Annotated in this window: 53 protein-coding genes (2 of these 53 cut by a window edge); 26 read left to right on the top strand and 27 right to left on the bottom strand. The window is 63.4% G+C overall.

Annotated features, from left to right (window positions below; genetic code table 11):
* From NN662_RS21375 to dctP, 5 genes are all read right to left on the bottom strand, one after another.
* Positions 1-427 carry the beginning of a malonate--CoA ligase gene (locus tag NN662_RS21375; RefSeq protein ID WP_261932457.1) on the bottom strand. It extends 1103 nt beyond the left edge of the window, so only the first 427 of its 1530 coding nucleotides appear in the window; its start codon is at positions 425-427; its stop codon lies beyond the left edge, outside the window.
* Entirely contained in the window at positions 424-1845 is a 1422-nt protein-coding gene (locus NN662_RS21370; RefSeq protein ID WP_261932456.1) for a malonyl-CoA decarboxylase, read from the bottom strand. Before NN662_RS21370 ends, NN662_RS21375 begins: the two co-directional genes overlap by 4 nt.
* The gene (locus NN662_RS21365; protein ID WP_261932455.1) at positions 1845-3158 is read right to left on the bottom strand and encodes a TRAP transporter large permease; all 1314 of its coding nucleotides are present in this window, start codon (positions 3156-3158) and stop codon (positions 1845-1847) included. Before NN662_RS21365 ends, NN662_RS21370 begins: the two co-directional genes overlap by 1 nt.
* Positions 3155-3688 carry a TRAP transporter small permease subunit gene (locus NN662_RS21360; RefSeq protein ID WP_261932454.1) on the bottom strand — a complete coding sequence of 178 codons (534 nt, stop codon included), beginning with the start codon at positions 3686-3688 and terminating at the stop codon, positions 3155-3157. The genes NN662_RS21365 and NN662_RS21360 overlap by 4 nt, the downstream gene beginning before the upstream one ends.
* Before the next feature lie 67 nt (positions 3689-3755).
* Positions 3756-4760 carry a TRAP transporter substrate-binding protein DctP gene (gene dctP, locus NN662_RS21355; protein WP_261932453.1) on the bottom strand — a complete coding sequence of 335 codons (1005 nt, stop codon included), beginning with the start codon at positions 4758-4760 and terminating at the stop codon, positions 3756-3758.
* 119 nt (positions 4761-4879) lie between these two features.
* On the opposite strand from dctP, the gene NN662_RS21350 reads away from it, so the two are divergent.
* From NN662_RS21350 to NN662_RS21315, 8 genes are all read left to right on the top strand, one after another.
* Complete coding sequence (locus NN662_RS21350) at positions 4880-5572, top strand: GntR family transcriptional regulator (protein ID WP_261932452.1); 693 nt, start codon at positions 4880-4882, stop codon at positions 5570-5572.
* A gap of 123 nt (positions 5573-5695) precedes the next feature.
* On the top strand, positions 5696-6982 hold the full coding sequence (locus tag NN662_RS21345; RefSeq protein WP_261932451.1) for a flavin-containing monooxygenase: 1287 nt from the start codon (positions 5696-5698) through the stop codon (positions 6980-6982).
* Between the two features lie 76 nt (positions 6983-7058).
* On the top strand, positions 7059-7475 hold the full coding sequence (locus NN662_RS21340) for a RidA family protein (RefSeq protein ID WP_261932450.1): 417 nt from the start codon (positions 7059-7061) through the stop codon (positions 7473-7475).
* A gap of 4 nt (positions 7476-7479) precedes the next feature.
* Complete coding sequence (locus NN662_RS21335) at positions 7480-8154, top strand: DUF1028 domain-containing protein (RefSeq protein ID WP_261932449.1); 675 nt, start codon at positions 7480-7482, stop codon at positions 8152-8154.
* 23 nt (positions 8155-8177) lie between these two features.
* Positions 8178-9158 (top strand): LysR family transcriptional regulator, encoded by a 981-nt coding sequence (locus tag NN662_RS21330; RefSeq protein WP_261932448.1) that lies wholly within the window; start codon positions 8178-8180, stop codon positions 9156-9158.
* Positions 9159-9231: 73 nt separating this feature from the next.
* Entirely contained in the window at positions 9232-10182 is a 951-nt protein-coding gene (locus NN662_RS21325) for a DUF1403 family protein (protein WP_410011002.1), read from the top strand.
* A gap of 2 nt (positions 10183-10184) precedes the next feature.
* Positions 10185-10898 carry an SMC-Scp complex subunit ScpB gene (locus tag NN662_RS21320; protein ID WP_261932446.1) on the top strand — a complete coding sequence of 238 codons (714 nt, stop codon included), beginning with the start codon at positions 10185-10187 and terminating at the stop codon, positions 10896-10898.
* 97 nt (positions 10899-10995) lie between these two features.
* Positions 10996-11877, top strand: coding sequence for a DMT family transporter (locus NN662_RS21315; protein WP_261932445.1), 882 nt, complete (start codon positions 10996-10998; stop codon positions 11875-11877).
* 15 nt (positions 11878-11892) lie between these two features.
* Here NN662_RS21315 and NN662_RS21310 read toward each other — a convergent pair whose 3' ends face one another.
* The 4 genes from NN662_RS21310 to deoC form a co-directional block, all read right to left on the bottom strand.
* A complete protein-coding gene (locus NN662_RS21310) occupies positions 11893-12660 on the bottom strand; it encodes an alpha/beta hydrolase family protein (RefSeq protein WP_261932444.1) in 768 nt (255 codons plus the stop codon).
* Positions 12661-12752: 92 nt separating this feature from the next.
* Complete coding sequence (locus NN662_RS21305) at positions 12753-13010, bottom strand: hypothetical protein (RefSeq protein WP_261932443.1); 258 nt, start codon at positions 13008-13010, stop codon at positions 12753-12755.
* Positions 13011-13180: 170 nt separating this feature from the next.
* On the bottom strand, positions 13181-15565 hold the full coding sequence (locus NN662_RS21300; RefSeq protein WP_261932442.1) for an aldehyde dehydrogenase family protein: 2385 nt from the start codon (positions 15563-15565) through the stop codon (positions 13181-13183).
* A gap of 4 nt (positions 15566-15569) precedes the next feature.
* Positions 15570-16568, bottom strand: a complete 999-nt coding sequence (gene deoC / locus NN662_RS21295; protein ID WP_261932441.1) for a deoxyribose-phosphate aldolase — start codon at positions 16566-16568, stop codon at positions 15570-15572.
* Between the two features lie 344 nt (positions 16569-16912).
* Between deoC and NN662_RS21290 the strand changes: the two genes are divergently transcribed.
* Positions 16913-18346 carry an alanine/glycine:cation symporter family protein gene (locus tag NN662_RS21290; protein ID WP_261932440.1) on the top strand — a complete coding sequence of 478 codons (1434 nt, stop codon included), beginning with the start codon at positions 16913-16915 and terminating at the stop codon, positions 18344-18346.
* A gap of 78 nt (positions 18347-18424) precedes the next feature.
* Here the strand turns inward: NN662_RS21290 and NN662_RS21285 are convergent, their stop codons facing one another.
* Both NN662_RS21285 and NN662_RS21280 read right to left on the bottom strand, forming a co-directional pair.
* A complete protein-coding gene (locus tag NN662_RS21285; protein WP_261932439.1) occupies positions 18425-19174 on the bottom strand; it encodes a DeoR/GlpR family DNA-binding transcription regulator in 750 nt (249 codons plus the stop codon).
* A gap of 112 nt (positions 19175-19286) precedes the next feature.
* Positions 19287-21203 (bottom strand): glycosyl transferase, encoded by a 1917-nt coding sequence (locus tag NN662_RS21280; RefSeq protein WP_261932438.1) that lies wholly within the window; start codon positions 21201-21203, stop codon positions 19287-19289.
* 200 nt (positions 21204-21403) lie between these two features.
* On the opposite strand from NN662_RS21280, the gene NN662_RS21275 reads away from it, so the two are divergent.
* Positions 21404-21676 carry a helix-turn-helix transcriptional regulator gene (locus NN662_RS21275; protein WP_261932437.1) on the top strand — a complete coding sequence of 91 codons (273 nt, stop codon included), beginning with the start codon at positions 21404-21406 and terminating at the stop codon, positions 21674-21676.
* Positions 21673-22905, top strand: a complete 1233-nt coding sequence (locus NN662_RS21270) for a type II toxin-antitoxin system HipA family toxin (protein ID WP_261932436.1) — start codon at positions 21673-21675, stop codon at positions 22903-22905. Before NN662_RS21275 ends, NN662_RS21270 begins: the two co-directional genes overlap by 4 nt.
* A gap of 41 nt (positions 22906-22946) precedes the next feature.
* Here the strand turns inward: NN662_RS21270 and NN662_RS21265 are convergent, their stop codons facing one another.
* From NN662_RS21265 to eutB, 5 genes are all read right to left on the bottom strand, one after another.
* A complete protein-coding gene (locus NN662_RS21265; RefSeq protein WP_261932435.1) occupies positions 22947-24314 on the bottom strand; it encodes an aspartate aminotransferase family protein in 1368 nt (455 codons plus the stop codon).
* A 27-nt stretch (positions 24315-24341) separates the two neighbouring features.
* Positions 24342-25838 carry an NAD-dependent succinate-semialdehyde dehydrogenase gene (locus tag NN662_RS21260; protein ID WP_261932434.1) on the bottom strand — a complete coding sequence of 499 codons (1497 nt, stop codon included), beginning with the start codon at positions 25836-25838 and terminating at the stop codon, positions 24342-24344.
* Between the two features lie 112 nt (positions 25839-25950).
* Positions 25951-26451 (bottom strand): Lrp/AsnC family transcriptional regulator, encoded by a 501-nt coding sequence (locus NN662_RS21255; RefSeq protein WP_261932433.1) that lies wholly within the window; start codon positions 26449-26451, stop codon positions 25951-25953.
* A 26-nt stretch (positions 26452-26477) separates the two neighbouring features.
* Positions 26478-27470 (bottom strand): cyclodeaminase, encoded by a 993-nt coding sequence (locus tag NN662_RS21250; protein ID WP_261932432.1) that lies wholly within the window; start codon positions 27468-27470, stop codon positions 26478-26480.
* A complete protein-coding gene (gene eutB / locus NN662_RS21245; protein ID WP_261932431.1) occupies positions 27460-28491 on the bottom strand; it encodes a hydroxyectoine utilization dehydratase EutB in 1032 nt (343 codons plus the stop codon). The genes NN662_RS21250 and eutB overlap by 11 nt, the downstream gene beginning before the upstream one ends.
* 148 nt (positions 28492-28639) lie before the next feature.
* On the opposite strand from eutB, the gene NN662_RS21240 reads away from it, so the two are divergent.
* The 5 genes from NN662_RS21240 to NN662_RS21220 all read left to right on the top strand — a co-directional run bounded on the left by NN662_RS21240 (position 28640) and on the right by NN662_RS21220 (position 33690).
* A complete protein-coding gene (locus NN662_RS21240) occupies positions 28640-29824 on the top strand; it encodes a M24 family metallopeptidase (protein WP_261932430.1) in 1185 nt (394 codons plus the stop codon).
* A 4-nt stretch (positions 29825-29828) separates the two neighbouring features.
* Positions 29829-30992: an acetylornithine deacetylase gene (gene argE / locus NN662_RS21235; RefSeq protein WP_261932429.1), complete on the top strand. Its 1164-nt coding sequence runs from the start codon at positions 29829-29831 to the stop codon at positions 30990-30992.
* Positions 30989-31669, top strand: a complete 681-nt coding sequence (locus tag NN662_RS21230; RefSeq protein ID WP_261932428.1) for a GntR family transcriptional regulator — start codon at positions 30989-30991, stop codon at positions 31667-31669. The genes argE and NN662_RS21230 overlap by 4 nt, the downstream gene beginning before the upstream one ends.
* Positions 31670-31772: 103 nt before the next feature.
* Positions 31773-32174, top strand: coding sequence for a response regulator (locus NN662_RS21225; protein WP_261932427.1), 402 nt, complete (start codon positions 31773-31775; stop codon positions 32172-32174).
* 799 nt (positions 32175-32973) lie between these two features.
* Positions 32974-33690 (top strand): sensor histidine kinase, encoded by a 717-nt coding sequence (locus NN662_RS21220; protein WP_261932426.1) that lies wholly within the window; start codon positions 32974-32976, stop codon positions 33688-33690.
* A gap of 16 nt (positions 33691-33706) precedes the next feature.
* Here NN662_RS21220 and NN662_RS21215 read toward each other — a convergent pair whose 3' ends face one another.
* Entirely contained in the window at positions 33707-34147 is a 441-nt protein-coding gene (locus NN662_RS21215; RefSeq protein WP_261932425.1) for a response regulator, read from the bottom strand.
* Positions 34148-34190: 43 nt separating this feature from the next.
* Complete coding sequence (locus NN662_RS21210; RefSeq protein ID WP_261932476.1) at positions 34191-34889, bottom strand: helix-turn-helix transcriptional regulator; 699 nt, start codon at positions 34887-34889, stop codon at positions 34191-34193.
* Positions 34890-35187: 298 nt separating this feature from the next.
* Between NN662_RS21210 and NN662_RS21205 the strand changes: the two genes are divergently transcribed.
* The 4 genes from NN662_RS21205 to modC are packed head-to-tail and all read left to right on the top strand — an operon-like array spanning position 35188 to position 38538.
* The gene (locus tag NN662_RS21205; RefSeq protein ID WP_261932424.1) at positions 35188-36003 is read left to right on the top strand and encodes a TOBE domain-containing protein; all 816 of its coding nucleotides are present in this window, start codon (positions 35188-35190) and stop codon (positions 36001-36003) included.
* Positions 36004-36035: 32 nt separating this feature from the next.
* Positions 36036-36788, top strand: a complete 753-nt coding sequence (modA, locus tag NN662_RS21200; protein WP_261932423.1) for a molybdate ABC transporter substrate-binding protein — start codon at positions 36036-36038, stop codon at positions 36786-36788.
* Between the two features lie 12 nt (positions 36789-36800).
* Complete coding sequence (gene modB, locus NN662_RS21195; protein WP_261932422.1) at positions 36801-37478, top strand: molybdate ABC transporter permease subunit; 678 nt, start codon at positions 36801-36803, stop codon at positions 37476-37478.
* On the top strand, positions 37465-38538 hold the full coding sequence (gene modC / locus NN662_RS21190; RefSeq protein ID WP_261932421.1) for a molybdenum ABC transporter ATP-binding protein: 1074 nt from the start codon (positions 37465-37467) through the stop codon (positions 38536-38538). Before modB ends, modC begins: the two co-directional genes overlap by 14 nt.
* 12 nt (positions 38539-38550) lie before the next feature.
* Here modC and NN662_RS21185 read toward each other — a convergent pair whose 3' ends face one another.
* Positions 38551-39378 (bottom strand): amidohydrolase family protein, encoded by an 828-nt coding sequence (locus NN662_RS21185; protein WP_261932420.1) that lies wholly within the window; start codon positions 39376-39378, stop codon positions 38551-38553.
* 137 nt (positions 39379-39515) lie between these two features.
* Here NN662_RS21185 and NN662_RS21180 point away from each other — a divergent pair, with 137 nt between their 5' ends.
* The 5 genes from NN662_RS21180 (at position 39516) to cysQ (ending at position 44814) form a co-directional block, all read left to right on the top strand.
* On the top strand, positions 39516-40781 hold the full coding sequence (locus tag NN662_RS21180; RefSeq protein ID WP_261932419.1) for an NAD(P)/FAD-dependent oxidoreductase: 1266 nt from the start codon (positions 39516-39518) through the stop codon (positions 40779-40781).
* 84 nt (positions 40782-40865) lie between these two features.
* Positions 40866-41114, top strand: a complete 249-nt coding sequence (locus tag NN662_RS21175) for a WGR domain-containing protein (protein ID WP_261932418.1) — start codon at positions 40866-40868, stop codon at positions 41112-41114.
* 117 nt (positions 41115-41231) lie between these two features.
* Positions 41232-42131, top strand: coding sequence for a sulfate adenylyltransferase subunit CysD (gene cysD, locus NN662_RS21170; RefSeq protein ID WP_261932417.1), 900 nt, complete (start codon positions 41232-41234; stop codon positions 42129-42131).
* A gap of 35 nt (positions 42132-42166) precedes the next feature.
* Complete coding sequence (cysN, locus tag NN662_RS21165) at positions 42167-44032, top strand: sulfate adenylyltransferase subunit CysN (RefSeq protein WP_410011003.1); 1866 nt, start codon at positions 42167-42169, stop codon at positions 44030-44032.
* 5 nt (positions 44033-44037) lie between these two features.
* The gene (gene cysQ / locus NN662_RS21160) at positions 44038-44814 is read left to right on the top strand and encodes a 3'(2'),5'-bisphosphate nucleotidase CysQ (protein ID WP_410011001.1); all 777 of its coding nucleotides are present in this window, start codon (positions 44038-44040) and stop codon (positions 44812-44814) included.
* Positions 44815-44865: 51 nt separating this feature from the next.
* Here cysQ and NN662_RS21155 read toward each other — a convergent pair whose 3' ends face one another.
* Positions 44866-45585 carry a L,D-transpeptidase gene (locus NN662_RS21155; protein WP_261932414.1) on the bottom strand — a complete coding sequence of 240 codons (720 nt, stop codon included), beginning with the start codon at positions 45583-45585 and terminating at the stop codon, positions 44866-44868.
* 310 nt (positions 45586-45895) lie between these two features.
* Here NN662_RS21155 and NN662_RS21150 point away from each other — a divergent pair, with 310 nt between their 5' ends.
* Positions 45896-48241, top strand: coding sequence for a glucose/quinate/shikimate family membrane-bound PQQ-dependent dehydrogenase (locus NN662_RS21150; protein WP_261932413.1), 2346 nt, complete (start codon positions 45896-45898; stop codon positions 48239-48241).
* A 97-nt stretch (positions 48242-48338) separates the two neighbouring features.
* Here the strand turns inward: NN662_RS21150 and NN662_RS21145 are convergent, their stop codons facing one another.
* The 7 genes from NN662_RS21145 to NN662_RS21115 form a co-directional block, all read right to left on the bottom strand.
* Positions 48339-49766 (bottom strand): gamma-aminobutyraldehyde dehydrogenase, encoded by a 1428-nt coding sequence (locus NN662_RS21145; RefSeq protein ID WP_261932412.1) that lies wholly within the window; start codon positions 49764-49766, stop codon positions 48339-48341.
* A gap of 31 nt (positions 49767-49797) precedes the next feature.
* Positions 49798-50613: an ABC transporter permease gene (locus NN662_RS21140; RefSeq protein ID WP_261932411.1), complete on the bottom strand. Its 816-nt coding sequence runs from the start codon at positions 50611-50613 to the stop codon at positions 49798-49800.
* Positions 50603-51535 (bottom strand): ABC transporter permease, encoded by a 933-nt coding sequence (locus NN662_RS21135; protein ID WP_261932410.1) that lies wholly within the window; start codon positions 51533-51535, stop codon positions 50603-50605. Before NN662_RS21135 ends, NN662_RS21140 begins: the two co-directional genes overlap by 11 nt.
* Positions 51532-52530 carry an ABC transporter ATP-binding protein gene (locus tag NN662_RS21130; protein ID WP_261932409.1) on the bottom strand — a complete coding sequence of 333 codons (999 nt, stop codon included), beginning with the start codon at positions 52528-52530 and terminating at the stop codon, positions 51532-51534. The genes NN662_RS21135 and NN662_RS21130 overlap by 4 nt, the downstream gene beginning before the upstream one ends.
* Positions 52531-52724: 194 nt before the next feature.
* A complete protein-coding gene (locus tag NN662_RS21125; protein ID WP_261932408.1) occupies positions 52725-53882 on the bottom strand; it encodes an ABC transporter substrate-binding protein in 1158 nt (385 codons plus the stop codon).
* Between the two features lie 130 nt (positions 53883-54012).
* Complete coding sequence (locus NN662_RS21120) at positions 54013-54921, bottom strand: LysR family transcriptional regulator (RefSeq protein WP_261932475.1); 909 nt, start codon at positions 54919-54921, stop codon at positions 54013-54015.
* A gap of 129 nt (positions 54922-55050) precedes the next feature.
* Positions 55051-56239, bottom strand: partial view of a putative bifunctional diguanylate cyclase/phosphodiesterase gene (locus NN662_RS21115; protein ID WP_261932407.1) — the 3' portion only. 401 nt of this gene lie beyond the right edge of the window; only the last 1189 of its 1590 coding nucleotides appear in the window; its start codon lies off the right edge, out of view — the gene reads right to left on this strand; it ends in the stop codon at positions 55051-55053.

Below are 56239 nucleotides of genomic sequence, written 5' to 3'. Positions count from 1 at the left end.
CTTCGTTGGCCGCGAGCGCCATCAGGCTACCGCCGCCCTTCTCGTCCAGTGTTTCGACGACGGCGCCCTTGGCGGCTGCGATCGGTTCCAGACCATCCTTGGCCTTCGGGGTGCAGACCACGAGGCGCGGCTCGGCGTCGCCGATGAAATATTCGAGTTCGGCCAGCGTATAGGCGGTGTTGAGCGGCAGGTAGATCGCGCCTGCGCGGACGCAGGCGAGATAGAGCATCAGCGCTTCCGGGCTCTTTTCCACCTGCACGGCGACGCGGTCGCCGGGCTCGACGCCGCGCTTGACCAGCGCATGGGCGAGCTTCGCGGAAAGCTGCAGCATGTCGGCATAGCTCCATGTCGCGCCGGATGCCGTCTCAATGAACGGGGCCTCCGGCTTGATGCCGGCGCGGATCGCGTCGAATAGATGGTTGCTCATGCGCTGAACTCCTTGCTGCCTTTTTCTTTCTCGCCCTGCGGGGACGCGCCGCCGGCAAGAGGGATAATGCTCTTGGTGCCGCGATCGGCGGGCACCAGTTTGCGGATCGGTTGGGATGCGACGACCTCCGAGCGGCCGGCGAATGCCTCGTGGTTCTTCTCGATGTCGTCGAGCTTGTAGAGATAGTTGACCATCAGGCCGTGCGACTGGCGCATGGCCCGCGGCGAGCGGTCGCCGAGGAAGTTGATCCGCTCCAGACGCGCGCCGTTGCCGAGGTGGAAACGGGCGACCGGATCGACCACGCGGCCACGCGAATTGCGGGCCTTGAGGAAATACCAGGCGGCCGCCGCCGTCATCACCGGCTGCACCTTGGCGGCGAGTTCCTCGTCGTCGGCCCAACCCTCCTGGTCGAGCACTTGGAGCTTCGCCTTGTCGGCGGCGCTGAGGAAATCGGAAGCCTCGGCGCGGCGTTCGTGCGCCAGCCAGTCGGCAAAGCCGGGGACCGGCGACAGCGTCACGAAGGTATCGAGCTTCGGCAGGTCACGCTTCAGGTCCTCGACCACCTGCTTGATCAGGAAATTGCCGAACGAGATGCCGCGCAGCCCGTCCTGGCAGTTGGAAATGGAATAGAACACCGCCGTCGTCGCGTCCGCCGCCTTGATCGGCACGCGGTCCTCGCGCAGCAGATCGGCGATGGTGCCGGGAATGTCGCGCGTCAGCGCCACCTCGACGAAGATCAGCGGATCATCTGCAAGCTGCGGATGGAAGAAGGCGAAGCAGCGCCGGTCTTCGGGCGCCAGCCGCAGCCGCAGTTCGTCCCAGCCGCCGATATGGTGGACCGCCTCGTAGCGGATGATCTTTTCCAGGATATCGGCCGGCGTCGACCAGCTGATCGGCTTCAGCATCAGGAAGCCGCGGTTGAACCAGGACGAGAAGAGATGGGCGAAATCCGCGTCCACCGCCTCCAAATCCGGATTGTCGGCCTTCAGCTTCAACAGCGTCTCGCGCATGCGCACCAGCGTGGCGATGCCGTTCGGGGCGAGGTTGAAGCGGCGGATCAGTTCCTGCCGTCTCGGTTCGGCGGCGACATGCAGTTCGAGGAGGGCGGCCGGCGTCGGCTCCTTCCGGTAGGCATCGATCGCCTTTTCCAGCCTCTCCGATTTCGGTCCGAAATGGTCGAGCAGCACCTGCATGAAGGCGCGCTGCCGATCCGCGTCGAGGCGGTTCCAGTAGGACAGGACATCGTTCGCCAAGGCCATGCCGGAGGCTTCGCCCCGGCTCGAGATCAGCGTTTCGCAGAGTGCTTCCATGGCGGCGACGGTATCGGCGCCGTCGTCGCGCGGGTTCGCCGAAAGCAGCTTGCGGCCACGGTCGGCAATGGTCTGCAGCATGTCACCGAAAAAGGAGGTCGTGTTCATCATGCGGCTCCTAGCATCTGGTTGGGCAGCCATGTGGCGATCCCGGGGAAGATGCACAGGATCAGGATGGCTATGAACATCACGATCACATAGGGCAGTGCGCCCCAGAGGATATCCCTTGTCGGAACTTTCGGCGCGATGGCGTTGATGACGAACAGGTTGAGCCCGATCGGCGGGGTGATCAGTCCGACTTCCATGTTGATCGTCAGGATGATCGCGAACCAGTAGGGGTCGAAGCCCGCCTGGGTGATGATCGGGAAGAGCATCGGCGCGGTCATGACGATGACGGCGACCGGCGGCAGGAACATGCCGCAGACCAGGAGGAAGACGTTGATGATCGCCAGCAGCACCCAGCGGTTGACCTCGAGATCGGCGATGTAGCCGGCGATCGACTGGGTGATGAACAGCGACGACAGCGCGAAGGCGAAGAGTTCGGCGGCGGCCATGATCATCATGATCATCACGCTCTCGCGCATCGCCGACGAGAAGATATGAGCGACCGGCTTGAAGCGGAACAATCGGTAGGCGATCACGACGACCAGAAGGGTTAGCAGCGCGCCGGCGCCGGCGGCTTCCGACGGCGTGGCAATGCCGCCATAGAGCACATAGAGCGTGCCGGCGATGATCAGCATGAAGGGCATGATCCGCGGCAGGGCCTGGAAGCGCTGCTTCATCGTGTAGCGCAGTCCGTCCGTATCGAAGACGTAGCCCTTGCGCTTGCAGTCGATGATCGCCCAGGCCATGAACATCGCCGTCAGCATGATGCCGGGGATGACGCCGGCCATGAACAGCCGGCCGATCGAGGTTTCCGTGGCGATGCCGTAGACGATCAGCGTCACGGAGGGCGGAATGAGGATGCCGAGCGTGCCGCCGGCGGCAATCGAGCCGGTGGCAACCGAATTCGGATAGCCGCGGTTGAGCATTTCCGGAATGCCCATCTTGCCGATCGCAGCGCAGGTGGCGGGCGACGAGCCGGTCATGCCGGAAAACAGCGCGCAGGCGCCGATATTGGAGAGAACCAGACCGCCCGGCACGCGGTTCAGCCAGCGGTCGAGGGCGGTATAAAGGTCGGAACCGGCCGGCGAGGAGGCGACCGCAGCGCCCATCAGCACGAACATCGGGATCGACACATAGGCGAGGTTGGCGATACCGGAAAACATCGTGTCGCCGAGCACGTAGAAGATGTCGAGGCCGCTCTGGAAATAGAGCGCGACGACGGCGGCAAGCCCGAGTGCGAAGGCGATCGGCATGCCGGTGCCGAGCAGCACGAACAGCGCAACGATCATCAGGGTACCGGCAAGTGCGGGGCTCATGGCGTGGTCTCCGTGGCTGGAGCGGCGTGGCCCGCGTGGTCTTCGGCATGGCCGGTCACGAGGGCGAGAATCTTGGCGATATATTGCAGGCAGAGCAGGCCGAAACCGACGGGCAGGCCGAGGAGCGGGATCCACAGCGGTGGCGCCCAGACGCTTGAATGCTTCCAGTTGCCGGCCCAGGCATCATGAAACTGGATCCAGCCGGCGACGAGCATCACCGCACAGAATATGAGGCCGAACAGGCTGCCGACAAGCTGCAGCCGGCGGCGGGCCGGACTGCTGACCATCATCTCGACGACGTCGACGCCGACATGGCCACCGGTCAGAAGCACGTAGGGCGCGCCGAAAAAGATCGCGTCGGTCGCCGCGAAGACGACGAAATCGGTCTGCCAGATCGTCGGCCAAGCAAAGACGTAGCGCATCAGGATCATCTGACAGACGACCAGCATGGCGGCGATCAGGAGGCCCGTCGATATCAGCGCAAACAGGCGCGAAATCTGGCCGACGGCCCGGATATAGGCCTTTACCATGGAGTTTCCCCCGGTTCGAATGAGAAAAGGGCGACGCTTGCGCGCCGCCCCGTGCTGAAATCCCTGATCACTTGACGGCCAGCGCCTCGTCGATCAGCTTCTGGCCATTCGGCACTTTCTCGGCAAAGTTCTTGTAGGCGGACTGCTTGGCGATCTCGAGCCAGGCGTCGTAATCCGACTTCGACATTTCCACGACCTCGACACCGGCCTTCTTGTAGGTGTCGATCATCAACTGGTCGCCCTTGCGGACTTCCTCGTTGAAGAAGGCCTCGGCCTTTTCGCCGGCCGCCAGGATCGCCTTCTGTTGGTCGGGCGTCAGGCCGTCGAAGGTCTTCTTCGAGATCAGCACCGGCTCGTACATGAACCAGAGCGCGTTTTCGCCCGGCGCCGTCAGGCATTTCGCCTGTTCGTAGAGCCGGTAGGAGACGAAGCTCGCCGACGAGGTGTTGGCGGCGTCGAGAACGCCGGTCTGCATGCCGCTGTAGATTTCCGACGACGGCATGGATGCGATGGAGGCACCGGCGGCCGCCAGCATTTCCTCGAACGCCGGACCGGCGGCGCGGATCACCTGGCCCTTGATCGTATCGGGCGAGGTGATGCAGTTCTTCTTCGAGGCGAAGGCGCCCGACAGCCAGGCGTCGGAAATCACCATGGCGCCCTGGTCTTCGATGATCTTCTTGATGTCCGCCATGAAGGGGGAATCATTGAGCCGCATGGCGCGGTCGAAATTGCCGACGAGGCCCGGCATCAGCGTCGCCGAAAATTCCGGATGACGGCCGGACGCGTAGTCCAGCGGGAACGACGTCATGTCGAGCAGGCCGCGCGTCAGCGCATTCCACTGGTCGTTCGGCTTGTAGAGCGATGCGCCCGGAAACACCTGGATGGTGAGGTCGACATTGGCGGCGGCGACTTCCTTGGCGATCATCTGCACCATCTCGTCGCGGATGTCGCCCTTGCCGCCCGGAAACTGGTGCGACGCCTTCAGGATGGTTTCCGCCTGGGCGGAAAATGCGGTCAGCGCTCCAGCGGCAATAACGACACCGAGCTTGAGCATGCGAGTGAAATTTTTCATGAGTATCCTCCCTTGGATCCGGCCTCCCCGCCGGACTGGGCTGGATGATGATGTCATCTTGCGTACGATGTCAATAATCTTGTATACAAGAAGGCAATTCTTGTACGCGGAGGGGCGGTATGAGCGACAGAAGTACCTTTCACAAACTGCGCGACGACATCGAGAATGGCATCGTCACCGGAGAGTTTGAGCCGGGGGAACGTCTGGACGAAACCCAGCTCGCCAACCGCTTCGGCGTGTCCCGCACGCCGATCCGCGAGGCGCTGATGCAACTGAGCGCCATCGGTCTCATCGAGATCCGCCCGCGGCGTGGCGCCGTCGTCGTCGATCCCGGACCGCAATATGTCTTCGAGATGTTTGACGTGATGGCGGAGCTCGAAGGCATGGCCGGCGCGCTCGCCGCCCGCCGCCATACGGTCGAGGACCGCGAGGCGCTGCTGGCCGCCCATGCGCGCTGCGAGGAGGCGGCACTGAGCGAGGATACGGACGCCTATTATTACGAGAACGAGGTCTTCCATAACGCCATCTATGACGCCAGCCACAGCGGTTTCCTCAAGGATCAGTGCATCGCCCTGCATCGGCGCTTGCGGCCCTACCGGCGCCTGCAGCTCCGCGTCCGAAACCGGATGAAGATCTCCTTCGACGAGCACCGGAAGATCATCGACGCCATTCTCGCCGGCGAGGAGGAAGAGGCGCGCAAGCGTCTGCGCGGCCATATCGCCGTGCAGGGAGACCGCTTCAGCGATCTCGTCGCCAACATCGACAAGTTGCGCCACGGCAGCGAAAAGCCGGCGCGATCCGGTTCACCTTGAGCTATTGCCTGAGACTGAATGAGTTAGTCTTTACCTAAGCCAGGGGCAGGAATTTCGTACTTTTATCCGAATTCCGAGAGGCGCAAGATGCGCTTTATAAAGTTTTTGGAAAAGGACGTCGCAATGGCTGTAGAGCAGGTGGATACGGTGGTCGTCGGTGCCGGCCAGGCAGGCATCGCGATGAGCGAGCATCTCGGCAAGCACGGCATCTCGCATCTCGTGCTCGAGCGGTCACGGATCGCCGAGCGCTGGCGTTCCGAGCGCTGGGATTCGCTGGTTGCCAACGGTCCCGCCTGGCATGACCGCTTTCCGGGACTGACATTTTCCGGTGATCCCGAAGTCTTTGTCGGCAAGGAAGGCGTTGCGGACTATTTCGTCGCCTATGCCGAGATGATCGATGCGCCGGTGCGTTGCGGCGTCGAGGTCAAGTCCGTCGAACGCCTTTCCGGTCGCGCGGGCTTTCGGGTGGAGACCTCGGACGGGGTCATCGAGGCGCGCCATGTGGTCGCCGCAACCGGCGCGTTCCAGACGCCGATCATCCCGAAGCTTATCCCGGACGATGCCGGGCTGATGCAGATCCACTCGTCGGCCTACCGCAATCCCGAGCAATTGCCGGACGGCGCCGTTCTGGTCGTCGGCGCCGGATCGTCCGGCACCCAGATCGCCGACGAGTTGCGGCACGCCGGGCGTCGCGTCTATCTCTCCGTCGGCCCGCATGGCCGTCCGCCGCGCGCCTATCGTGGCCGCGATTTCGTCTGGTGGCTCGGCGTGCTCGGCAAGTGGGACCTGCAATCGCAGCCCGGCCTGGAGCATGTCACCATCGCAGTCAGCGGCGCGCGTGGCGGCGAGACGATCGACTTCCGCCGGCTGGCGGGCGAGGGCATGACGCTGGTCGGGCGCACCCAGACCTTCGCCAATGGCCGGCTGACCTTCGCCGACGATCTCTCCGACAACATCCGCGCCGGCGACGCCAATTATCTGGCACTGCTCGACGAGGCGGACGCCTATGTCGAGCGCAACGGGCTCGACCTGCCGGAAGAGCCGGAGGCCCGGAGGATTGCGGCCGATCCCGCCTGTATGACCGATCCGATCCTGGAACTCGACATTGCCGAAGCCGGCATCGCGTCGGTCATCTGGGCCACCGGCTTTTCCGCCGACTACAGCTGGCTGAAGGTCGATACGTTCGATGCCAGGGGCAACCCGCTGCATCAGCGTGGCGTCTCGCGTGAGCCGGGCATCTATTTCCTCGGGCTGCCATGGCAGTCGCGCCGCGGCTCGAGCTTCATCTGGGGCGTCTGGCACGATGCCAAGTTCCTGGCCGACCAGATCGCCATCCAGCACAGCTACATGCAGTATCACAGGGCCGCGTCCGGGCAATCAAAACCCGCCGAGCCGGCACTGCAGGACTGACCTCAATCACCGAAATCTGCCATAACGGCCTTCGGGCCGAGCCTATCCGCCACAGCCGATCGCATGGAGACCCCCGATGGTGCATAACCGCATCCGCAAATTCAACACTCGCGACACCTATCCCGAGCAGAAGCTCGACAATGATCTCTGCCAGGCGGTCGTCACGCAGGGCGGCCGCACCGTCTATCTGCGCGGCCAGTGCCCGCAGGACCTCGACACGTTCAAGAACATCGACAGCCACGATCCGGCCGAGCAGACCCACAAGGTCATGCAGAACATCAGGCAGCTTCTGGAAGAGGCCGGTGGTTCTATGGAGCATCTGGTCAAGGTCGTCGTCTACATCACCGATGTGCGCCACCGCGAGGCCGTCTACCGGACGATGGGCGAATACATCAAGGGCGTGTATCCGGTCTCGACCGGCCTCGTCGTCAGTGCGCTCGCCCGGCCGGACTGGCTGGTGGAAATCGACGGCACCGCCGTCATTCCGGAGTGAGGCGATGACCTTCTCCCTCGTTGCCCGCTGCGCTGAGACTGGCATGTTCGGCATGGCGATTTCCTCCTCCTCGCCGGCGGTCGCCGCGCGCTGCGCCTATGCGCGCGCCGGGGTGGGCGCCGTCGCGAGCCAGAACGTCACCGACCCGACGTTGGGTCCGCTGGCGCTCGACCTGATGGCCGGAGGTATGTCTGCGGACGAGGCGATCGCCGAGATCCGGAAGCGCGGCAAGTTCATCGAGTACCGGCAGGTGCTGGCGGTTGATGGACAGGGCCGCACGGCGATCCATTCCGGCGACAAGGCGCTCGGCATCTGGTCGGAGGCGAAGGCGGAAAATGTCGCCTCCGGCGGCAATCTCCTGAAGGATGCCGGCGTGCCGCAGGCGATCGTCGACGGCTTTCTCGCGTCCTCCGGCCATATCGGTGACCGGCTGATTGCCGCCATGCGGGCGGGCGTTGCCGCCGGCGGCGAGGCCGGGCCGGTGCATTCGGCCGGCATGCTGATCGTCGACAAGGTCAGCTGGCCGGTCGCGGACCTGCGCTGCGACTGGACCGAGGATTGCCCGATCGAAAACATCGCGACCGCCTGGGACATTTACAAGCCGCAGCTTGCCGCCTACATCCAGCGCGCCCTCGACCCGCGCGAGGCGCCATCCTACAACGTGCCGGGAGACGAGTGAGGCGTATTCGCCTTTCTTGACGCTTGCCTGCCGATTGGCTTAGCTTTTCCCGAAGCAGACATCGGCAGGAGGCCGTCATTCCCTCGCGCATAACCCTTCGCCAGCTGGAATATTTCGTGGCCGTCGGCGAGGAGGGTTCGATCGCCCGCGCCGCCGAGAAGGTCAACGTCTCATCGCCGTCGATTTCCACCGCAATTGCCGGTATCGAAGACGAGTTCGGCCTGCAGCTGTTTGCCCGCAAGCATGCCCACGGGCTGAAGCTCAGCCAGGCGGGCCGCACTTTCATGGAACAGGCGCGGGCGGTTCTCGCCGAAGCCGAGAAGCTCAATGTTATGGCGCGGGAGATGACCGGCCGCGTGCAGGGCCCGCTCAACGTCGGCTGCCTGTTGACCTTCGCGCAGGTCGTCATGCCGCATTTGAGGCGCGGTTTCTGCACCCGCTTCCCCGACGTGCAGTTTCACCAGCTGGAGCGCGATCAGGAGGGCGTCCTGCAGGGGCTGCGGGATGCGGAACTCGACATGGCGCTGAGCTATGCGCTCAGCATCCCGGACGATATCGTCTTCGAACCACTCTTCGACCTGCCGCCCTATGTGCTGATGGCCGCCGACCATCCGCTGGCCGGGCGCGAGAGCGTGTGGCTTGCCGAGCTACAGGGGCACCCAATGGTGCTGCTCGACCTGCCGCATTCCTCCGCCTATTTCCTGTCGCTCTTTGCCGGCGCAGGCATCACTCCGATGATCACCGAGCGCACGCGCGACATGGAGGTGATGCGATCGCTGGTCGCCAACGGCTTCGGCTACGCGATCATCAACATCCGCTACGCCAACACGTTTTCCGCCGACGGCAAGCCATTGCGCCATGTGGCGATCCGCGACGCGCTGCCGCCGCTCAAGCTCGGTCTCCTGACGTCGGCCGACGCCCGGACCACGGTCACCGTGCGCGCCTTTGCCGACCATTGCCGCGAGCATATGACGCCGCAGACGCATCCGGGCCTGAAGACCTGAAAGGCACACAAGCCTGTGCAGTTCTCGATCCGCCGCATGGCGCAAAGCGCACGCCTGCATTACGCTCCAGCCCATGGATTCGCGTGCGCTTCCCATGCCCGATCAGGCCACACCGGTGCAGCTATTGCCGCGCTGGGCAACCGCCGTGGCCGGCGTCGAGAGCGAGGCGGAAGCTGCCTTTCTGGCAGGATCCGCGCTTGCCGGGCTCGATGCGCTGGTGCGTGCCGACCCCTACTGGGCCGGCTGCTGGCGCGCCCGCCTGGCGCTGAAATGCGCCGCCTCCGCCGTGCGCCTTGCGGGGAGGGGGGAAGACGAGGATGCCTTGCGCGATGCCGTGCTCCTCTGCGCGCCCTGTGATGATCCAGGCCCGGCCGGCTCCATCTTCGTCGCCTACAGGCGGCTTGCCGGAGAATCCGTTCGGCTTGGTAGCAAGGAACTCGGCGAACTCTGCCATGATCTCGGTCTGGCGCAGGGCGATCTGGGTGCGATCGTCGACCTCGTGGAGGAGATGGCCCAGTCGCGGCGCCCGGCACCTTTCGTGGCCGCCGAGCTTGTCCAGCGCCTCATCGGCATGCGGCCGGATGCCGAAGTCCTCGCCTGGTGGCTTGCCGACTGGATGGTCGCCCGCAAGCTGGGCTGGGCGCGGCCTGTGCCGCTGCTGATGGCCGAGCGTTACGGACCGGCCTTTCGCACGCTTGGCGGCAGGGGCCGTGTCGCCCCCGGAGAGCCGGCCTTTGCCCGTGCCGTGTTCCTGGCGATTTCGAAAGGCGGCGGCGAGGCGCTGCAACTGGCCGCCGATATCGCCCGTCGCGCGGAAAGGCTCGCCGCCATCGCCCCGAAGGTGCGCACCAAGGGTGGCGAGACGGTGGTCCGGCAGCTCTTCTCGGACGATGCCGTGTCCGCTGCCGCGCCCGGCGCCAACCTGTCGCGCTGGGCGGCAAGGCGGCTGTTCGAGCGGCTGGAGACGCTCGGCGGCGTGCGCGAGCTTTCCGGCCGCACCAGCTTCCGCATTTACGGTTTGTAGCGATGGCGGGGGCAAGCGGCATGCGGGCGCAGCGGAGCGGAAGGAAGAGCGGCGGCGATGAGCCGCTGATCGATCGCGAGCTCGCCGACTTGCCGCCGGAGGCGCGGTGGCGCGAATGGATGATGCGGGTGGAAGCCGTCATCTTCGCCTCCGCCGAGCCGGTCACCCGCGACGTTCTGGCCCGCGTCGTCGGCGAAGGCTGCAGCATCGATCTCCTGATCGACGACCTGCGCGAGGATCTGAAGGGCAGGCCCTACGACATCGTCTCCGTTGCCGGCGGCTTTCATCACCGCACCCGGGGCGGCTACGGCGCCGCCGTGCGGGCCGCAAGCGTGCCGACGCGTCCGCTGCCGGCAAGTCTTTCGGACTTCGAGGCGGGGGTGCTGATGGCGATCGGCTATTTCCAGCCGGTCACCCGTGCCGAACTCTCTCGCATCTTCGGGCGCGAGGTCAGCCGCGACATGATCGGCGCTCTGCGATCTGCCGGCTTCATCGGGTCCGGTCCGCGCAGCCCGACGCCCGGTGCGCCCTATACCTATGTCACGACGCGCCATTTCCTCTCCGCCTTCGGCTTTTCGACGTTGCGCGATCTTCCCGATATCGAGGCGCTGGAGGATGCGGGCCTCTTGAGCCGGCATGCGCTCGCCGCAGCCGCCGATGATGCCGATCCGGGTGAGGGCGGGGAGGGCGATCCAGCGGCGGACGCCGGCGAATAATTGGTTCGTCAGCCATACTTTCGCTGGACAGCGGCGAAGACTTGGCACAAAGCTCCTCCGCCTGCCGCATCCAACCCGCAAAGCCCAGATTTCCCCCATGAACAGCAAGACGATCGGTTATCTCTACGTTCTCTCCGCCGTGACGATCTTTGCCGTTCAGGATGCGTTTTCGAAGTATCTCGGCGCAAAATACCCGCCGATCATGGTCACCATGATCCGCTTCTGGGCCTTCGCGGTCTTCGTCACCGTCTTTGCCGCCTATTCCCGCCAGGGCTTGAGAAAGGCGGTGGTCACGAAACGGCCGCTGCTACAGATCTTCCGCGGGGTCATCCTGTCGAGCGAGATCGTCGTCGTCATCTTCGCATTCACCACCGCCGGGCTCGCCATGTCGCAGGCGATCCTTCAGGTCACGCCGCTGCTCGTCACCATATTGTCGATCCCGCTTCTGGGCGAGAAGGTCGGCTGGCGACGCGGTGCCGCCGTCGTCATCGGCCTGATCGGGGTCATGGTGCTGCTCAATCCGACCAATGTCCGCTTCGACATCACTTTGCTCCTGCCGCTGGTCGCAAGCTTTATGTATGCGCTCTACGGCATCGCCACGCGCGCCGTCAGCCGTCACGACAGCGCGGTCACCAGCGTCTTCTATGCCGGCGTCGCGGGTGCGGTGGCCATCACGCTGGTCGGCCCGTTCTACTGGACGCCGATCCGGACGGAGGACTGGCCGTTCATGGCGGCGCTCTGCATCTGCGGCACGCTCAGCCATTTCCTCTTGATCAAGGCCTATGGCGAGCTCAGCGCCGTCGAGGTCCAGCCTCTCACCTACCTCCAGCTCGTCTTCGGCGTCCTGATCGCCGTTTCCGTCTTTGGTGAAACCGTCACCTGGAACATGATCCTCGGCGCCATCATCGTCGTCGGCGCGGGCCTGTTCACCGTCTGGCGCGAATACCGTCTGGGGCTGAAGAAGCCCAAGCAGATCTGAGGGCCGGATCGCCCTTCAGGGTGAACGTGAACTGGCAATGCCGTCCATGTATTGATCGACATGGGACTCCCAGAGCGCTGGCTTGAACATCAGCGCGTGCCCCATGGGAGCGGCTACGAATGTGCCTTGTCCGCCAGCCGACAGGAACGTCTGGAAATTGCCCCTGCAATGACTGATGCGATAATATTGGTCGTAGCTGCCATGCAGCCAGAGTGTCGGGATGCCGGAGGCGGCGCCGCGTTCGAATAGGCGCGGATTGACGGTTTCATGGCTTGGGCACGCTCTGCCGAGCCAGCCGCCATTGAAATTGATCGCGCCCCGGAATGTGCCCGGTCGCATGCCGGCATAGGCAATCGACAGGATGCCGCCGCGCGAAACACCGCCGATGACGATCCGGTCCTTGTCGACGTCCGGCCGTTCTTTCAGATGGCGGAGAACCGCGTCCATATCCTCGACCGCACGCTCGAAGCCGGCAATGGCGATGTCGGCATCGCAGGAATAGCCGGAGCCGTCGACGGCCAGACCTTCACCATAGTCTCCACCTGATTTTCCTCGGCCACGGCGCTGTGGGAAAAGCGTCATCCATCCGCGCTCGAGGAAATAGTTCGCAACGACTGCCGGGCTCACCGTTCGCCTGTAGAACGCCTTGTTCTGCCCGCGCCCCGTGGAACCGTGATTGAAGACAATCGTGGGGAGTGGCCCGTCATGAACGGGCCTGGCCGAGACGACTTCCAGCCGGATGTCCCGCTCACCGCTTGGAATGAAAAACTTCTCAAATTTCATGAAGAATCGGGGCTCGGTTGATTGTCAGGCGACAATTGCGAGCTTGCTGCGATTTCGCAACCGCTGTTTGCGGCTCAGCTTTGAAACGAGATCTACATTAGCAAGACGAGAAGCAGGCTAATCGGGCTGGCCATTCCGGAGAGGGCAAATGTGACGATGCATGATGCGCCATAAATCACCCACGCAGGGCGATATTGACGCTCGATCGCGCCATAGGCGCTGACGATTAGGTTAAGAGCAAGGAATGTTGCACCCAGCCAAAATGAACGCGGCATGCCGACGAAATACAAGGCTTGCGGCAAAAATGCCAGGATGACCAGTACGATCAGCAGATGCTTATTCTTGGTCATCCGTGCCCCCAATGTTGGCTTTCTTCAGCCTGAAGAGCAAGGAATGTCTCATCTTTAACTGGCCCAACTGTCGCAATACTAGATAGCCCTTACAGGGCTTTGATCGCATAATCTGAATTATGGAACCAATCCAGTCCAGCCTATGCGACGCCTGTTCCCGTACAGCGAGATCACTCGCCGTACGGGATCCAGATGTTCTTGACGTCCGTTGCCTTGCGCAGGAACATGGGGCCTTCGGCCTGGGCCGGGTTCGTCCAGTCGATCGCCTTGCCGTTGTCGGTGAAGATGCGCTTCAGGTTGCCGGCGGAGAGCTTTTCGACGGTCTTTGCCAGCTCTGCCGAGCCGAACGCCCAGAGCGCGTCGACCTCGTCATGGGCGGCGAGCGTTTTTGCCAGATCGAGCGCGGAGCCGGTGACGATATTGACGACGCCGGCCGGCACGTCGGAGGTTTCCAGCACCGAATAGAAGTCGGTTGCCGACAGCGGATAGGCTTCGCTCGGCACGGCGACGACGCGGTTGCCGACGGCGATCAGCGGCGCCACGAGGCTGATGAGGCCAAGGAGCGGCGCTTCCGGCGGCGCGATGACGCCGACGACGCCCTGCGGTTCCGGCATGGCGAGTGTCACGCCGCGCAGCGGCGGCTGGTGGATGGCGCCTTCATACTTGTCGGCCCAGGCGCCATAGGTGAAGAGCCGGGCAATCGCGGCCTCCACTTCGGCGCTCACCGACGATGCCGAGCGGCCGGTCTGGGCGGCGATGCGAGCGGAAAACTCGTCGGCGCGGGCCGAGAGGTTTTCGCCGATATAGTAGAGAATCTGCGCGCGGTTGTGCGCGGTCGCCGATGCCCAGCCGGACGCCTTCACCGCAGCGGCCACCGCGTTGCGGATGTCCTTGCGGTTGCCCTCGCCGACTTCGCCGACGAGCTTGCCCTTCGGCGAAACGATCGCCCGTGAATAATTGCCGTCCGGCCGCGCCTGCTTGCCGCCGATGAAGAGCTTGGCGGTGCGGTCGATCAGCGGTGCCGCGAACTCGTTGGTCACAGGACGCAGCGCCGGCACCGCCGTTTCGCCGCGGGCCTTGAGGTTCGCCCAGGCCTTCGGCTTCAAGTATTCGTAGCAGCCTTCCTTGCCGCCCTCCCGGCCGAAACCGGATTCCTTCTTGCCGCCGAAACCGGCCGCCGCATCGAAGAGATTGGTGGCGTTGACCCAGACGACGCCGGCCGCAAGCTTGGCGGCGACGTAGAGCGCCAGACCGATCGTCTCGCTCCAGATCGAGGCGGCAAGCCCGTAGCGCGAGTGGTTGGCCAGCTGGATTGCCTCGTCCGGCGTGCGGAAGGTCATCGATACGGCAACCGGACCGAAGATTTCCTCGGTCGCGACGATCGAAGCCGTCGGCACCTTGGCAAGCAGGGTCGGGCGGAAGAAGGAGCCCTTTTCCGGCAGGTCGATTTCGGCCTGGTGCAGCTCCGCGCCGTCGGCGACGCCCTGCTCCACCATCGACCGAATACGCTCCAATTGCACGGGGGCAACGATCGCGCCCATGTCGATGCATTTGTCGAGCGGCTGACCGACGCGAAGCGTCTGCATGCGGCGCTTCAGCCGGGCATGGAACGTGTCGGCGATGCCCTCCTGCACGAGGATGCGCGAACCGGCGCAGCAGACTTGGCCCTGGTTGAACCAGATGGCGTCGACCACGCCCTCGACGGCGGCGTCGATATCGGCGTCGTCGAAGACGATGAAGGGCGACTTGCCACCGAGCTCCAGCGTCAGCGACTTGCCGGAGCCGGCCGTCTTTTCGCGGATCAGACGGCCGACATCGGTGGAACCCGTGAAGGCGATCTTGTCGACCCCCTCATGCTCGACGATCAGCGCCCCCGTCTCCCCTTCCCCGGTGACGACGTTCAGCACGCCCGCCGGCAGGCCGGCGGCAGCGGCCAGTTCGGCAAACAGCAGTGCGGTCAGCGAGGTGAATTCGGCTGGCTTTAGGACAACGGTGTTGCCGAGCGCGAGCGCCGGCGCGACCTTCCAGGCGAGCATCAGGAACGGGAAGTTCCACGGGATGATCTGGCCGATGACGCCGACCGGCTGCTGGTCGGCAAACTCCGTCTCCATCAGCTGCGCCCAGCCGGCATGGTGGTAGAAATGCCGGGCGGCGAGCGGAATGTCGATGTCGCGCGTCTCGCGGATCGGCTTGCCGTTGTCGATCGCCTCGACGACGGCGATGAGCCGCGCATGGCGCTGGATCATGCGGGCGAGCGCATAGAGATGGCGGGCGCGGGCATGGCCGGGAAGTTTTGCCCAGGGGCCTTGAGCCTTGCGGGCAGCGGCAACGGCGGCGTCGACGTCCTGCCTGTCGCCCTTGGCGAGCCTGGCAAGACGGGCGCCGGTTGCGGGCTCGAACGTCTCGATGCTCTTGCCGGAGGCGGAGGAAACGAAAGAGCCGTTGATGAAGTGGCCGAACGTCGCCTCGTGGCGCTTCAGCCAGTCGCGGGCTTCGGTGTCGGCTTCGGGAGCGGGTCCGTAGGACATGTCGTCAAAATAGCTTGCTACACTCATCGCATCATCCGATCGGGTGTCTGTTGAAGGCGGAATAGGCGCCCGTGACGTGGTGTTCGAGCTGGCGCTCGATATCGGCGAGAAGGCTGGAGGCGCCGATGCGGAACAGATCCGGCTCCAGCCATTCGCGGCCAAGCTCCTCCTTCATCAGGAACTGGTAGTTCAGGACGTCCTTGGCCGTCGAAATGCCGCCCGCGGGCTTGTAGCCGACCTTGAATCCGGTCGCTTCCTCATAGGCGCGGATCATCCGGAGCATGACCAGCGTGACGAGCAGGGTCGCGTTGACGCCTTCCTTGCCGGTCGAGGTCTTGATGAAGTCGGCGCCGGCCATCATGCAGACGAGCGAGGCGCGGGCAACGTTGCGCAGCGTCTTCAGGTCGCCGGTCGCAAGGATCGCCTTCACATGCGCATCGCCGCACGCGGCGCGGAAGTCGCGCATCTCGTCGTAGAGCGCCTGCCAGTTGCCGGTCAGAACGTGCTCACGGGTAATGACGATGTCGATCTCCTTGGCGCCATCGCGAACGGAGGCCTCGATCTCCTTGAGCTTCAGCTCGTGCGGGATGAGGCCGGCGGGAAAGCCGGTCGAAACCGCGGCGACCGGAATGCCGGTGCCGTCGAGGGCATTGACGGCCGTCTTGACGAAGCGGTGATAGACGCAGATCGCACCGGTGGTGATCCGCCGGTCGCCCATGCCGAGCGCCTGGAGGATGTCGCCGCGGATCGGGTTGGCCGCCTTGGCGCAGAGGCGTTCGACGCGGCCGGCCGTATCGTCGCCGTTCAGCGTCGTCAGGTCGATGCAGGTCACGGCCTTCAGGAGCCAGGCCGCCTGCGCGTCCTTCTTCACCGTCCGCCGGCCGGGCAGCGTCGCGACGCGGCGCTCGCCGGCCGACAGGTTGACGCGTTGTTCGGCGACCCATCCGGTGTCGAGCGGGATGCCCTCGTTGCGCGGCCAGCCATGATTGGCGGCGGCCGCAATGTCTTGCCTTGCTGCAGCGATTGCCACGTCGTTTCTCCCTGTGCGCTACGGTCCATATGGCGCAATTGTTATATTTATATCAGAATTATTGTGAAAATCGCATCATTTTTGAAATCCGTCAAGAGAAGAATGCCATCATTCATGCGGATGACGGCGAGAGTTGGATCAACCGCCGATGGTGCGAATATCTGAACAAAGTCCATTACTTCTTGCCGATTGCCAATTTCGCAATTACGGTCACCCAAGAGGTGCAAGCGTCCGTTCTGCCTGCGGGCGGCTTGCATGAGGGATCCCAAATCTGAACCGGGTTGCGAAGCGCGCGGCGATAACGTCGTGCGTCCGTGGGAATTTTGCTGCAAGGGGACACGCGTATGGATTTCTTCAACGCCATTTTCACCGTCATCAACGACCTGACATGGGGCTGGGCACTCGTTCCGTTCCTCGTCGTTCTGGGCGTGTTTTTCACGATCGCCAGCGGCTTCGTGCAATTCCGCTTCTTCACCCGCATGTTCCGCGTGCTGCGCGGCGACGAGGACGCCGATCCGACGAAGATCAGCGCCCGTGAGGCCTTGCTTGTCTCGGTCGGCGGACGTGTCGGCGGCGGCAATATCGCCGGCGTGGCGGTGGCGATCACCGCCGGCGGACCCGGCGCCGTCTTCTGGATGTGGGCAATCGCCCTGGTCGGCATGTGTTCCGGGCTGATCGAGGCGACGCTGGCGCAGGTCTTCAAGCGCACGACGGACGAAGGCGATTATCGCGGCGGCCCGGCGCAGGCGATCATCCATGGTCTGGGCCCCAATTATCGCTGGCTGGCCATCATCTACGCGATCTGCCTGATTGCGTCCTTTGCCATCGGTTTCAACGCCTTCCAGGGCAACACCGTCGCGGGTGCCGCGGCCGACAGTCTCGGCATTCCGCGCTTTGCCACCGGCATCTTCCTCGTCATTGCCACCGGCGCCATCGTGTATGGCGGCATCCGGCGCATTGCCAAGGCCGCCGATGTCATCATTCCGATCATGGCCTTCGGCTATATCGGCATGGCGCTTCTGGTTCTGGTTCTGAACATCACCGGCATCCCGGCCGTCATCTGGGATATCGTCACCAATGCCTTCGGTTTCCGCGAGGCGGTGGCCGGCGGCATGGGGGCTGCGATTTCCAACGGACTTCGCCGTGGCCTGTTCTCCAACGAAGCCGGCCTCGGTTCGGCGCCGAACGTTGCGGCGACCGCCTATGTCCGTCATCCGGTCAGCCAGGGCATCACCCAGAGCTTCTCGGTGTTCATCGACACGATCATCGTCTGCTCGTGCACGGCCTTCATCATCCTGCTCGGCGACGTCTACCAGCCGGGTGCGGAAGGCGTGGACGGCGTCATCCTCACCCAACAGAGCCTCGTCGATCACGTCGGCAGCTGGGCCCAGTACTTCCTGACCGGGGCGATCTTCCTGTTCTCGTTCTCGTCGATCATGTACAACTACTATCTCGGCGAGAACGCGCTGAATTTCATGACGAAGAACCCGATCGCTCCGCATGTGCTGCGCATCGCGGTTCTTGCCATCGTCTTCATCGGCTCGGTGGCACCGGGTGCCACCTCGGTGTTCGATTTCTCCGATCCGATGATGGGCATCCTGGCCGTGGTCAACCTGCTGGCGATCACCATGATGTTCCCGACGGCGCTCCGGCTGATCAACGATTTCCGCGCGCAGCTGAAGGCGGGCGTCAAGATGCCGGTCTTCGATCCGAAGAAGTTCCCGGACCTCGACACCGACCCGACGGCATGGCCGGACGCGCTGGAAAACAAGGCCTGATTACCGGGTAAGGGTATCGGAGAAACAAATGACCCGGCGCTGTTCAGGCGCCGGGTTTTTCGTTCCGATGACCGGATTCTAGATCTTGCGGACCGCAGGGCCTCGCGATGCTCCGGTCTCGCCGTTCTCGGTGATCAGGGCATCGAACGCACGCAACTCCGCAAAGAATGCCGGCTTCTGAATGCCGAACTTGCTCTTGTCGGCTACCAGGAACCGCCGCTGCGCGAGCGCGATCACCTTCTGCTTCACCGGCACTTCGTGGAAATGCATGCAGCTGGCGCCGCGGCCGAAATCGACGCCGGCGGCCGACAGGAAGGCGATGTTGATGCCCAGATGGTCGAGCACCTCCAGTCCCGGACTGCCGGAAAAGGATGCCGTCTCGCGGTGATAGAGGCCGCCGAGCATGATCATCTTGACGTTGGGCTTGCGCGCCAGCCGCTCGCCGACATTCATCGCGTAGCAGACGACTGTCAGGTTCATGTCTTCCGGAATGAGATCGATCAGGTGGATCAGCGTCGAGCCGCAGTCGAGGAAGACGGTGTCGCCGTCACGGATATGGCGCACCGCGTGGCGGCAGGCAGCCCGCTTCGCCGAGGCGTGCGCATCCGTGGCTCTCGCCAGTTCGTAGGGCTGTTCCCCTTCGACGTCCGGGGCCGGCATCACATGCCCGCCGAGAAAGGCGAAGCGCTGCGGATAGTCTGCGACGTCGCGGCGGACGGTCATCTCGGAGACCCCGAGCAGTGCTGCCGCGTCCTTGACGTGCAACACCCGCCGTTCGGCCAGCGCCTCCGCCAGGGTTTCGATGCGCTCGGTCTTGCGATTGGCCAAGGCGGGTTCCTCGATGGTCGTTACAATTCACACAGCGATGTCGGCGATGTGGCAATGATATTGTGAAATTTATAACAGATCGCAGCAATTGCAATCGTTTTCATCGAGAGGATTATCGCACGGCTGTCGGGCTTGGCGGCATGACGTCGAAATGCGTCGGCGGCTCGCCACGCCGGGCGGTGCCGGCCATCGACCGGTAGGCGCTTTCGAGATGCCGGCAGAAGCGTTCGGCATCGAAGAGCGGTGCGGTCGCCCGGGCAGCAGCAAGCCTGTCGCGGATGGCGGCCAGCCGGGCGGGATCGGTGGCGAGGCCGATTGCCAATTGACGGAAGCCCTCCTCGTCGTCGGCCACGAGGTCGACGAGGCCGACGGCCAATAGCAGGCTTTCGGAAACGCGGGATGCGAAATTGCTGCCGCGCTTCGTGATGACCGGCAGGCCGGCCCAGAGCTTTTCCGACGTCGTGGTGTGACCGTTATAGGGGAAGCTGTCGAGCGCCAGATCGGCCAGCGCCAGACGCGAGATGTGGGAGGCGTAATCGGCGCGCCTGGCGAAGACGACGCGATCGGAGGTCACTCCCAGCGCCGCGAGCCGCTTCAGGATATTTTCCTGCGCCAGCGGGTGGTCGCAGAGCAGCCAGAGGATCGAGCTCGGCACGTCACGCAGGATGCTGGCCCAGAGCGCCAGCGTTTCCGGCGTGATCTTCTTCGTCGCGTTGAAGGAGGCGAAGATGAAGCGACCCTCGGGAAGTCCCCATTGCGCCCGCGTCTGTGGCGCCGGCAGCGGTCGGGCGACGGGGTCGTTCGGCTGGTAGCTGTCCGGCAGGCGGCAGAATTTCTCGTGGTACTGCGGCCTGGAGCTTTCCGGAAGCACGGAGGTGTCGCCGATCACATAATCGCAGTCGACATGGGAAAGGCTGCCCGGAAAGCCAAGCCAGCCGGCCTGCACCGGTGCCGCCATGTGGTTGAGCACGACCGAGCGGCCGCCCCCGGTGTGCCCCTTCAGATCGATGAGGATGTCGATGCCGTGCTCTCGGATCCGCTGCGCGGTGGCAGCGTCATCGAGCCCGCCAACCGGCACGATCCTGCCCCAGCTTTGGCGCATCGCTTCGGCCTCGGGCGTCACAAACTCCGCCGGCGTATGGCAGAACAGCGTGACGTCGAACGCCGTCCGGTCATGAAGTTGCAGGACGCGCGACAGGAGCTTCATCGTCGCATGGCCGGGCCAGAAATCGGACGACAGATAGCCGATGCGGATCCGCTTGCCCCAATGATGCGTCTTCGCGAAGAAGGCGCGCCGTCTCTCTGCCTGTCCGGGCGGTGCGGGCTCCAGTCCGAAGACGTTTTCGGGAATCCGGTTCAGCCGCCCATCGCCGCACCAGCTGAGATTGGAAAGCGGTGTCTCCCAGCGCAGCAGCTCTTCCCTCCCCTGCCCGATGTCTTCGGCAAGCGCAGCATTTTCGGCGTCGAGGATATCGTAATCGCAATAGATGCGGGCGAGATCGAGCAAGCGGAAGCGAATTGCCTGATCATCCGGCCTCAGTCGGCGCAGCTTGGCGTGGAGCGTTATATTGTTCTGATTGCGGAAATCGTCGCCGATCAGCCGGGCGGCAAGCTCCAGATGCTCCGGCTCGTCGCTGATGACCAGCGTGTTTTTGACCAGATCGACAATCGACATGTCGCCGGTCTCGGAAAAGACGCTCGCCAGCACGAAGGCGGCGTCGACATTGCGGTTGTCCTGTTTCATCACCCTGATGGCGAGAGCCACGGCGCTGTCTTTTTCGCCCGCCCGCAGATGGCAGGCGGCGGCCTTGCCCAAGAGGACATTGGCGGCGGACGGCTCCAGTTCGGCGGCCCGCTCGAAGGCCGAGGCGGCCTCGCCGTGCATGTCCAGCTCCATGAGCGCCCTGGCGGTGAGGAGAAGCGGCTGGGCGGTCCGCAGGGCGTCGAGGAGCGGTGAAAGCATGGCGAGCGCGGCCGGATAATCTCCCCGCTGAAAGGCGATCTCCGCCGCTTTCAGATGCTCTTCCACGATTGATGCCCGGCCCCCGCTCGAATCGCCAACGACTATCGGCGGTGGAGGCCGGAATTGCAATCGCGTGTAGTTTTGCGGTCATGCTTCCTGATCGGGAAGGTTTTTTCCGTTTTGACTCGAAAATTCCCGATCGGTAAGTACGTCATTGATCGAAACAGAATCTTCCTGTACGGTAAGCCGAACGATGGAGACTGAAGATGATCCGCACGGCACGTGATTTCGGAGCGCTGATCAGGGACCGGCGCAAGGCACTCGGCTGGACGCAAGCCGAACTCGCCGGTCGATCCGGCACGGGCGAGCGCTTCATCGTCGAACTGGAAGGCGGCAAGCCGAGTTGCCAGCTGGAAAAGGCACTGATCGTCGCCCGCACCGTCGGCATCGAGATCGGTGACCTGAAGTCGGCCTCCCCTGCTCCTGCCGAAACCGACGACGACCTCGATTTCCTGCCGACCTTCGGTGACGGGCGATGATCCCGATCTTCTACGAGACGTTTCCCGTTGCGACGATGGCGTTCGAAGGCGAGTGGCGGCTCACCTATGATCCGTCGTGGGAAGCGCGCCGCTCGGCATTCCCGATCTCCCTTGCCATGCCGCTTCGAACCGGTTCCGTCGGCGCCGATGCCCTGCTGCCCTGGCTTGCCAACCTCTTGCCGGAAACGCATCTCGCCGAAATCGGCCAGCGCCTGAAGGTGTCGCCGCAGGATATCGTCGGCCTGTTGCGCCATATCGGACGCGATACCGCCGGCGCATTGTCGATCGGCGAGCCGCGCAAGACGGGCCTTCATCTCCAACCGGTTCCAGATGGGCCGGCACTCGAGCGCATCCTCGACGAACTGCCGGCGAGGCCGTTCCTGGTCGGCGAACGCGGCGTGTCCATGTCGCTTGCCGGCGTGCAGGAGAAGCTGCCGGTTTTCGTGGATGACAAGGGCGCGGTGTCGATCCCGGTCGACGGCACCCCGTCGACGCATATCCTCAAGCCGGATGCCGAGCGTCTGGCCGGCAGCGTCGAAAACGAGGCCTTCTGTCTGGCGCTTGCCAGAGCCTGCGGTCTGGAAGCGGCCGGAGCGACTATCGGCCGGGCCGGCAGCCGGCGCTATCTGCTGGTCGAGCGCTATGACCGTTTTCGGGATGGTGAGGGCCAGATCCGCCGGCTGCACCAGGAAGATCTCTGCCAGTTGACCAGCCGCTTTCCGGTCCAGAAATACGAACGCGCCTCGGCCGGTCCGGGCGTGACGTTGAAGACGATGTTCGATGCGGTCAGCCGGCTCGTATCGCCGGCGGAGCGATCGGCACTTCTGGATGGCGTGATCTTCAACGTGCTGATCTGCAACTCGGATTCGCACGCCAAGAACTATTCGGTGCTGATCGGCGCCGGCGGCACGGCGAAAATGGCGCCGCTCTACGATCTGATGTGCGCGGCGATCTATCCGAATGTCGACCAGAGCCTGCCGCAGGGCATTGCCGGCCGGTTTGCAGCGGCCGAGCTCAATGGAACGGACTGGCGGAATTTTGCGGAAGAGGTCGGGCTCAGCGGCGCATCAACCGTCCGCCGGGTCAAGGAATTGGCGGCGTTGGTCGAAAGCAATTGCGAGGCGGTCGCGGCGGACATGTCGGCAGCCGCGGGCGATCCGAGCCGGGTGCTGGAGCGCATCGTGCACGAGGTCAAGAAGCGCTGCGGACGCATTCTCAGGCAGGCATGAAAAAGGGCCGGCACACATCGCGCCGGCCCTGCATTATCGCGTTAGAGAACCTCTGCCACGGCAGCCTTGGCGGCGGCGGCAATCTTGTCGGCTTCCGCTTCCGTCAGGCAGAGCGGCGGCGCAAAGCCGATGATGTCGCCCTGCGGCATGGCGCGGCCGATGACGCCCTGCTTCAGGAGCGCGCCGGCGAGCTGATAGCCGATCTTCTTGCCCGGATCGAAGAACTTGCGGTCGGCCTTGTCCTCGACGAACTCGACCGCGCAGAGCAAGCCTTCGCCGCGGATGTCACCGACATTGGCGTGGTCGCCGAGCGCATCCTTCAGAGCCTTCTTGAAGTAGGCGCCTGTCTTGCCGGCATTATCGACGAGGCCGAGCTTGTCGATCAGCTGCAGGTTGGCGACGCCGGCGGCAGCGCCGATCGGATGGGCCGAATAGGTCCAGCCATGGCCGATCGGGCCGAATTCGTCGGTGCCGTCTTCCAGCACCTTCCACACCTTGTCCGAGATAATCGAGCCGGAGAGCGGCGCATAGGCCGAGGTCAGACCCTTGGCGATGGTGATGATGTCGGATTCCATGCCGTAATGGTCAGAGCCGAACATGGTGCCGAGGCGGCCGAAACCGGTGACCACTTCGTCGGCGATCAGCAGGATGTCGTACTTCTTCAGAACCTTCTGGATCGCCGGCCAGTAGCCTGCCGGCGGCGGAACGAGGCCGCCGGTGCCAAGCGCCGGCTCGCCGATGAAGGCGGCGATCGTGTCGGCGCCTTCACGGTCGATCAGGGCTTCCAGCTCGGAAACGCAATGGGCGACGAAGTCGGCTTCGCTCATCGAGAGGTCCGGACGGCGATAATAATAGGGCGCCTCGGTGTGCAGCACATTGGCGAGCGGCAGGTCGAACTTCTTGTGGAAGAGCTCGAGGCCGGTCAACGAGCCGGTCATCAGGCCGGAGCCGTGATAGCCGCGCCAGCGGGAGATGATCTTCTTCTTTTCCGGACGGCCGAGAATGTTGTTGTAGTACCAGACAAGCTTGATGTTGGTTTCATTGGCGTCCGAACCGCCGAGGCCGAAATAGACCTTGGACATGTTCTTCGGCGCGCGCTCGACGACCATCTTGGCCAACGTGATCGAGGCTTCCGTGCCGTGGCCGACATAGGCGTGGTAATAGGCTAGTTCCTTCGCCTGGGCGGCGATCGCCTCGGAGATTTCGGTCCGGCCATAGCCGACATTGACGCAGTAGAGGCCGGCAAAGGCGTCGAGCAGCTTGTTGCCGTCGCGGTCCTCGATGTAGACGCCGGAGCCGCCGGTGACGATGCGGTTCGGGCTTTCGCCGCGGGCATGCTGGGCAAGGTGCGTGGAGGGATGGAAGAAGTTCTCGCGATCCCACTTGTCGAGCTGGTCGTTGGTCAACATGGCTATTCCTTTCAAATCATTCGGTTTTTAATTCTGTGCGTAATCTGCCCAGTCGCGGCAGACATATTTGATGTCCATGAAGGCGCGCATGCCGGCATTGGCGCCTTCGCGGCCGAGGCCGGACTGTTTCATGCCGCCGAACGGGATCGGCGCGCCGGTGACCTTGGTGCGGTTGACCGCCACCATGCCGAATTGCAGCGCGCGGCTCAACCGGTAGACGCGCCGGGCGTCGCCGCAATGGACATAGGCGACAAGGCCGTATTCGGTAGCGTTGGCCCGGGTGATGACGTCTTCCTCGGTGTCGAACGGGACGATGGCGGCGACGGGGCCGAAGGTTTCCTCGCGCATGATCTTCGCATCGGCCGACACGTTCTTGAGCACCGTCGGCTGGTAGAACAGCGGGCCGAGCGCATGGCGGGCGCCGCCGGTCAGGAGTTCGGCACCCTTGGCGAGAGCATCGGCGACGTGGTCTTCCTGCTTCAAGACCGCGCCTTCGTTCATCAACGGGCCGATATCCGGATCGTCCATGCCGTTGCCTACTGTCAACTGGCGGACGCGTTCGGCAAACCGGGCGCAGAATTGGTCGTAGACGGGGCGCTCGATGAAGAAGCGGTTGACGGCCAGGCAGTCCTCGCCGGAGGTGGCGAACTTCGCCTTGATGGCCTCGTCGACCGCGCGGTCGAGATCGGCGTCGGCAAACAGGATGAAGGGGGCGTGGCCGCCGAGTTCCAGCACCATGCGCTTCACGGTATCGGCGGACTGGCGATAGAGCAGCTTGCCGATCGGCGTGGAGCCGGTGAACGAGACGGCGCGCACGCGCGCATCCTCCATCCACGGGCCGCAGATGACCGGCGCGTCACCGGTGACGACGTTGAAGACGCCGGCCGGAAAACCGGCGCGCTCGGCAAGTTCGGCCAGCGCCAGCGCCGAATAGGGCGTCTCCTTGGCGGGATGGACGACAACGGTGCAGCCGGCGGCAAGGGCCGCGGCAGCCTTGCGGGTGATCATGGCGGAGGGGAAGTTCCAGGGCGTGATGAGGGCGGCGACGCCGACCGGCTCCATCCACAGTTCCATCTCGGCGTCCGGCAGGTGCGAGGTGACGCTCTGGATGTTGGCGCGCTTGGCCTCTTCGGCGTAGAATTCGATGAACGAGACGGCATAGTCCATCTCGCCGCGCGCTTCCGAGATCGGCTTGCCCTGTTCCAGCGTCATCAGGATCGACAGGTCCTCGCGGTTGTCGACGATCAGCTGGTGCCAGCGCTTGAGGATCTTCGCCCGCTCCTGCGGCAGGAGTGCCGACCAGCGGCGGAAGGCTGCATGCGCGGCATCGACGGCACGGGCGCTCTCATCACCGGAAAGGCTTGCGACTTCGCCGAGAAAGCTGCCATCGGCCGGATTGGTGACGGCAAAGGCAGCACCGTCGCCGGCGGCCTGCCAGCGGCCGTTGATATAGGCAAACGAGCGGACCAGCGTCGGGTCGGCAAGGTGCGAGATTGGCGAAGGGGTCGTGGCTCTTGCGTTCATGGCAAAGCAGTCCTTGAAGGCGTTTCGTTGGACCGATGATAGGCCGCCGGGCAAAGAAGAATGGCCTCTTGTTGATGCCGCCCGCAGGAGGATTTTCTGTTCTTTGCTCCCCTCACCCGAGATTTTCGTCTGCCGTCATATCGAGGAGCGCTGCAAGGGGCGGCGTGTGGCTGCGCTTGACCGCCTTGGTGACGACGTAGGTGTAGTAGCGCTTCAACCCGGCGCCGCCGGTCAGGAGTTCGTCGACGAGGCGCTGGTAGCGGTCGATATCGCGGGAGACGATTTCGAGGAGATAGTCGAAGCCGCCGCCGAGCGCCCAGCAGCCGGTGACTTCGTCCATGTCGCGCACGATGCGCTCGAAGGTCTGGAACGAGGCGGCCGTGTGGTCGGCGAGTTCGGCGGTGACGAAGACGGTGATGTGCGAAGCGATCTTCTTCAGCGCGAATTCGGCGTGGTAGCCGGTGATCATGCCGGCCTTTTCCAGCCGCTTCAGCCGCTCCCAGCAGGGGCTGGGGCTCAAATTGATGCGTTCGGCGAGTTCCGTCTTCGAGATCCGCCCTTCCGCGCCGAGCACGGACAGGATCTGCAGGTCCCGGTCATCGAGTTTCAACATGGTCGCCTGTTCCGCCTTCCGCGTGCTTATGCTGTGATGACCGTACCAGAGCCGGCGGCGATGCACAGCCGGCGCGCTAATGTCGCGATCGCCGTATCCTGTGCGCCGGTGCCGGTGAGGTCGCAGACGGTGATGTCGCCTGCGGACGTCCGCCCCTTCCCCGCGCCGGAGATCACCTGGCCGAGTTCCGCCGGCTTTCCCTTCGTCCAGAGGCCGGCTTCGATCGCGGATCTGAGCTCGCCGAGCTTCTCGCACTGGCTGACGCGGTCGCAGACATAGGCATTGGCCTCATCCAGGATCTCCGGGTCGAGCTCGTTCTTGCCGGACTGGTCGGAGCCCATGGCCGTGATGTGCAGGCCCGGATGCAGCCATTCGGCCTTCAAGACCGGTTCGCGCGATGGCGTGGTGGTGACGACCAGCTGGCTTTCGGCGACGAGACGGGCCGGATCGGCTTCGGCGCGGGCCTCGATGCCGAGCGAGGCGGCAATGTCGGCGGCGCAGCGTTCGGCATTGGCAAGGTCCCTGCCCCAGACCAGCACCTTCCTGAACGGTCGCACCAGATGGGCGGCCTCGATCTGCAGGCGTGCCTGCACGCCGGTGCCGATGACGCCTGCGGTTTCCACCGTCTCGGGCGCCATGTGGCGGGCGGCAACCGCGCCGGCGGCCGCGGTGCGGATGTCGGTCAGGTAGCCGTTATCGAGGAACAGCGCCTCGACGAGGCCGGTCTTTGCCGAAAACAGGATCATCAGGCCGTTGAGGCTCGGCAGGCCGATCTTCGGATTGTCGAAGAAGCCGGGGCTGACCTTGATGGCAAAGCCGTCGAAGCCGGGAATATAGGCCGTCTTGACGTCGACCTCGCCGTTGGCCTGCGGGATTTCCATCGACAGGATCGGCGGCATCACCACCTCGCCGGAAGCCAGCGCCGCGAAGGCCTGTTCAACCGTATCGATGACGGTCAGGTCGAGTTTGACCGTCTTGCGCAGTTCCGCTTCGGTCAGGATGCTGATCTCATGCGCCATAGGCTTTGCCTTTCACGTGATGGTCGCCGAGAACGATGTCCTCGCCGTTGATGACCCGGGTAAACGCCGCCATGTCGACATTGCGGCCGGTGATGATGGTCGCGGCCGGGCCTTTCAGCGTGCCGAGCTTACCCGCCGCAATGGCGGCGATGCCGACGGCGCATGCCCCTTCGGCGACCATGCGCTCCTCGTAATAGAGCGTCTGCATGGCCGCATAGATTTCGTCCTCGGTGACCAGAACCACATCGTCGAGGTGATCGCGACAGAGCGCGAAGGAATGACGGTTTTCAAGGCCGATGCCGCCGCCAAGCGAATCCGCCAGGCTTGCGACCTCCTCGACCTCCACCGGCCGGCCGGCGGCAAGCGAAGCGTGCATGGCCGCACCCCGGTCCATGGAAATGCCGATGACGCGTGCGCTCGGCTTGAGTACCTTGACGGCGAAGGCGACGCCGGCGGCCAGTCCGCCGCCGGAGAGCGGCACCAGAACCGTCTCGATGTCCGGCCGCGTTTCCAGCATTTCGAGCCCGATGGTCGCCTGCCCGGCAATCACCCGCAAATCGTCGAAGGGCGGGATCTCGGCAAAGCCTTCCTCCGTCGCCAGCCGCGTGCTCTCCACCTGGGCGTCGTCCTGGCTGCGCCCTACGATGCGTACATCTGCGCCAAGCGCCCTTATGCCGTCGACTTTCGCCTGCGGCACGAGCGCGGACATGCAGATCGTCGCCTTCAGCCCCCTCGCCCGCGCGGCGTATGCGACGGCCCGGCCGTGATTGCCGGTGGAGCAGCAGGTGACCGCCTTGACGTCGTCGGGCAGCGTGAAGATGGCGTTGACCGCGCCGCGCAGCTTGAAGGCGCCGACCGGCTGCATGGTCTCCATCTTCATCAGGAGGTCGAACCCATGCGTCCGCGTCGCCCAGACGGACGGGATAAGCGGTGTTTGAACGGCCGCGCCGGCAATCGTCTTGCGGGCGGCAAGGACGTCGGCTAGGCTCAATGTCGATTGCACGGCGGATGCACCGGTCATGGCGGTTGTCTCAAGCCTCTCGTAGATGCGGAATGATGCAAGTTGTACACAGCATTCCGTGATTTTATATGAAGTCAATCAAAATCACTATTCAATTCGGTAAAGATGTGTACAAATGTCGGAATGCGCGTGGCCATTGGAGGTTGTCGTGATCCGCAAGCAGGTTTCTTTTTCTCCTTCCGAATTTTCCCGTCGACTGACGAAGACCCGCGCCGCCATGGCCGCAAAGGGCATCGACGTGCTTTTTGTCGAGGATCCGTCCAACATGGCCTGGCTGACCGGCTATGACGGCTGGTCCTTCTACGTCCACCAGGGCGTGCTGGTGTTCCACGATCGCGATCCGATCTGGTGGGGCCGAAACCAGGACGCCAACGGGGCGCTGCGCACCGTCTGGATGGACAATGCCAATGTGACGTCCTACGCCGACCACTTCGTGCAGTCGACCGTTCGTCATCCGATGCAGGATTTGGCCGCCAAGCTGTCCGATCTCGGCTGCGCCTCCAAGCGCATCGGCGTCGAGCTGGAGAACTACTATTTCTCCGCCAAGGCGTATCTCAGCCTGAAGGAAAGCCTCCCGGAGGCAGAGCTCATCGATGCGACCGCGCTCGTCAACTGGCAGCGCGGCGTCAAATCGGATGAGGAACTCGTCTATATCCGCAAGGCGGCCGCGATTTCCGAGAAGATCATCGACGGCCTCGTCGAACGCATCGAGCCGGGCCTGAAGAAGAACGAACTCGTCGCCGAAATCTATGGTGACGCCGTTCGCGGCGTCGATGGCGACTGGGGCGACTATCCGGCGATCGTGCCGCTCTTGCCGAGCGGGAGCGATGCCGCAGCACCTCACCTCACCTGGGACGGCCGCGCCTTCGAAACCGGTGCCGCGACCTTCTTCGAGATTTCCGGCTGCTATCGCCGCTATCATGCCCCCTTCTGCCGTTCGGTCTTCCTCGGCAAGCCGCCGGCCTTCCTGGTGGAGGCGGAAAAGGCACTGGTCGAGGGCCTGGAAGCCGGCCTCGACAAGGCGCGCGCCGGTAATCGTGCCTGCGATATCGCCGAAGCGCTGGCGGCTCCGCTGGAGCGCGCCGGTATCAAGCGCAGCGCCCGCTGCGGCTACCCGATCGGCATTTCCTATCCGCCGGACTGGGGCGAGCGCACCATCTCGATCCGTGCGGAAGACGAGACCGTGCTGGAACCCGGCATGACCTTCCATTTCATGCCCGGCCTGTGGATGGACGATTGGGGTCTTGAAATCACCGAGAGCATCCTGATCAAGGACAGCGGACCGGCGGAATGCTTCTGCGACCGTCCGCGCAAGATGTTCGTGAAAGACTGATGCGATGGCGCTCATCGACGATACGAAATCGATTCTCGCCGACCTGATCGCCTTCCAGACGATCTCGGTCGACGGCAATCTGGAGATGATCGCCTACATCGCCAATTGCCTGCAGGGCGTCGGCGCACGCGTGGCGATCTATCACGACGAGACCGCGACCAAGGCCAATATCTTCGCGACGCTCGGACCGGAGGGAGACGGTGGCATCGTTCTCTCCGGCCACACCGACGTCGTGCCGGTGGCCGATCAGGCTTGGACATCCGATCCGTTCGAGATGCGGGAGGAGGATGGCCTTCTCTACGGCCGCGGTACCTGCGACATGAAGGGCTTCATCGCCGCATGCCTGGCCATGGCGCCGGCATATGCGGCGATGAACCTGAGCCGGCCGCTGCATTTCGCCTTCACCTATGACGAGGAGACCGGCTGCATCGGGGCGACGAAGCTGGCCCAGGTGCTGCAAGAGCAAGGGCTCGCGCCTGCGGTTGCCATCATCGGCGAGCCGACGATGATGAAGATCATCGAGGGCCACAAGGGCTGCTACGAATATTCGACGGTGTTTTCCGGACTGGAAGGCCACGGCTCGATGCCGGACCGCGGCGTCAATGCGGTCGAATACGCCGTACGCTACGTCACGCGGTTGATGGAGCTCGGCGAGGAGCTGAAGGGCATGGCGCCGAAGGGCAGCCCGTTCAATCCGCCGTGGACGACGGTGCAGGTCGGCAAGCTTGCCGGCGGACACACCAACAACGTCATCCCCGGCCACTGCGAGGTCGCCTGGGAAATGCGGCCCGTGCGCGCATCCGACGCCGATTTCGTCAAGAACAACCTGCGCATCTATTGCGAGGAAGTGCTGATCCCGCGCATGAAGGCCGTCTCGCCGGACGCCGGTATCGAGATGACGACGATCGGCGAGGTCGTCGGCCTCGAGCCGACCAGCGACAACGAGGCCCGGCGGATCGTCTCGGAACTGACCGGCGTCACCGAGGCTGAGGTCGTCGCCTTCGGCACGGAAGCGGGCATCTTCCAGGGCATAGGCATGTCGGCGGTGGTCTGCGGCCCCGGCTCGATCAACCAGGCGCACAAGCCGGACGAATATATCGCGATCGAGCAGCTTGAGCGCTGCCTCGACATGCTGGCACGCCTTGGTGGAACGTTGGACGCCGCATGAGCGAAACCGCCGCCTCCCTTGCCAATGTTCCGGCCCGCGAACGCTTCGCCCAGCTGCACGAGGTGCTGCGCGACCGAATCTGCCTTCTCGACTATCCGCCCGGAACCAGGCTTTCGGAGGAGGCGCTGGCCGAGGAGTTCGGGGTCAGCCGGACGCCGCTGCGACGCGTGCTCAACCAGCTGGAAGCCGAAGGGCTGATCAAGTCGCTGCACGGGGTCGGCACGATCGTCACCGACATCGACCTGCAGGAGTTGACGCAGGTCTACCAGTTGCGGATGGAACTGGCCGTGCTGATCGGCAAGCTGACGCCGGTACCGCCGTCGCAAGAGACGCTTGCCCTTCTCAGGGATCTCTACCGGCGCAGCCAGGCGCTCGGCAGTGCGCCGGACATCCGCGCTTTCGCACGGCTGAACATGGATGTCTTCGATGTGGTGATGCGGCTTTGCGGCAACGAGCCGCTGCGCGAGGTTTCGGAACGTTTGTTCTATCAGACCGCCCGCATCTGGCTCAAATCCATTCCGCACATGGACTTCGTAGAGGAGGTCTCCGTCTTTTCACGCGAGATTTCGGAGATACTGGCGGCGGCCGAGTTGGGCGATCTTCAGGCGATCGGCTATATTCGGTACTCGCACCTGTCGATGAGTTTCATCAGGTTGAAGACCAAGGCGCAATCCTGAATAATCACGACTATACAAGAAAAAGCACCCTCCCTACAGTCCCGCTTTCTTTCAGGGTCGACCCGGCTGCGAGGACGGCCGGCGGCAAGAGGTCGGGTGAAGCATGGCAGAATACGCGCTTGGTCAGGTTCTTTTGATCGACGACAGCTCTGCGGACAATTTTCTCGCAAAGCGCGTACTCAAGGCCGCCGGAATAGCCTCGAAAGTGACGTCCTTTCTCTCCGGCGACGAGGCTCTGGTCCATCTGTCGCAGGCAGGTCGTGAACCTGTCGATCTGATCCTGCTCGACGTCAACATGCCGCGGATGGACGGCTTTGATTTTGCAGCGGAATATCGGCATCTCGACGATGCGCTGAAGGCGAGAAACCTGTTCCTGATGGTCTCGTCCGAACTCAGCATGGGCGACGAGAGGAGATTGAAGTCGGAGCCGGCAATCGATGCCGTGATCGCCAAACCGCTTGATCCGGAAGGGATTGCGCGGCTTCTCGGCCTCCAACGACCTTGAGCCCATACGAAAATACCACCTTGCCGCAAGGTGGTATTTTCTGAAATGACTCACATGATACAGAGAGGTCGAGATGCGGGTCCGCCGCACCGATTATCACATATCGCCCCCGTATAATCGGTGCCGCAACTGTCGTCCTCTGATTTATCGAATACTCCGATGCGAGTGATTTGGCTACTACAAATTGACAGGATTCGGCAATAAGTTAGTAAGGTTACAATATTATATGTTTGACTTATGATTTATCACGAGGACCCCGTGAAGCCAGTTGCAATCTGTGGGCGTCGACATCCATCGCGTGACGGCAGCGAATGTTCTGTGAGAGGTGAGTTTTCAGAACCCGGCACCTGCATTCCATTGTCTGGAATTTGCAGTCAGAAACGTCATTTTGACGAAAAGGAGAAGGGGGAAAGAATGAGAGTTGATTTATTTAACTGACGTTAGTGCAGTCGGAGGCCCCATTCCGATTTGCTTAAATCAACTCTCTATTTGATTTATAATCGATCGCGGCCAGTCGTGATATCCCGAATTGTTGTGATTCAATTTCGGATTCTTGGTAAGGCAAAGTTAATCAGTGGCTTTGGCCCATGGCATTCTATCCTTCGTGTCGACCCGTGCGAAATTTGATCATTGTCAAGAAGGCGGTTCGGGGCCAATGTGGGTCGAATGGGCTTCGCAATCTGGAATTGCGCCTCGTGGCACAAGATAATGAAACAGAAATTTCACGGCTGACGTCTTTCCGAGGGGTATAATGGATTTGCAGGTCAGCTTTCGCGTAGAAGATTTGGATTGGTAAGAGATGGACAAGGCGGATTTGACGAACAAGGAACTCGAGCTGCAGGAGGCCCGCGAGCGGGTCGACCAGCTCGCGTCCGCCATCACCCACGACCTCCAGGGGTCGCTGCGGCATATCTCCGCCTTCGCCGAGATCCTCAAGGAAGAACTGTCCGATCAGGTCAGCGAAGACCAGCGGGAAATGCTGGGAATTCTGAGCAGCAAGGCAGACGAATTGCGCGAACTGGTGCGGCTCGTCTTCGTGTTCATGCGTGATACGTCGAGAATCGAGCGGCGCCGGTTCGAGGCTGATGCGGCGCTGGCGGCCGCGTGCGAAACGCTGGCGGAGGATATCGCCGCCAGGCAGGCGACGGTCAGCCGCGAGCCGCTGCCTGCCGTGGTCGCAGACCCCATACTCCTGTCCAAGATCTTCGAAAACGTGGTGCGCAACGCCCTGCAGCACAATGCGCGGCAGCCTGTCATCCGGATTTACGCCGGAAAGCATGACGACGGCATGGCGGACATCCTGATCGAGGACAATGGCAACGGCATCGAGGAACGTTACCAGGCCAACATCTTCAAGCCGTTCTGGAGCCTGAAGGCCGACGCCAGCCGTGGCAGCGGCGCCGGGCTGGGGCTGACCTTCTGCCAGAAGGCACTGGACGGGCTCGGCGGGTCGATCGACCTGTTGCGCTCCGATCCGTCAGGCAGCACGTTCCGCATTCGCCTGCCGCTCGCCTGACCGGCGATTGCCGGGATCAGGTGTTGAGGTCTTCGTTCCACTCTTCGGGAATGTCGTCGAACACATATTCCTCGACGATGTGGCGGATCGACTGCGCATCGATCTCGTCCTTTCCGATGCGGAAATCCACGCCATAGTCCGGAAACTGCTGGAAGTAGGGCTCGGTGATGTCATTCGATACGACGCCCACCGGCCCGACATAGCCTGCGCTGCGCAGGGCCGGCACGGTTTCGCGGAAGTCGTTGTTGGGAAACAGCCGGTTGTCCATGAAGATCAGCTGGTAGCTGTTCGCCTTGACTTTCTCGACCGCCGCTTCGATGGTCTGGGCAAAATCGAGATCGATCGACAGGCCGTCGGTCTCCGTTATCCGCTTCTTGTGAATCCTGAACTCCAGCACCTCGTCGTCGACGAACAGCACCTTCAACGGTTCCTCATCTGTGGCCAAGCTCGTGCTCATCCACTTTCCTCGCTCTTTTCCCAAGTTCGTCTGCTTCGCGCGGCTAGAAAACCAGCCCGTTCCTGAATGCGATGGTCACCAGGTGAACGCGGTTGACCGCATTCAGTTTCCGGACCGCCGCCGTGATATGCGAATTGATCGTATGCTCGGACAGTCCGAGAATGATGGCGATCTCGGCCGAGGTCTTGCCCTCGCTCGTCCACTTCACCACTTCGCGTTCGCGCGCGGTGAGCTTGCCGGTATTCTCGTTGGCCAGGATCTTTTCATAGAACTGGTTGAAGATCCTCAGCATGTCGAGCATGACTTCGGCCGTTTCCTTTTCCGTCGGAAGCTCGCGCTGGCCGGTCAGGATCAGGTGAAAGCGCTTGCCTTCCGGCGTGTGCAACGGAACCGACATCATGCATTCGTAGCGGCTGAAGGCCGGGTTGCGCTCGAGGTCGGGGTGATCGCTGCGCATCCAGACAAACGGCGTGATCGAGCTGTAGAGCCGGCGCAGATCCGCATCCTCGTGCTCGAACAGGAGGGCGAGGAAATCGTTGCGGCTTTCTTCCTCGAAATTGGTCAGCACCACGTCGCGATTGGCATTCAGCTTTGCGCCGAGATCGGCATGCCGCAGCAGTATGAAAAAATTGAATCCGTGATGGCGGGTCCCCGCCCTGAGCAACCGAAAGATGTCCGTCCGGTTGATGGCTCTCTTCAGTTCCGGCCCGAGATGGAAAGGCATCTCGATAGCTTGGTTCATCATTTTGCACCAATCATCGCTGCCTGGGCAAGGCAGTGGTTAGGCCGCATCCAGCATCTGAATATACACAACCATAGCGAACAATTTGCCCCCGCACACGATTCGCATGACTGCCGTTACATACGTGAAGGCTAAAGGAAAATGCGGAAAATGCCAGAGCCAATTCCGCCCTTCTGTTGATAAAGGGCGGGGAAGCTTCCGTTACGTCCGGCCGCCCGCCCGGCTGGGCGCCATTGCCAGAAAAACCCGTCTCTGCTACGAATGCGTTATGTAGTTAAACTTCACAACGTTTTCACCCATGTCTTCAGTCTCCGATTTCGTCAGGCCCAATCTGACATTTGCTACCGCAGCGGGTCATCGCGCCGGCGAGGATCGCTTCGCGCTTCTGGCCGCGATCGGTCGCACCGGTTCGATCTCCGCTGCCGCCAAGGAAGTGGGCTTGAGCTACAAGGGGGCATGGGATGCGGTGAACGCGCTCAACAACCTCTTTCCCAAGCGGCTGGTCGAGGCAAAGCCTGGTGGACGCAAGGGCGGTGGCGCCATCGTGACGGACGAGGGGCGGCGTGTGCTTGCCCTCCATGCCCGCCTCAGCGACCGCCTGTCGACCGTCCTCGACGAGCTTCGCGCGGTGATGGCCGACGACGCCGGCGTCGCGGCAGCAACCCGATCCCTGCTCTGGAGCCCGATCATGAAGACTAGCGCGCGCAACGCCTATCACGGCACGGTCGGCCAGGTGCGGCATGGCGCCGTCAACAGTGAGGTGACGGTAGAGCTTGCGCCGGAAACGACGCTGACGGCCATCGTCACGCGCCACAGCGCCGAGGAGATGGGGCTGAAGCCGGGGCTCGACATCTATGCCCTGGTCAAGGCCAACATGCCGATCCTGACTGTTGCCGAGACCCCCGGCAGGACGACGGCCGGCAACGAACTGACAGGGACGGTCATCTCGCTCGAAACCGGTGCCGTCAACAGCGAGGTCGTTCTCGATATCGGCGGCGGCAAGACGCTGACGGCCATCGTTACCAATGTCAGCGCCGAGGCGCTGGAAATTGCGCCCGGCAAGCGGATGACCGCGCTCATCCAGGCGTCGCAGATCATTCTCGCGCTCGGCTGAACGGGCCGGCGACAACCGCAAAGGATAGTTCCATGAAAGTCATGCTGACCGCTCTCGTCCCGCTTCTTGCCCTGTCGCTGCCGGTCCATGCCGCCGAGGTCAATGTTGCCGTCGCTGCCAATTTCACGGAAGCCGCGAAGGATGTCGCCAAGGCGTTCCATGAAGCGACGGGCGACGATGCGGTGCTGAGCTTCGGTTCCACCGGCAAGCTTTACACACAGATCGCCAATGGCGCGCCGTTCAAGGTATTCCTCGCCGCCGATCAGGAACGGCCGGAAAAGGCGGAAGCCGACGGGCTTGCGGTTTCCGGCAGCCGGTTCACCTATGCGACCGGCAAGATCGTCCTCTACAGCACCGATGCCTCGCTCGCCGTTGCCGACGGCGCGGCACTGAAGACGCCGGAGGCGATCACCAAGATCGCCATCGCCAATCCGAAGACCGCGCCTTACGGCACGGCCGCGGTGGAGGCGATGAAGGCGCTCGGCGTCTATGACAGCCTTGAGGCGAAACTGGTGCAGGGCGACAGCATTGCCCAGACCTTCCAGTTCGTCGAAAGCGGCAATGCCGCGATGGGTTTCGTCGCCCTGTCGCAGGTGATCGGCTCCTCGAATGGCGCGCAATGGGTCGTGCCGCAGACGCTCTACACGCCGATCCGCCAGGACGCGGTCCTGTTGAAGACCGGTGAAACGGATGACACTGCGAAAGCCTTTGTCGCGTTCTTGAAGAGCGACAAGGCCCGAGAAATCATCGCTCGCTATGGCTACGGCATCGATCTCGGCCAGTGAGGACCGTGCAGAATGGGTGAAGCCGTCTGGCTGACATTGAAGCTTGCCGTCACGGTGACGATCCTGCTGATGATCGTCGCCGTGCCGCTTGCCTGTTGGCTTGCCCGCTCCAAGGCCTGGTGGAAGGAAGTGGTCGGAACGCTTGTGTCCCTCCCCCTCGTTCTGCCGCCGACCGTGCTCGGCTTCTACCTGCTTCTTGCCTTTTCGCCTTCGAGCCCCCTCGGCAGGCTGGCGCAGGCCGTGACCGGCCATGGGCTCGCCTTCACCTTCGAAGGCCTGGTGCTCGGTTCCATCCTCTATTCCCTGCCCTTTGCCGTGCAGCCGGTCCGCAATGCCTTCGAGGCGATCGGCCATGGCCCACTGGAGGCGGCGGCGACGCTGCGTGCCTCTCCGCTCGACCGCTTCTTCACCATCGCTTTGCCGCTTGCCCGTCCCGGGCTTCTGACCGGTGCCATCCTTGCCTTTGCCCACACGGTCGGTGAATTCGGCGTGGTGCTGATGATCGGCGGCAACATTCCCGGCGAAACCAAGGTGCTGTCGATCGCGATCTACGACTATGTCGAGACGCTGGAATGGGGCAAGGCGCATGTGCTGGCCGGCGGCATGCTGGTCTTTTCCTTCCTGGTGATCCTTGCCATGACGCTGATCGAGAAACGTCTGCGCTTCGGGAGGGCCGATGCTCGAGGCTGAATTTTCCGGCCGGCTGGGTGCGTTCGAACTCGACGCGGCCTTCGCCTTCCCCGAGCGGGGCGTGACCGTGCTGTTCGGCCCGTCCGGCTGCGGCAAGACCTCGATCCTGCGCTGCATTGCAGGCCTCACACGGGTGGAGCGCGGCCGCTTTGCGATCGGTGGCGAGGTCTGGCAGGACGAGCGGACGTTTCTTGCCGCGCATCGCCGCCGCTCCGGCTACGTGTTCCAGGAGGCCAATCTCTTCCCGCATATGAGCGTTCGCAAGAACCTGCTCTACGGCGCAAGACGCGCGGCCGGCGGATCCCGCGCAACGCCTGCGGAATTCGGTCGCCTGGTTGATCTCCTTGGCCTTTCCGCCCTGCTGGATCGTTCGCCGGTCAATCTCTCGGGCGGCGAGCGGCAGCGGGTGGCGATCGGCCGGGCGATCCTGTCCGACCCGCGCATCCTGCTGATGGACGAGCCGCTGTCCGCACTCGATCAGACCAACAAGCGGGCGATCTTCCCCTATTTGCAGCAGCTGCATCAGGCCCTCGACCTGCCGATCGTCTATGTCACCCATGCGACCGACGAACTGGTGCGTCTCGCCGACCATGTGGTGCTGCTCGATGGCGGCAAGGTCACGGCCAGCGGTTCGCTCTCGGCGATGCAGGCCCGTCTTGACCTGCCGTTTTCGGGCGAGGATGAGGCAGGCGTCTCCATCGAGGCGACCATTCGCGAGCGCGATCAGCGCTGGCATCTGGCGCGCGCATCCTTTGACGGCGGCGACTTCTGGGTTCGCGATCCGGGGCTTGCGGTCGGCGCACCGGTCCGGCTGATGGTTCGTGCCCGCGACGTCAGCCTGGCGCTAACGAAGGCCGATGACGTCTCCATTCTCAACCGGTTGCCGGCAACGGTTGCTGAGGTGAGGCCGGGCGAGGACCCATCCTCCGTCACCGTACGCCTGGACCTTGCCGGAACGCCCCTGGTCGCCCGGCTGACCGCCCTGTCGGCGGAGATGCTGAAGATTGCGCCGGGCGCAAGGGTCTGGGCGCAGGTGAAGTCCGTGGCGGTGATCGAGTAAGGCCTGGCCTAGTCAACCGATCCCGTAGAAGCGCGCCGCGGTGCCGCCGAACACGGCGTCTTTTTCCGCAGCCGTCAGATGCGCGGTCAAAGCCTCGGCCATGCCGATCCAGTCCTGATAGCCGGATGCGAGGGTCAGCACCGGCCAGTCGCTGCCGAACATGGTGCGCTCTGGCCCGAAGCAGGTCAGCGCGTGCGCGGCATAAGGAGCGATCGCCTCCAGACCGGCGCCGGATGCTGCTTCGGTCAGCAGGCCAGACAGTTTGAGAAACACATTCGGACGCAGAGCCAGCGCTGCGATATCGCTCTTCCATGGTTCCATCACGCCCTTGGCAATGAAGGGCTTGGCGCAGTGATCGACCACGATCGAAAGATTCGGCAGCCGATCCGCCAGTGCGGCGATCACCGGCAGATGGCGCGGCTGAACGAGTGCGTCAAAGACGAGGCCGAGACCCGGAAGCGCCGCCAGCGTCTCGATTGCCTGCGGCTGGAGGATGTAGAACGTGTCCTCGATGTCCTGCAGCATCGGCCGGATCGATTTCAGCTTGCCGCTGTCAGTGAGGCGCTTGAGTGTTGCAACGGCATCGTCGGCCATCACGTCGACCCAGCCGACCACGGCGGCGATGCTGTCGTTCCTGGCGGCGAGATCGAGCAGGAATTCGGTTTCGGCCACCGTATCGGCGGCCTGCACCACGACCGTCTTCTCGACACCGGCTGCAGTCAGTTCGCTGGCAAGGTCTTCGGGCATGAAATCCCGAAAGATCGGCTGCACATGCGGACCCATCCAGAAATAGTCACCCCTGTCGATCCGCCAATAGTGCTGATGCGCGTCGATCTTCATGGAACCCTGTCCTCCCTCATTCGCCGCAGAGGCGTCCTTTTCTTGGCTGATACGCCTAGCCTGTGCATCCGGTTTGTCAACCGCTTGACGCCGGCCGAGCCGCGATAAAAGATCACCTGTTTTCATTGAGGCATTTCATGTCCTATTCCATTGCATCCATCTGGGCGGCGACGGCGCATCCGGCGCTGGAACTCCCTGCCCTCGAAGGTGATCAGTCCGCCGATGTAGCCATCATCGGCGCCGGGTTCACCGGGCTTTCGGCGGCGCTGGCGCTGGCCGAGGGCGGCGCTTCGGTGATCGTGGTCGACAGGCAGGAGCCGGGCTTCGGCGCTTCCGGGCGCAATGGCGGGCAGGTGATCCCAGGCCTCAAATATGATCCCGATGCGCTTGATCGGATGTATGGCGAGGCGACGACGGCGTTTGCCGGCAGGACGGCGGATACGGCCTTCTCGCTGATTGCAAAATACGGCATCGACTGCGATGCCCGCCGCGACGGCTGGATCCAGGCGACGGTCAAGGCGGCGCATCTGCCGGCGGTCGAGGCGCGCATGCGGCAATGGCAGGCGCGCGGGGCACCCGTGGAGATGCTTTCTGCGACCGGGATGCGGCAGAAGACCGGCAGCGACATCTTCGTCGGCGGCTGGCTCGACCGCCGCGCCGGGCGGCTGCATCCATTGAATTACGTGCAGGGGCTCGCCCGCGCCGCCGTTGGCAAGGGCGTGCAAGTCTTTGCCCGCAGCGAGGCGGTCACCTTGAAGCGATCCGGGGCCGACTGGCAGGTCGGTATTGCCGGTGGCGGTTCGGTCAGGGCCGCTCACGTGATCGTCGCGACCAATGGCTATAGCGGCCCGCTCTGGCCGGCGCTGAAGGCCTCCGTCGTTCCGGCGAGCAGCTTCCAGGTGGCGACGGCCTCGCTGCCCTCTGCCCTGCTTTCCGAAATCCTGCCGGAAGGATCCCCGGTTTCGGATACGCGACGCGTCGGCAATTATTTCCGCATCGGTCCCGGAAACCGGCTGATGCTCGGCGGTCGCGGCCATTTCGGTGAAACGCCGTCGGAGGCGGATTACGCCGGGGTGGTTCAGGCGCTTCATCGCACCTATCCGCAGGTCCGGTCGTTGCCGATCGAGTTCCGCTGGGCCGGCCGCGTCGCCATGACCGCCGATCACCTGCCGCATGTGCACCGGCCGTTCGACAACCTGACGATGGCGGTCGGCTATAACGGCCGTGGCGTGGCGCTTGCCAGCGCTCTGGGGACGGCAATCGGTGAGAATATCCTCGACGCTGCGAAGCCGCTGCCGCTGAGGTTTACAGATATCAAGGCGCTGCCGCTGCACGGTCTGCATCCGGTCTATGCGACAATGGCCATCTGGTATTACAAGCTGCGTGATGCGCTGGAGCGCTGACCCATCAACGGCGTGAATCGGTCGGCTTTGATCGATTCACATAAGTCGTTGGACGCAAGATGCTGAAAAGACGATGCTTTTCTCATGGAAAAGCCATCGTTCTCCCTGCTCATGACCCGCCGCGATCCGTCCCGCAACATGGCGCGCTTCTACGCCCTGTCGATCGGCGAAAGTCTGTTCGGCGACGTCTGCCTCATCCGTGACTGGGGCCGGATCGGTACGCGTGGACGGCGTATCGTCGAGCTGCATCGCAGTATCGCAGCTGCGGAACAGCGTCTGCAAATTGTCGCGAGCGCCAAGATGCGGCGCGGCTACTGCCCGGTTTCCAGCTGATCGTCTGTGTGTAAGGCCGTGTTTTACCGACATGCAACGCGTAAGAGGTTTCCAAGCCGGGCGCAGTGGGGTACCGGATTGATGACATGATTGCGACAGAGGCAGGCGAGACAGGCAATGTCCCTCACCCACCTACAGCGCCTCGAAGCCGAGGCGATCCATATCTTCCGCGAAGTCGCGGCGACGTTCTCCAATCCGGTGATGCTCTATTCCATCGGCAAGGATTCCTCCGTCATGCTGCATCTGGCGATGAAGGCCTTTTATCCGGCCAAGCCGCCCTTCCCCTTCCTGCATGTCGACACCGGTTGGAAGTTCAAGGAGATGATCGCCTTCCGCGACCGCATGGCGGCGGAGCTTGGCTTCGATCTGCTGGTGCACATGAATCCGGAGGGTGTCGAACAGGGGATCGGTCCCTTCACCCACGGCTCCAGTCACCACACCCATGTGATGAAGACGGTCGGCCTGCGCCAGGCGCTCGACAAATACGGCTTCGACGCCGCTTTCGGCGGTGCGCGGCGTGACGAGGAAAAGTCGCGCGCCAAGGAACGCATCTTCTCGTTCCGCAACCAGAGCCACGCCTGGGACCCGAAGAACCAGCGGCCGGAAATGTGGAAGACCTACAATACCCGCATCAATCCGGGTGAGTCGATCCGCGTCTTCCCGCTGTCGAACTGGACCGAGCTCGACATCTGGCAGTATATCATGAAGGAGCAGATCCCGATCGTACCGCTCTATTTCGCGGCACGGCGGCCGGTCGTCGAAATGGACGGCGCGCTGATCATGGTCGACGACGACCGCATGCCGGCCAATCTTGTGGCGCAGGCCGAAGAGCGCATGGTCCGCTTCCGAACGCTCGGCTGCTACCCGCTGACCGGTGCGGTTGAATCTGAGGCTGCCACGCTCGACGACATCGTCCGCGAAATGCTGACGGCGCGCACCTCCGAGCGGCAGGGTCGGATGATCGACAAGGACGAGGCCGGATCGATGGAGAAGAAGAAGCGGGAGGGCTATTTCTGATGGCATCCGACGACATCGATCTCGAAGGCATCTCCATGGCCGACTACCTGCGCCGGCAGGAGGAGAAGTCGCTTCTGAGGTTCCTCACCTGCGGCTCGGTCGACGACGGCAAGTCGACGCTGATCGGGCGTCTGCTCTACGACACCAAGCTCATTTTCGAGGATCAGCTGGCGGCGCTGGAGCGCGACAGCCGCAAGCACGGCACGACGGGAGCCGACATCGATTTCGCGCTGCTGGTGGACGGGCTGGAGGCGGAACGCGAACAGGGCATCACCATCGATGTCGCCTATCGTTTCTTCGCCACCGCGAAACGCAAGTTCATTGTCGCCGATACGCCCGGACATGAAGAGTATACGCGCAACATGGCGACCGGCGCCTCGACCGCCGATCTCGCCATCGTCCTTGTCGACAGCCGGCAGGGCGTGCTCACACAGACGCGCCGGCACAGCTACATCGCCTCGCTGCTCGGCATTCGTCACATCGTGCTGGCTGTCAACAAGATCGATCTCGTCGGCTATAGCCAGGACGTCTTCGACGGTATCGTGGCCGATTACATGGCCTTTGCGGAGGATCTCGGATTTTTGTCCGTGCAGCCGATCCCGGTGTCGGCGCGCTATGGCGACAATGTCACGCAGCGATCCGACAATATGGGTTGGTATCAGGGCCCGGCGCTGCTCGAACATCTGGAGACTGTGGCGATCGAAGCGGATGATGCGGCCAAGCCTTTGCGCTTCCCGGTCCAGTTCGTCTCTCGCCCCAATCTCGACTTTCGCGGCTTTGCCGGCGAGATCGCGTCGGGGTCGGTGGCGGTCGGCGATGCCGTCACAGTCGCCAAGTCCGGCAAGCAGTCGACCGTCCGGCGTATCGTCACCATGGATGGCGATCTCGACCACGCATCCGCCGGTCAGGCGGTGACGCTGTTGCTCGACGACGAAGTCGAGGTCTCGCGCGGCAACATGCTGGTGTCGCCCGGCGACCGGCCGCATGTGGCGGACCAGTTCCAGGCTCATCTGATCTGGTTCGATCACGAACCGATGATCCCGGGGCGTTCCTATCTGTTGAAGACCGAAGCGGATACGACAGCGGCGAGCATTACCGCGCTCAAATATAGAGTTGATATCAACTCGTTCGCGCATGATGCGGCCAAGACGCTGCAGATGAACGATGTCGGCGTCTGCAATGTCTCGACCCAGACCCCGATCGCATTCGATGCCTATCGCGACAATCGTGTCACCGGCAATTTCATCGTCATCGACCGGTTCACCAACGCCACTGTCGGCGCCGGCATGATCAACCATCCGCTTCGCCGCTCCGACAACGTCCACTGGCAGGCTATGGAGATCGACCGGCAGGCGCGTGCCGCGCTCAAGCACCAGAAGCCGTCGGTGCTCTGGTTCACGGGACTTTCCGGCTCCGGCAAATCGACGGTGGCCAACACGCTCGAAAAGATGCTGCATGCGGCCGGACGGCACACCTACCTGCTCGACGGCGACAATGTCCGCCACGGGCTCAACCGGGATCTGGGCTTTACGGATGAGGACCGGGTGGAAAACATCCGCCGTGTGGCCGAGGTAGCCAAGCTGATGGCGGATGCAGGCCTCATCGTGCTCGTCTCCTTCATTTCGCCCTTCCGTTCGGAGCGCCGACTGGCGCGCGAACTGATGGAGCCGGGCGAATTCATCGAGATCTTCGTCGACACGCCGATCGAGGAATGCGCGCGGCGCGATCCGAAGGGTCTTTACCGCAAGGCGGCGGAAGGCAAGATCAAGAACTTCACCGGGATCAGCTCGCCCTATGAACGGCCCGAGCATCCCGAAATCCATCTGCATACGGTCGGTCACGATCCGGTCGCGCTGGCGGCCGAGATCGAAGCCTACATGGCCGAACGCAACAAGGAATGACACGCATGCTGAAACAGCTGGAACAGGCGGCCCTGATGGCCGGTCGCGCCATCATGGACGTCTATGAGGCAGGCCCGAGCGTCGCCTACAAGGACGATGCCTCTCCGGTAACGGAAGCCGACGAGCGCGCCGAGGCGATCATCCTCGACCATCTGGTCCGCGCCTTTCCGGACATCCCCGTCGTGGCGGAGGAGTCGGTTGCCGCGGGAAAGGTGCCGGACATCGGCTCCGGCGATTTCTTCCTCGTCGATCCGCTTGACGGAACCAAGGAATTCATCAACCGCCGCAACGATTTCACGGTCAATATCGCGCTGATCAGCGGTGGCGTCCCGGTCGCCGGCATCGTCTATGCGCCGGCCCGTGGCGTCGCCTATACAGGGGCCGATGGCGTTGCCAACCGCCTCGATGTCAGCCCGGAATTCCAGATTGTCGCCCGCGAAGTGATATCCGTCCGTCCGCGCGGCGAAGCGTTGGTCGGCGTCGCCAGCCGCTCGCACAACAGCCTTGAGACGGAAGCCTTCCTTGCGGAGAACGGCATAAGCGACTACCGATCTGTCGGCTCGTCGCTGAAATTCTGCCTGGTGGCGGAAGGCACCGCCGACGTCTATCCGCGGTTCGGGCGCACGATGGAGTGGGACACGGCGGCCGGCGATGCCGTGCTGCGGGCTGCCGGCGGGGTGACCGTCGGCCTTGATGGCGCTCCCCTGCCGTATGGCAAGACGAACCAGGCGTCGGATACGGATTTCGCCAATCCGCATTTCATCGCCTGGGGCTCGCGCTGATCATCACAAAAAAGGGGCGACGCGAGCGTCAGGCGCTCGCCGCCTTACGGGTCAGACCGGCAGGCCCCCGCCGCCCGAAAGGTTGGTGACGATGATCGGCGTCTTGCCCGAAACACGGTTGTAGAGATCGCAGATATCCTGGTTCATCAGGCGCACGCAGCCGGACGAAACCGACTTGCCGATGCTCCACCATTCCGGCGAACCGTGAAGGCGGTAGAGCGTGTCCTGGCCATTCTGGAAGATGTAGAGCGCGCGGGCGCCGAGCGGGTTGTCGAGGCCCGGCGGCATGCCGCCATTGGCGGCGCTGTACTTGGCAAGCTCCGGCTGCCGTCCGATCATCTCTGCCGGCGGCGTCCATGTCGGCCATTCGCGCTTGTACTGGATGACGCCGCGGCCTTCCCACGCGAAACCGGCTCTGCCTAGGCCCACGCCATAGCGCATGGCCTGGCCGCCTTCCATTGTCAGGTAGAGAAAATGGCCGCCGGTATCGACGATGATGGTGCCGGGCCGCTCGTTGGTCGGGTTTTCCGTCACCTGGCGATAGAAGCGCGGCGGGATCTTCTGGTACGGGATGGCCGGCAGCGGATAGGGTTCATCGGGCTTGGGGCCATACATGGCCGCCAGCATCTGATTTTCCGGCGGTACTGGCAGAGGTTGGGCTTCCGCGTAATAAGCGCGCGAGGTCGTCTGGCTGCATGCGCTCAATCCCGCCGCCGCTGCCCCCGCCGTACCCAGCAGGAATGCGCGCCTGCTCAAAAAACTCGTATCCACTGAAATTCCTCTTCTCTGCAGTCATTATGAAAATAAACGAGCGACCGGTCGGCCGGTTCCATGCCGGTTTCATATTGGGCGGCTTTCATGCCCGTCCAGTGTCCCGAAAACATGATGATACAGCCGTTGCGCCAATGTCACAGAAGATGCAAGGGCACGATATTTCACGTTTTCGGGAACGATTTGCGCGACCGGCCATTTAACAAGGATAGAGGCAGCACCTACCCGCGGGTGGAATTTCGGTTGCCCCTATCGGCTCTCGGGCCGGCCATTCACCTTTTTACTGAAGCAATTTGCTGGGCAGCACTCAATGGCAATTCTCATCACGTCTTTACTCTTCACGCTGATAGGCGTCTTTCTCCTCGGCGGCGGAATCTGGCTGATCGCGCTCGGCGGCAGCTGGTTTTATGCCTTTGCCGGCCTCGTGTATCTCATCTCTGCCTATCTTCTCTTTCGCCGCCGCAAGGCGGCTCTCTGGTCCTATGGCCTGCTTATCCTGGTGGCGCTCGCATGGGCGATCTGGGAGGTCGGTTTCGACTGGTGGCAGCTCGGCCCGCGCGGCGGCGTCATCATCCTTCTGGGCCTGTGGCTCCTCACCCCTTGGATCTACCGGCACCTGAGCGCCGACGGACGGACCGATTTCGGCATCGGCCGCTTCCCTTGGCCGCTCGCCGGCGTTGTCGCCCTGTCGATCGTCGTCGCCGTCTATTCCATGTTTACCTCACCGCATGACATCGCCGGTCGGTTCCAGACGGAGGCCTCGGTTTCCGATCCGGTTCTCGGCGGCACCGTGCCGGCGGGTGAATGGCACCAGTACGGCCGCACGCCCTACGGTCAGCGCTACTCTCCGCTTGACCAGATCAACGCAACCAACGTCGCCAACCTGCAGAAGGCCTGGACCTATGAGACCGGTGATGTGAAAGGCCCGAACGACGTCGGCGAGACGACCTATCAGGTGACGCCTCTCAAGATCGGCGACACGCTCTATCTCTGCACGCCGCACAACTGGGCGATCGCCGTCGATGCCGCGACCGGCAAGGAAAAGTGGAAATACGATCCGAATGTCGGCCTGAACCCGGACCGGCAGCACCAGACCTGCCGCGGTGTCACCTATTATCATGACGATACCGCCACAGCCGGCGCGCCATGCGTCGATCGCGTCTACCTGCCGACTTCCGATGCCCGCCTGATCGCGCTGGATGCGAAGAACGGCGAGGTCTGCGCCGGTTTTGCCGACAATGGTCAGCTGAACCTCAACCGCGGCATGAAGTACGATCCGGCCGGCTATTACTACTCCACGTCTCCGCCCGTCATCGTCGACCGCAAGATCATCATCGGCGGAGCGGTCAACGACAACTACTCCGTCGACGAACAGTCCGGCGTGATCCGCGCCTTCGACGTCGACACGGGTGAACTCCTCTGGAACTGGGACTCCGGCAATCCGGATGAGACGGCGCCGATCGGCCCCGATCAGACCTACACGACCAACTCGCCCAACAGCTGGTCGGTCTTCAGCGTCGATGAAAATCTGGGCCTCGTCTATATCCCGCTCGGCAACCAGGTGCCCGACCAGCTTGGCATGAACCGCAGCCCGAGCGTGGAGAAGTTCTCCTCTTCCGTGGTTGCGCTCGACGTCAATTCCGGTCAGGTCCGCTGGGTGCAGCAGTTCGTCCATCACGACCTTTGGGACATGGACGTGCCCGCCCAGCCGGTGCTTTTCGACATGAAGAAGGCCGACGGCTCGACCGTGCCGGCGCTCGTCGCGCCGACCAAGCAGGGCGACATCTACGTCCTCGACCGGCGCACCGGCGAGCCGATCCTGCCGATCGAGGAAAAGCCGGCTCCGGGCGGCGCCATTCCGGAAGACCGCACGGCGCCGACCCAGCCGACATCGAAGCTCAGCTTCTCGCCGCCCCCGCTTCAGGAGCGCGACATGTGGGGCATCACGATGTTCGACCAGCTCGCCTGCCGCATCGAGTTCCACCAGTACAAATACGAGGGCCGCTATACGCCGCCGTCGCTGCAGGGCACGATCGTCTATCCGGGCAATTTCGGCACCTTCAACTGGGGCAGCGTCGCTGTCGATCCGGAGCGCCAGATCATGTTCGGCATGCCGACCTATCTCGCCTTCACCTCGCGTCTCGTGCCGGCATCGGAAATCCCGCCGAAGGGCGCCGATGAAAAGGCGAGCGAACAGGGCCTCAACCGCAATGAGGGCGCGTCCTACGGCGTTGTCATGGGGCCGTTCCTCGGTCCGCTGAAGGTCCCCTGCCAGGCGCCGCCATGGGGCTATGTCGCAGGTGCGGACCTGACGACAGGCGAGATCGTCTACAAGCACAAGAACGGCACCGTCCGCGACATGACCCCGCTGCCGCTGCCCTTCAAGCTCGGCGTGCCGGGCATCGGCGGCCCGATGCTGACCAAGGGCGGCGTCGCATTCCTCGGTGCTGCAGTGGACGATTATCTCAGGGCCTACAATTCGGAGACCGGCGAGCAGCTGTGGGAAGCGCGCCTGCCGGCCGGTGGCCAGGCGACGCCGATGACCTATACCGAAGGCGGCAAGCAGTATGTGCTGATCGTCGCCGGCGGCCACGGGTCGGTCGGCACCAAGCCGGGTGACTATGTGATCGCCTACACGCTGCCGGATCAGAAGTAGGCCGCATCGCGCAGCCTTTGCAAAAAAGACGATCGGGCCGGACAATCAAGTCCGGCCCGATCTGCATTCCAGCCATGATGTCTCAGACCTTCAGCCCTCAGCCGTGGCTGATCATCACGTGACGGACGACGGTGTAATCCTCGAGCGCATATTGCGACATGTCCTTGCCGTAGCCGGACTGCTTGAGTCCGCCATGGGGCATTTCGTTGCAGAGCATGAAATGCGTGTTGATCCAGGTGCAGCCGTAGCGCAGGTCCGCCGAAGCCTTCATCGCCTTGGAGATATCCTTCGTCCAGACGGAGGATGCGAGGCCGTAGTCGCTGTCGTTCGCCCAGCCGACCACGTCGTCGTCGACGCTGAACGGCGTGACCGATACGACCGGTCCAAAGACCTCGCGCCGCACGATCTCGTCGGACTGCAGTGCGCCGGCGACCACGGTCGGCTGGTAAAAGAAGCCGCTGCTGTCCGGCACCGATCCTCCGGCGGTGATCTCGATATGACCGGTCTCGGCGGCGCGCTGCACGAAGCTTGCGACGCGGTCGCGCTGGCGCTGCGAGATCAGCGGGCCGATCTCGTTCTGGGTGTCGTCGGGATCGTTGAAGCGGATCGTCGAGACGGCGGAACTCAGATCGGCGACGAGCTTGTCGTAGATCGACTTTTCGGCATAGACGCGGCAGGCGGCGGTGCAATCCTGGCCGGCATTGTAGTAGCCGAAGGTGCGGATGCCGGCGACGACAGCCTCGAGATCGGCGTCGCCATAGACGATGACCGGCGCCTTGCCGCCGAGTTCCAGATGCGTGCGCTTGACCGTCTTGGCGGCGGCCTGGATCACCTTCTTGCCGGTGGCGATGTCGCCGGTGATCGAGACCATGTGAATGCCCGGCTGGTTGATCAGCGCGTTGCCGACAGTCTCGCCGCGCCCGAGGATGACGTTGACCACGCCCTCAGGCAGGATTTCGGCCAGGAGCTTCGCCATCTTCAGCGCCGTCAGCGGCGTCTGCTCGGACGGCTTGAAGACGACGGTGTTGCCGCCGGCAATCGCCGGAGCGAGCTTCCAGGCCATCATCATCATCGGGTAGTTCCACGGCGCGATGGAGCCGATGACGCCGACCGGATCGCGGCGGATCATCGAGGTGAAGCCCGGCAGGTATTCGCCGCCGATCGTACCCTGCATGTTGCGGATCGCACCCGCGAAGAAGCGGTAGCAATCGGCGATCGCCGGGATTTCATCATTGCGCACGGCATTGATCGGCTTGCCGCAGTTGAGCGCTTCCAGCGCCGCAAACGCATCGGCATCGGCCTCGATCGCATCGGCGATCTTCAGAAGATAACCGGCCCGTTCGCCGGGCGTCGTCTTCGACCAGGCGGAAAATGCCTTGGTTGCGGCGGCGACGGCCGCATCGATCTGCGCCGGGGAGGCTTCCGGCAGGTCGAGGATCAGGCCGCCGGTCTTCGGGTTCAGGATGCGCTCCTCCTGGTCCTCTCCCTTGACCATGTCGGAGCCGATGAGCATTGCGGTATCCATGTGGAGACTCCTTCTTTCTTCTTAGCGTTCTTCATTTGCCGGCGCCGGCGGTCTGGTCGCCGTCGCGTGTGAGGTAGTAGGCGCCGAGGATCGGCAGGAAGGTGACGAGCACGACGACCATGGCGACGACGTTCGTCACCGGGCGCTCATGTGGACGGATCAGTTCTTCCAGCATCCAGATCGGCAGCGTCTGCTGCTGGCCGGCGGTAAAGGTGGTGACGATCACCTCGTCGAAGGACAGCGCGAAGGCGAGCATGCCGCCGGCCAGAAGCGCGGTCGCGATGTTGGGCAGGACGACGTGGCGGAAGGTCTGGAAACTGTCGGCGCCGAGATCGTAGGATGCCTCGATCAGTGAGCTCGACAGCCGCCGGAAACGGGCGACTGCATTGTTGTAGACGACGACGATGCAGAAGGTCGCGTGGCCGAGGATGATCGTCCAGAAGGAAAACGGGATCTCGAACAGGCCGAAGGCCGAGCGCAGCGCGATACCGGTGACGATGCCGGGCAGCGCGATCGGCAGGATGACGAGCAGCGTCACCGCCTCGCGGCCGAAGAAGCGCGAGCGGGCGACCGCGGCTGCGCAGAGCGTGCCGAGGATCAGCGCCAGCGTCGTCGCGATGGCCGCCACCTTCACCGAAAGCGCCAGCGCCTGCCAGACATCCGGGCGGTTCCAGGTGGAAACGAGCCAGCGGGTGGTCAGCCCCGGCGGCGGCCACTGGAAGCTCTTGTCCTCGGTCGTGAACGCATAGACGAAAATCAGCAGGATCGGCAGGTGCAGGAACAGGAGCCCGCCGCCGGCGGCGAGTTTCAGGAGGAAGGGTGCTGAGGTGTTGCGGTCAGAGCGCATCGAAAGCCCCCTGTTTCTTGGCGAGCCAGAGATAGATGCCCATGATGATCACCGGGACGACGGAGAAGGCGGCGGCGAGAGGCACATTGCCGGCCGTGCCCTGCTGGACATAGACAACCTGGCCGAGGAACAGGCGCGAGGTGCCGATGATGCCCGGCACGATATAATCGCCGAGCGTCAGCGAAAAGGTGAAGATCGAGCCCGCGGCGACACCCGGCAGAGCCAGCGGCAGCAGCACATGGCGGAATGTGCTGGCCGGTGCGGCGCCGAGATCGTGCGAGGCTTCGATGAGGTTCGAGGGCACGCGTTCGAGTGCGGCCTGCACCGGCAGGATCATGTAGGGCAGCCAGATGTAGACGAAGACGATGAAGGTGCCGGTGGAGCTGACCGAAAGCGAATTGCCGCCGACGACCGGCAGCGAAAGCCAGGCGTCGAGCACCGGCGTCACGTGCAGCTTGTCTGCGACCCAGCTGATGATGCCTTCCTTGGCAAGGATCATCTTCCAGGCATAGATCTTGACGAGATAGCTCGACCACAGCGGCAGCATGACGCCGAGATAGAAGAAGGCCTTCCAGCGGCCCTTGGCATAGCGCGCGGCATAATAGGCGATCGGGAAGGCGAGGAAGGCGGACGCGATGGTGACCAGCGCGGCCATCACCACCGTGCGCCGGATGATGTCGAAGTTCGACGGTCGGAAGAGTTCGGCATAGGTCGAGAGCGTGAGCTGGTAGTTCGTCAGGCCGGTGAAATCGTCGATCGAGAAGAAGCTCTGCAGCAGGAGCGCGAACAGCGAGCCGACGTAGACGACGCCAAGCCAGAGGAGCGGCGGTGTGAGCATCAGGAAGACGAGCAGCCCTGGACGCCGCCAGAGCGTGGCGGAAATCCGGGACAGCGTGGAGCTGGAGGTGGCGACGGCCGTCATGGCTGGTCGTCCAGGATGTGCAGCGCCGTGCGGTCGAAAGAGAGCGTGACCTCTTCGCCCTCGGGCGGCAGGCTTTCGCCGGCCGGCAGGTTGGCGTGGATGACCTCCTCGCCGACCGCGACCGCGACACGGCGGACCGATCCGAGGAAGGCTGTCGCCGTCAGCGTGCCGGTGAGCGACAGGCCGTCCGGCAGGTTGCCGTTGCCGATCGCCTCTGGCCTGAGGCTCGACCAGGCCTTGAGGCCCGTCAGGCGCTCCGTCAGCGCCGGCGCTAGAATGTTGGACGAGCCGACGAAATCGGCGACGAAACGTGTCTTCGGCTGCTGGTAGATCTCTTCCGGCCGTCCGGCTTGGACGATCCTGCCATTGTTGAAGACGGCGACCCGGTCGGCCATTGACAGGGCCTCGCCCTGGTCGTGGGTGACGAAGATGAAGGTAATGCCGAGACGCTTCTGCAGGCTTTTCAGCTCCTCCTGCATCGCCTCGCGCAGCTTGAGGTCGAGCGCGCCGAGCGGCTCATCGAGCAGCAGCACCTTCGGCTTGTTGACGAGTGCGCGGGCGAGCGCGACGCGCTGGCGCTGGCCGCCAGAAAGCTGACCGGTGCGGCGCGCGCCGTAGCCGCCAAGCTTGACGAGGTCGAGCGCCTCTTCCGCCGCCTTGTGCCGGCTTTTCTTGTCGACACCGCGCACCATCAGGCCGTAGGCGACATTGTCGAGAATGGTCATGTGCGGGAAGAGCGCATAGTCCTGGAAGACGGTATTGACGTTGCGCTTCCACGGCGGCACACCGTTGCCGTCCTCGCCGAAGATGCGGATGTCGCCGGCGGTCGGCTGCTCGAAACCGGCCACGAGACGCAGGCAGGTCGTCTTGCCGGAGCCCGACGGCCCGAGCATGGCGAAGAATTCCCCTTCCTCGATGTCGAGGTCGACAGCGTCGACGGCCCTGACGGAACCGAAATGGCGGGATACCGAGCGGAAGCTCACTGCGATTGTCATCGTCTTTTCCGGCGCTTTCGTTGTGGTTTGTCTGATGTCGGCGGGAGAAAGCCCCTCCCCAACCCCTCCCCACAAGGGGGAGGGGCCTACCCTCGAACGTGTCGGAGTCGGGAAAGCTGTAACCTCCTGTTTCTCCCCCCTTGTGGGGGAGATGCCCGGCAGGGCAGAGAGGGCCTTACTTTATCTGCAGAACCTTACTGCCCGCCCATCACGGCGATGTAGTCGCTGACCCAGCGGCCGTAGGGGACGCAGGTTCCCTGTTCGCACTTCGATACCGGCGTTCTCCAGAAGGAGATCTTGTCGAAGTTGTCGAAGCCATTGGTGGCGCAGCCGCCATCGCCCAGGAGTTCGTTGCCCTTGCAGGCAGCCGGTACGGACGGCACGGAGCCGAACCAGGCGGCGACATCGCCCTGGACCTTCGGCGACAGCGAATGCTCCATCCACATATAGGCGCAATTCGGATGGGCGGCGTCGACATGCATCATGGTCGTGTCGGCCCAGCCGGTGGCGCCTTCCTTCGGGATGGTTGAGGAGATCGGCTGGCCGTCGGCTTCCAGCAGGTTGACCTGATAGGGCCATGAACCGGAAGCGACCACGCCTTCGTTCTTGAAGTCGTCGGTCTGGACGGTCGCATCGTGCCAGTAGCGGCCGACGAGCGAACGCTGGCCCTTCAGAAGCTCGATGGCCGCGGCGTACTGGTCTTCATTGAGCGCGTAGGGATCGGTGATGCCGAGGTCCGGATTGGCGGTCTTCAGGTAAAGTGCAGCGTCGGCGATGTAGATCGGTCCGTCATAGGCCTGCACTCGGCCCTTGTTGGACTTGCCGTCCGGAAGCGTCATTTCCTTGAAGACGACATCCCAGCTTTCCGGCGCTTTGTCGCCGAACGCCTTGGTGTTGTACATCAGCACGTTGGGGCCCCACTGATAGGGTGTGCCGTAGTGCTTGCCGTCGACCGTGTGCCAGGCTGCGTTCTGCAGCCGCTCGTCGACGGTCGACCAGCTCTTGATGAGGTCGGTGTTGATCGGCTGAACCTTGCCGCCGGCGATCAGCCGCAGCGAGGCGTCGCCGGAAGCGGTGACGAGGTCGAAGCCGCCCTGGTTCATCAGGGTGACCATTTCGTCGGAGGTGGCGGCGGTCTTGACGTTGACCTTGCAGCCCGTCTCCTTCTCGAAGCCGGTGACCCAGTCATAGGCCTTGTCGCTGTCGCCGCGTTCGATATAGCCGGCCCAAGCGACGATATCGACTTCGCCTTCGCCGGCGCCGATTTCGGTCTTCATGTCCGCCGCGAACGACGGAACGACCGAGCCGAAGGCAAAGGTCAAGGCGGTGGTCATGCGCAGAAATGTCTTCATGATGATCCCCTTCGTTGGCTTTCCGGGTTTTCCCGTTCTTGTTGCGGGAAAGGATATCGGCCAATTCCGGTTTCGCAATTTCTTTTATCAGAAAGACGGTATCGGAATTTCCGATACCTATCCTTGCGGATCATCTCAGGCGGGGCGTTCGCTGCGCCTGGGCAAGGGCGATGAAGTTCCTCAGCGGCTGCGACAGGCTGAGCCCCCGCCGCCAGACAAGGCCGACATGGACGGCCGGAAGCGAGGCGGAGACGTCGCGGGCCTCGATGCGGTCGCCTTCCAGCGACCAGGGCCGATAGATGAGGTTCGGCAGGATGGCGACGCCGGCGCCGGTGGCGACGAGGCTGCGCACCGCTTCCACCGAGCGGGTGCGAAATGCAACTTCCGGGCGAGCGCCGAAGGCGGCGAGCAGCTTGCGGGTCGATTCCTCGATTTCATCCACCGTCAGCATGATCAGCGGCTGGCCGACGATATCCTCCATGGCGATGGACTCGCGCGTCGTCAGCTCGTGCCCGGCCGGCAGCCACAGGCTGAAGGGCGACATTTCCAGCGTTTCCGACTGCAGCGCCTGCCGGTCGCGCAGATTGTTCAACAGCATCACGGCGACATCGAGCTCGCCGCCGACCAGCAGGTGTTCGAGATAGTTGCCGTCGTCCTCGATGGTGCCGACGTCGACGCCCGGAAAGGCGCGGCGATAGCGCGCCAGCAGATCCGAGAGCACATAGCCGGCGACCAGCGAGGTGACGCCGAGCTGCAGTGTGCCCGCCGTCTCGTCGGTCTTCTCGTTGACGACCTGCCGGGCCTCGGCGACGTCGGCGAGGATCTTGGTCGCGTGGCGGAGAAACTGGTGGCCGGGATGGGTGATGTTGAGCCCGCGCGGATGGCGTTCGAACAGGCTGACGCCGAGATCGCGCTCGAGCTCCTTGACGGCCTCGGTGATTGAGGATTGCGAGATCGACAGCGCATGCGCCGCGCCGGACACCGTCCCCTGTTCGGCAACGGCGACGAAATACTGGAGTTGCCTGAGCGTGAAGGCCAAAGACGCCACCCTGCTTTATCGAAACGCGGCGGGCCCGCTTATGCCCGGACCCGCTTCTGCACGCTATCAGCATTCGATTCCGCCATCAATTCATGGCGTTGGCAGCGCTGGACGGCAGGTGTCGGATGATCAGGCCGTGAGGCCGGGCAGCTTCGGCTCGGTGCCCTTGATGGCGGCATGGTTGTCGAGGAAGGGCTGCACGGCGTCAGCTGGCATCGCCTTTCCGAACAGGTAGCCCTGGCCGACGTCGCATCCCTGCTGCAGGAAATAGGCAAGCTGCGAATGTTCCTCGACGCCTTCGACCGTGGTTGCCAGGTTCAGGCTCTGGCTCAGGCCGAGGACGGCCTGGATGATCTTCTGCTGGCGCTCGTCGCTGTGCACATTGGCCGCCAGGCTCTTGTCGATCTTCATCCGGTCGAAGCGATAGCGGGCGAGCTGCGACAGGTTCGAATAGCCGGTGCCGAAATCGTCCAGCGCAATCTGGATGCCCATTTCATGCAGCCTGTCGATGATGTTGGCAGCCATAGCCGGTTCGCGGGCCAGCGCGTTCTCGGTGATCTCGACCTCGAGGCGTCGCGGCGTGAGACCGCTGCGGTCGAGAATTTCCTGAATGCGCACCGGCAGGAGGCGATCCTCCATCTGCACCGGGGAGACGTTGAAGGACAGGAACAGGTGCTCCGGCCATGTGCGCGCGTCCTCGCAGGCCTGGACCAGCAACTGGTGGAAGAGTTCGGTGATCAGGCCGGTTTCCTCTGCCAGCGCGATGAAGACCTGTGGCGAGACGAAATCGCCATCCTCATCGATCCAGCGGGCCAGTGCCTCGAAGCCGCATACTTCGCCGGTCTTGAGGTTGATCAGCGGCTGATAGAAGGGTTGGATAAGATGCTGCTGGATCGCCTGGCGCAGCTTTTCCTCCAGCCTGGCGCGCTTGGCTACGCGTTCATGCATGTCGGTCGAGAACAGAAGCGCGTTGTTGCGGGCGGCCGACTTGGCTTCGTAAAGCGCCATGTCGGCATTGTGTGACACTTCCTCCAGCGTCCTGCCCTGATGCGGCCAGCGGGCGTAGCCGACGCTTGCTCCGACTTCCGTCCAGATGCCGTCGATCAGGATCGGCCGGGTCACGCCCTGAATCATCAGCCGCGCGAATCCGTCCGCCTTGGCAAGCGGCAGATTGTTGGCGAGCACGATGAACTCGTCGCCGCCGAAGCGGAAGACGCTGGATATTCCGGCCAGCTGGCAGAGCCGGCGGGCGACTTCCTTCAACAGCGCGTCGCCGCCCCAGTGACCGACGAGGTCGTTGACCTTCTTGAAGCCGTCG

Origin of the sequence: Rhizobium sp. NRK18, from assembly GCF_024385575.1 — a bacterium.
Lineage (GTDB): Bacteria > Pseudomonadota > Alphaproteobacteria > Rhizobiales > Rhizobiaceae > JANFMV01.
The sequence above is the reverse complement of the archived record's forward strand: the minus strand, read 5'-3'. Positions and strand labels throughout refer to the sequence as shown.

What these genes read in the sequence shown, in the direction of transcription:
- modB (WP_261932422.1), top strand. Translation starts at nt 36,801, where the DNA reads ATGGGTGAAGCCGTCTGGCTGACATTGAAGCTTGCCGTCACGGTGACG.
- cysN (WP_410011003.1), top strand. Translation starts at nt 42,167, where the DNA reads ATGGCCGACTACCTGCGCCGGCAGGAGGAGAAGTCGCTTCTGAGGTTC.
- NN662_RS21370 (WP_261932456.1), bottom strand. Translation starts at nt 1,845, where the DNA reads ATGAACACGACCTCCTTTTTCGGTGACATGCTGCAGACCATTGCCGAC.
- NN662_RS21300 (WP_261932442.1), bottom strand. Translation starts at nt 15,565, where the DNA reads ATGAGTGTAGCAAGCTATTTTGACGACATGTCCTACGGACCCGCTCCC.
- NN662_RS21130 (WP_261932409.1), bottom strand. Translation starts at nt 52,530, where the DNA reads ATGACAATCGCAGTGAGCTTCCGCTCGGTATCCCGCCATTTCGGTTCC.
- NN662_RS21365 (WP_261932455.1), bottom strand. Translation starts at nt 3,158, where the DNA reads ATGAGCCCCGCACTTGCCGGTACCCTGATGATCGTTGCGCTGTTCGTG.
- NN662_RS21340 (WP_261932450.1), top strand. Translation starts at nt 7,059, where the DNA reads ATGGTGCATAACCGCATCCGCAAATTCAACACTCGCGACACCTATCCC.
- NN662_RS21325 (WP_410011002.1), top strand. Translation starts at nt 9,232, where the DNA reads ATGGATTCGCGTGCGCTTCCCATGCCCGATCAGGCCACACCGGTGCAG.
- NN662_RS21215 (WP_261932425.1), bottom strand. Translation starts at nt 34,147, where the DNA reads ATGAGCACGAGCTTGGCCACAGATGAGGAACCGTTGAAGGTGCTGTTC.
- NN662_RS21350 (WP_261932452.1), top strand. Translation starts at nt 4,880, where the DNA reads ATGAGCGACAGAAGTACCTTTCACAAACTGCGCGACGACATCGAGAAT.
- NN662_RS21250 (WP_261932432.1), bottom strand. Translation starts at nt 27,470, where the DNA reads ATGGCGCATGAGATCAGCATCCTGACCGAAGCGGAACTGCGCAAGACG.
- NN662_RS21255 (WP_261932433.1), bottom strand. Translation starts at nt 26,451, where the DNA reads ATGTTGAAACTCGATGACCGGGACCTGCAGATCCTGTCCGTGCTCGGC.
- NN662_RS21275 (WP_261932437.1), top strand. Translation starts at nt 21,404, where the DNA reads ATGATCCGCACGGCACGTGATTTCGGAGCGCTGATCAGGGACCGGCGC.
- NN662_RS21270 (WP_261932436.1), top strand. Translation starts at nt 21,673, where the DNA reads ATGATCCCGATCTTCTACGAGACGTTTCCCGTTGCGACGATGGCGTTC.
- NN662_RS21225 (WP_261932427.1), top strand. Translation starts at nt 31,773, where the DNA reads ATGGCAGAATACGCGCTTGGTCAGGTTCTTTTGATCGACGACAGCTCT.
- cysD (WP_261932417.1), top strand. Translation starts at nt 41,232, where the DNA reads ATGTCCCTCACCCACCTACAGCGCCTCGAAGCCGAGGCGATCCATATC.
- NN662_RS21125 (WP_261932408.1), bottom strand. Translation starts at nt 53,882, where the DNA reads ATGAAGACATTTCTGCGCATGACCACCGCCTTGACCTTTGCCTTCGGC.
- NN662_RS21305 (WP_261932443.1), bottom strand. Translation starts at nt 13,010, where the DNA reads ATGACCAAGAATAAGCATCTGCTGATCGTACTGGTCATCCTGGCATTT.
- NN662_RS21230 (WP_261932428.1), top strand. Translation starts at nt 30,989, where the DNA reads ATGAGCGAAACCGCCGCCTCCCTTGCCAATGTTCCGGCCCGCGAACGC.
- NN662_RS21205 (WP_261932424.1), top strand. Translation starts at nt 35,188, where the DNA reads ATGTCTTCAGTCTCCGATTTCGTCAGGCCCAATCTGACATTTGCTACC.
- NN662_RS21210 (WP_261932476.1), bottom strand. Translation starts at nt 34,889, where the DNA reads ATGAACCAAGCTATCGAGATGCCTTTCCATCTCGGGCCGGAACTGAAG.
- eutB (WP_261932431.1), bottom strand. Translation starts at nt 28,491, where the DNA reads ATGACCGGTGCATCCGCCGTGCAATCGACATTGAGCCTAGCCGACGTC.
- NN662_RS21320 (WP_261932446.1), top strand. Translation starts at nt 10,185, where the DNA reads ATGGCGGGGGCAAGCGGCATGCGGGCGCAGCGGAGCGGAAGGAAGAGC.
- NN662_RS21260 (WP_261932434.1), bottom strand. Translation starts at nt 25,838, where the DNA reads ATGAACGCAAGAGCCACGACCCCTTCGCCAATCTCGCACCTTGCCGAC.
- NN662_RS21140 (WP_261932411.1), bottom strand. Translation starts at nt 50,613, where the DNA reads ATGCGCTCTGACCGCAACACCTCAGCACCCTTCCTCCTGAAACTCGCC.
- NN662_RS21345 (WP_261932451.1), top strand. Translation starts at nt 5,696, where the DNA reads ATGGCTGTAGAGCAGGTGGATACGGTGGTCGTCGGTGCCGGCCAGGCA.
- NN662_RS21150 (WP_261932413.1), top strand. Translation starts at nt 45,896, where the DNA reads ATGGCAATTCTCATCACGTCTTTACTCTTCACGCTGATAGGCGTCTTT.
- NN662_RS21220 (WP_261932426.1), top strand. Translation starts at nt 32,974, where the DNA reads ATGGACAAGGCGGATTTGACGAACAAGGAACTCGAGCTGCAGGAGGCC.
- NN662_RS21335 (WP_261932449.1), top strand. Translation starts at nt 7,480, where the DNA reads ATGACCTTCTCCCTCGTTGCCCGCTGCGCTGAGACTGGCATGTTCGGC.
- cysQ (WP_410011001.1), top strand. Translation starts at nt 44,038, where the DNA reads ATGCTGAAACAGCTGGAACAGGCGGCCCTGATGGCCGGTCGCGCCATC.
- NN662_RS21180 (WP_261932419.1), top strand. Translation starts at nt 39,516, where the DNA reads ATGTCCTATTCCATTGCATCCATCTGGGCGGCGACGGCGCATCCGGCG.
- modC (WP_261932421.1), top strand. Translation starts at nt 37,465, where the DNA reads ATGCTCGAGGCTGAATTTTCCGGCCGGCTGGGTGCGTTCGAACTCGAC.
- NN662_RS21175 (WP_261932418.1), top strand. Translation starts at nt 40,866, where the DNA reads ATGGAAAAGCCATCGTTCTCCCTGCTCATGACCCGCCGCGATCCGTCC.
- NN662_RS21290 (WP_261932440.1), top strand. Translation starts at nt 16,913, where the DNA reads ATGGATTTCTTCAACGCCATTTTCACCGTCATCAACGACCTGACATGG.
- NN662_RS21135 (WP_261932410.1), bottom strand. Translation starts at nt 51,535, where the DNA reads ATGACGGCCGTCGCCACCTCCAGCTCCACGCTGTCCCGGATTTCCGCC.
- NN662_RS21145 (WP_261932412.1), bottom strand. Translation starts at nt 49,766, where the DNA reads ATGGATACCGCAATGCTCATCGGCTCCGACATGGTCAAGGGAGAGGAC.
- NN662_RS21185 (WP_261932420.1), bottom strand. Translation starts at nt 39,378, where the DNA reads ATGAAGATCGACGCGCATCAGCACTATTGGCGGATCGACAGGGGTGAC.
- dctP (WP_261932453.1), bottom strand. Translation starts at nt 4,760, where the DNA reads ATGAAAAATTTCACTCGCATGCTCAAGCTCGGTGTCGTTATTGCCGCT.
- argE (WP_261932429.1), top strand. Translation starts at nt 29,829, where the DNA reads ATGGCGCTCATCGACGATACGAAATCGATTCTCGCCGACCTGATCGCC.
- NN662_RS21315 (WP_261932445.1), top strand. Translation starts at nt 10,996, where the DNA reads ATGAACAGCAAGACGATCGGTTATCTCTACGTTCTCTCCGCCGTGACG.
- NN662_RS21360 (WP_261932454.1), bottom strand. Translation starts at nt 3,688, where the DNA reads ATGGTAAAGGCCTATATCCGGGCCGTCGGCCAGATTTCGCGCCTGTTT.
- NN662_RS21265 (WP_261932435.1), bottom strand. Translation starts at nt 24,314, where the DNA reads ATGTTGACCAACGACCAGCTCGACAAGTGGGATCGCGAGAACTTCTTC.
- NN662_RS21310 (WP_261932444.1), bottom strand. Translation starts at nt 12,660, where the DNA reads ATGAAATTTGAGAAGTTTTTCATTCCAAGCGGTGAGCGGGACATCCGG.
- modA (WP_261932423.1), top strand. Translation starts at nt 36,036, where the DNA reads ATGAAAGTCATGCTGACCGCTCTCGTCCCGCTTCTTGCCCTGTCGCTG.